This window comes from Vagococcus carniphilus (assembly GCF_014397115.1).
In the GTDB taxonomy this organism is placed as follows: Bacteria; Bacillota; Bacilli; order Lactobacillales; family Vagococcaceae; genus Vagococcus; species Vagococcus carniphilus.
The window spans coordinates 1,152,047-1,209,717 of sequence record NZ_CP060720.1 but is presented as its reverse complement, the minus strand read 5'-3'; the positions used below and the strand labels follow the sequence as shown (position 1 = coordinate 1,209,717).

Genomic DNA, 57,671 nt, shown 5'->3' with positions numbered 1-57,671 from the left:
AACCTTTAGCTAACGCTACATTTACTCTAAAAGATTTAGCAGGAAATATTCTTGAAACAAAAACAACAGATATAAACGGTGATATTCGTTTCGAAAATCTTGACTTTGGGAATTACATAATAGAAGAAACTGTTGCTCCTGATGGTTACAATGCAACCAACCAAATTTTTAATGTAACGATCAACGAAGCAACACCAAACTTAACCTATGACTTAATCGTCGAAAATGATAAAAAAATAGAACAACTCGGAAGTATTAAATTAACAAAATTAGAAGATAGAACGAATAAAAAGTTAGCTGGTGCTGAATTTGCTTTACTAGATAAAGATAAAAAAGTGATAGATAAAAAGACAACAGATATAAATGGGGAAATTGTCTTTAGTAAACTTGCTTTTGGGCAATATTATATCCAAGAAACTAAAGCACCAAGTGGATTTTTGTTAGATACAACACTTCACTCTGTCACTGTTAATAATGATACACCAAATCTAGTAGCTGAAATAAGCTTAAAAAATAAAAAAGAAGTCGTTCAGCTTGGAAAAATCAAGTTGCTCAAATTAGAAGATGGTTCTAATTTACCACTAAAAGATGCTGAATTTGCTCTGTATGATCAAAATAAGCAACTCATTCAAACAAAAGTAACTAATGACAAAGGTGAAATTAACTTTGATAAGTTACCTTTTGGGCAATACTTTTTAAAAGAAACAAAAGCGCCGAATGGATTTGTGTTAGACGATACACTTCGTTCTATTATTATTGATCAACAAACACCTGACTTAACATTTAAAATTACTTTAAAAAACAAAAAAGAAGTTACTCAACTTGGTAAAATTAAGTTGATCAAATTAGAAGATGGTTCTAAGAAGACTCTTAAGGGCGCTGAATTCACGTTATTCGACCACAATAAAAAGAAGATGAAGTCTCAAGTAACTAATGATAAAGGTGAAATTAACTTCGATAAATTACCTTTAGGTCAATATTATATTCAAGAAACTAAAGCTCCTAATGGCTTTGTACTTGATTCAACGATGCATTCTGTTTTGATTGATAAAGATACTCCTGAGTTTTTAGTGACATTAACTCTTTCAAACAAAAAAGAAGTTACTCAACTTGGTAAAATTAAGTTGATCAAATTAGAAGATGGTTCTAAGAAAACTCTTAAGGGCGCTGAATTCACGTTATTCGACTACAATAAAAAGAAGATGAAGTCTCAAGTAACTAATGATAAAGGTGAAATTAACTTTGATAAATTACCTTTAGGTCAATATTATATTCAAGAAACTAAAGCTCCTAATGGCTTTGTACTTGATTCAACGATGCATTCTGTTTTGATTGATAAAGATACTCCTGAGTTTTTAGTGACGCTGACTCTTTCAAACAAAAAAGAAAAAACTACAGTAGGTTCGATTGAAATTATCAAGCGAGACAAAGATACAGGAAATGTTTTACAAGGTGCTGAATTTGCTTTATTAAATGAGAAAAAAGAAGTTGTAATGACAAAGGTAACAGATAAAAATGGTAAAATTATTTTCTCTGACTTAGCTTTTGGTAAATACTTCATTAAAGAAACAAAAGCTCCTTCAGGATATGAATTAGATGGTAAACTTTATGAAGTTGATTTATCAGAAAAAACACCAAATCTTAAACATGTTCTGACAATTGACAACAAGCTTAAACCTAAAACACCAATTACTACTATTAAAAAAGTTGTTCAAAAACAATTACCTAAAACTGGAGAAGAGGTTTTCTATCAACTTTATCTATCTGCTTTAGGTGGTCTCGTTGTTTTTTATGTGATGACTTTTAAAAAGAAATTTTAACTAAATAAATAAAAATAGAGTTCCTGATAATCGTCTTTTTTTCGATTATTAGGAACTCTATTTATTTTTCAATTACTCTTTAACCAGTATAATTTTGCCAGTTCCTTTTTGGTCTTCAAACAATCGATGGGCTTCCTTAATTCCTTCTAAGCTTAAGGATAAATGATGTCCAATTTTAACTTGAATAGGTTTCTTTTCATAGTGAGCCATTAATTGAGGGATAGCTGCTTGGTTAGTCATCTCTTTCGTTCTTTGTAAAAATAAAGAGTTAACTTCTGGCTTACTTGATGTATCAGCCGCGCCATTTAATCCTAGAATTGTTCCATTTTCTTTTACTAGATCTACAGCAACATCTTCTCCTTGATTAAATAAAGAAGCATTAATAACATAATCTGCACTATTTTTATGAGCAGCTATCTCTTCCTCGTTTCGATAATCAACCGTTATATCTGCTCCTAATTCTTTCAAATAGGCTTCATTTCTTTTACTACCAACTGCTATAATGGTTATATTTTTGGCTCGAGCTAATTGAAGTGCAACACTTCCTACACTACCTGATGCACCAACAATCGCTAAAACATCTCCTTCTTTTAGCTCATAAAAGTGAGAATCTAGAGTCCAAAGTGCTGTTTCTGCCACCATAGGAAAAGTTGCTGCTACATCAAGGGACATATTGGATGGAATTTTAAAAACATTCTTTTGAGCAACTGCTAAATACTCTGCATCTCCGCCACTAGGAACTAAAGCAATTACTTTATCCCCTACTGAAAATTGAGAATCCGGATCAGATAACTCAATAATTTCACCTTGGACTTCATTTCCAAGTACTCTAAATCGTTCAAGTGGCTTTCCTTTTGCCAACAATCCTTTTCGAGTTGTAATATCAATGGGATTAACACTTGCGCGCTCTACTTTAATAAGAGCATTCTTTTTGTCTGTTAATTCAAAAGTCGCTTCTTTTTCTTCAAAAACATCTACATCACCGTAATGTTCAAAGCCAAATTTCTTTCCAACTACCATCGTATCCACTCCCTATAAATTATATATATTAAGTATAAGTAAGGTTGGTTATTTATTCAATCAACTTGTTTATCCTTTTCAATGCTCTCTAAAATTAATTTTAATCTACCAACAAAAAAGGATAATTGTTCTTTAGACAGCCTAGCTAAATTTAATCGGCAACTTTGAGCATTTTCCGTATTTAAAAAGCTAGGATAAACAGCTACTTGATTGTCTAAAAATTGCTCCCAATCTTTCCTAGTTAACACCTGTTCTGAATAAGTTAACCAAGCATAATAGCCTCCTTTTGGTAAATGATACGTAACTTTTGTTCCTAGTTGAGATTTTAATTCCTTTGCTAAGTATCGACTATTTTCTTTTAGATGATTCCTCAAATCGTTAAGTTGATTATTAAAGGTTCTATCTTGTAACACATGTGTCGCTAAGACTTGAGGAAACACACTTAACTCACTTTCATACTCATCTCTTACCTTAATCACTTCATCAAGCACTAATTTGGGCGCATCAATCCAACCTAATTGCATTCTTTTTCCAAGCATTTTTGAAACTGAACCAAGATAAATAACCGTTTCTGGAGCTAATTTTTTTAAAAGTGGCAATGGATTAGGAACTTGGTAGGATAACTGACCAAACACATCATCCTCAACAATAGGAATTCGGTATTTCCGACAGACTTTAACTAATTGTTTTCTTCTTTCTAAAGACATTGAACTTCCCGTTGGATTTTGAAAATTGGGATTCGTTAGTAACAATTGGATACTCTCAACCTGTAATACTTCTTCCAAAGCATCTACACTTAATCCGTTTTGATCAACTGGTATTTTAACCACTTTTATCGCCATTGATTCAAATAAAGACATGCCATAAAAAAAAGATGGATCTTCAATAGCAACAACGTCTCCAGGCTTCAATAAAGCTTGCATCAGTAAAACCAAACTTTGCTGTCCGCCAGCTGTTAGCATAACCTCTTCTTCTTTTGGGTGATAATCATACATGTTAGACATTAAAGATTGGATGGTTTTTCTCAATGGTAGATAACCTAAAGTTGAAACATCTTCTTGCAAAAATTCTTTCCAGTGAAAACTTGGTAGACTGATATTGGGAATCAATTCATAAGGAAGCTCACCTGTATAAGCATTAATTAATCTGGTATTATTTTGTTTGATCATTTTTTCCAAATCCAAAACATAAGGATCTTTTTCCGTTTTTTTCTTTCTCACAAAAAATGGATTTCCTGAAAAAGAATCTGAGGATTCCCCCAGTATAAATGTGCCGCTGTTTGGTCTTCTTTCAACAAAACCTTGTGCATACAATTCATCATAAGCTCGAACTATTGTACTTCGATTAACATTTAATTGAGTAGCTAATACGCGTTCAGAGGGTAGTTTATCTCCTTTTAGTAATTTGTTTTCATTAACTAAACTCATAATTTGATTCATGATTTGCCTATACAACGGAACTTTTCGTCTTTTATCAATTCTAATATCCATCTTCTCACCTCACTTTGATTATAACACAAAGTGGATGGGTCCAATTTCAAATAATTGGATGTAGGAAAAATTATTTAACATGCTAAACTAAATTTATTAGATGAGTAGAGGTGTTGTTGATGATTAAAAAAATTTTGACGATAGCTGGTTCTGACGCAGGAGGAGGCGCAGGTATCCAAGCGGATTTAAAAACATTTGAAGAATACGGAACATTTGGTCTTAGTTCAATCACTAGTATTTTAACGGTTGATCCTGGTACACAATTACCAGATATTTTTCCAATTCCGATTGATGTTTTGGAAAAGCAAGTGCAAACAGCCTTTTCAGGTGGCCCAGTAGATGCTGTTAAAATAGGTTTACTTGGAAGTATTGAAGTCATAGATGTCATTGAGAAGTTTCTTAAAATGAATAAGCAACCACACGTTGTTTTAGATCCTGTTATGGCTGTAAAAGTAAATGATAACGTTTTACAACCTGAGTTAGTTGAAGCTATGATAAAGCGATTGGTTCCACTAGCTGATATCGTGACGCCCAATTTAGTTGAAGCAAGGATTTTAGCTAATATGGAAGTTATTGAAACAAAAGAACAGCTAAAAGAAGCGGCTAAAAAAATTTATGATTTAGGCCCGCAGTCAGTTGTGATAAAGGGTGGAGCTCGTTTTCCAGGTGAGATGGCCACTGACTTATTTTACGACGGGGAATCTTTTGAATTTATCCATGAAGAAAAAATCGAAACAAAAACAAACCATGGTGCCGGTTGTTCCTTTGCAGCTGCCATTACAGCTGGCTTAGGAAAAGGATTATCTACTTTTGAAGCTGTTCAATTAGCAAAAAATTATGTCACTAGTAGTATTCAAAACGGTTTGTATTTAAATAGTTTTACAGGTTACGTTTGGCATGGAGCTTATCTTAATGCTGAAGAAAGAATGACAAAAGGAGAGGGTAATAATGAAAACAAATAATATTGAAATGAACACAAATAAATGGGCTTTATCAGAAATTGTCTTAATGGGATTATTTTCTGCCTTAACGGTAGTTGGGACAAGTATTCGTGTTCCTTTGCCTGCTTTAATTGGTAATCCATTTTTCCATTTTGGTTTACCTATTCTATGTTTAGCTGTCCTAACTTTAGGATTTGTTAAGGGTTCTCTTGCTGGTGGTATTGGTTTTGCTATTTTTGATGTATTAAATGGCTTTGCTGCTGAAGCACCTTACTTTGTTTTAGAAAGTTTTGTAGTTGGTGGTGCTTTAGCCCTTGCTTATATTCAATTTAAACGATTCAAGGACAAAGCTTGGTTTATTCCAATGATTATGGTTTTTGCTGCTATCGCAAAAATCGCTATGACATTTCTTAAAAATTTAGTAGTCTCTCTATTTATGGGAACTACTTTAGGTGTTGCGACAGCTGCTAGTGTAAGTGCTTTATATATAACCGTTATTAATGCAATTGCTGCTGTTATTATTGTGACAATGCTTTATAAACCAGTATCAAGTTTAACTAATAAAATGTTAAAGAAATAAAAAAAGGCTGAAAATCAGCCTTTTTTATTTTTACAAATCTTTAATTCCGTAGAATCCCATATTTAATTGTGTTCTTGCTTCATCCACTCTTAAATCAATATTATCTTTAGATAAAGATGTTAGCGTTTCTTTCACATCTGCTAAGGTGCCTGAATAAATTTCCTCTGCCTCTGATTCAACTGTGACTGTTTCCATTCCTTTTAAAGATTTATCGACATCTCTTTTAGCAGCATCAATCATCGCACGTCTTCTTGTAGAACACATTTCATGGACTGATCCATCCAAGCGCTTGAGAATATTCTTTAAATCTGTTTGCATTTCTTTATCTGTTTTCATATTGTTACCATCCCTTATCTTTATTTTTTCTCAAAATACTCGTCTTTTAAGACTGAATAGATAATTTGATCCATCATTCCCCGGTCTTCTTTATGATTCTGACGTAAGACACCTTCTCTAACCATCCCTAAACTTTCATAAAAATGAATTCCAACCTCATTATCATGATAAACATCTAGCCATAATTTATTCATATGAAGTTCTTCAAAGGCATGTTTAAAAACTCGGTTAAATAGCTCACGTCCAAATCCTTGATTTTTTTCAGAGATTGCCACACGTCGTAATTCAAAACGTTCTGATTCTAGATCCAAATCGTAAATTAAAAAGCCTATTGCTTGTTGTGATTCTTTTTTTCTCACAACATAAATCCCCACATTAGGATCATCAATCTCACGAAGATGCTCTTCATAAGTTCCCCTAAAAACAAATTTTCGATTATCTGGATCTTGTTCAAATGTCATTATTGTTTCGATGTCTTCTGGTGTTGCTTGGGTTAATAATAAACGGTTTGTTTCCATCATATTTCTCCCTTGATTAAATTATCTAATTAAAAGTATAGCGTCTTTTCAACAAACAAACAAAATATATGCAACAAAATAACTATTCTTAGTTGGAATAGGAAGCATGCCTAACACATGTTCAATGATTGACAAGTTATTTTTCCAGATAATCTGATTTTAATAAAGAATAAATAATTTGATCTAAAAAGCCTCTTTCTGATTTATAATGTTGTCTTAAAACGCCTTCTTTTTTCATTCCCAAAGACTCATATAACTTAATCCCTATCTCGTTATCAGGATAGACATCTAACCAGAATCGGTTCATCTTTAAAACCTCAAAAACATAACGTATCATGCCTTCCATCACTTCTCTACCATAGCCTTTATGTTTGACAGTTATCGCAATTCGCCGTAATTCGAAAATGCCAGAAATCATATCTAAACGAGCTAGTGCATAACCAACAATTCTCTCAGTCTCTTTTTCTTTAAATAACCATAAGACATGATTAGGATCATTTATTTCAGCTTCATGTTCTTCATAAGTTCCTATCCACAAATAATCCCGATTCTCTTTATGAGATTCAATCGCAATAATTACATCAATGTCTTCTTTAGTTGCTTCTACCACTTTTATTCGTTCTGTTGTAAACACTTTTTAACCTCCTTAATTTGTTAAGCGCTTTCTTTTAGTATACTAAAAATAGAAGACAGATTCATTAGAATCCATCCTCTTTGGGCATTAGAAATGTTAAGAAAAAGGCTAAAATTGAGAAAGCTAAAATAACGTACATGCCAATCATTAGACCATATTTATCCCCAATTAAACCAATGACTGGAGCAAATAATCCACCGACACTCACCGACAATCCTAATGAAATACCTGATGCTAAACCAATTCGATTTGGAACAAATGTTTGACCTAACGCAATCAATGAGCCATATGAACAGTTCATAGCAAAGCTAATTGGGACAATTAAAGCACTCGTTAAGAACTGTTGATTCATATTTAGCATTAAAAAAATAAGTGGTGGTAATAAAATGAATCCAAGTTTAATTGATTTACTTAGTCCAAGTGAGTCAGCTAATCTCCCTCCAAGAAGAGTCGCAGCTACACCTACTAAAGAATAAATCGTTAGATTAATATTAGCGACAGATTCAGTTACTGCAAATTTTCCAATAAAGAATAGAGGAATAAACGTTACTAGTGCGTAGAGTAAAATAGAACGACAAAAAACAAGGCTAGTAACTTTAGAGAATGACTTCCAATCATCTTCTTTTTTAGGCGCTATTGCATCAGAAATACTAGCTTCTAATTTATCAGGTGTTAATGCTTTTAATTTTCCATTAAAACTAAACATAACAAGAGACATTATTAAAGCTGGAATAATTAAAACAGCCGTTCCTTTAATTCCCCAAATTGAAAGTGCAAAAGAAGTAATAATTGGTCCTAGAGCAAAACCTAAATTACCTCCAACAGCAAAAATACTCATCCCACTTCCTTTATTACTTCCTGCCACGTAATTAGCAACCTTGCCACCTTCTGGATGAAATAAGGCTACTCCAACTCCTGAAATTGAAGCAAACAAACAGCTCATTGCGTAATTCGGACTATATCCAAGTAAGGCAATACCTAAGCCGGCTAAGAAAATACCTAACGCCATAAACCAAGGTCGAGCCTCTTTATCTCCAATGTAGCCAACTAGTGGTTGAATAAATGAGGAAACCAAATTAGCTGCTAAAACAAGAGTGGCTGCTGAAGCGTAACTTAAATGTTGTTCTAGAATTAAAAAAGGAATAATCGCAGGTAATGCCCCTTGATTAATATCTGTAAACATGTGTCCTAACATCAAAAGATAGCGATAATTTGAATTAACTTCTGTTTCCATTTTTTTGATTGTCATCTTCTTTCTTTTAAAAATTTCGGTTTGATTTAATTGTTATCATTTCAACCGGTTCAGCAGACTGATTCGTATAACGATGCTTTTTATTTGCAGGAATCCTTAATGTGTCTCCCGGGTAAAGTTCAATTTGAGAATATTCATAAATCGTTGTGATCGTTCCAGATAAAATAAAAACAATTTCATCAATTTTATGGGAGAAAAAATCACCATTTAAGGTTTCACTGAAAGGTTCAACATGAACCAATGCAAGCCTAATGTTAGATTTCATCGGTTCTGGCGTTAAAATATGGAAAAAACTTTTTTTATCTAATTCAGTATAATAATTTTTTTTTCGCTCTGATACCCGTAAAACAAGAGACTCTTCATCTACATCCTCAGCAAGTAACTCAGATAAAGACATGCCTAGTGTTTTAGCTAGCGTTTCTAAAACAGATAAAGTCGGATTAGCCAAATTTCGTTCAATTTGACTAATTAAAGCCGTGCTAAGTCCTGTTCTCTCGGACATTTGAGCAATCGTTAATTGATTTAATTGACGATAAGTTAAAACTTTATTGGATATATTAGTTAAATTCATCATATTAGGTCTCTCTCCTCTCACCGCCATGCTAACAGAATCTATCAATTAAGTAAATATATTTAATAAAATTAATTATATTTAACAAGATGAATAAAAAAAGAACATAGTATCTTTTTTTAAGAGATACTATATCCTTTTGACTCTTTAAAGAATAAATTTAATGCTTCCTGATGTTTGATCTTTACTGAGAGAAACATCAAAATCATTATTCTCATAAAATTTCTCTACATCATTATAATTTTTTTGATTTACATTTCCTAGACTACCGTTAATTGAAATGAATCGATTTCTTTTAGCTTCTTTTTTCAAATAATCTAGTAAGATAGTTCCATTTCCACTACCATTTCTATCTAAGATTTCGATTAAATGTGTATCTTCGATTTTTAATTCTCTATTTAATAGATTTGAAGTTACTTCAACACTCGGACGTGCACATAAGTCTTCTTTGTTGTTATTTTTTAAACTAAATAATGATATTATACTTAACTTGTCATTTCTTTTTATCGTTACAGCTACAAAATCCCCAATTTCGTTTCTTTCTATACCCAACACACAAAGATCATTACATTCCAAATCTTCATTAAGCTTAAGCAATGCTTCATCTTCAACTAGTTCTTTAGCTACTAATTCTCTTTCTTCTCTTGCTGCTTGACGCATTTCTGAAATAATACACCTGTACTCAATTTCGTCTTTATTCTTCATCATTTGTAAGTGTTGATACTTCTTTTTAGATACTAACATAGCTTTTTCCTCCTGATAAAAATTATTTAAACTTATTATAAGCTAATATTTTGTTTAAACAATTCAAAATAGTGAAGTTTTTCATTTGTTACTAAACTTCCTTCATATTGTTATTTTAAAAATAATTAAAGTTACCAAACAGAAGCTTTTTACAGTTACAAATAATTAGAATTTCATTAAAATATATTTTTATACTCTGATTAACTAAAATTTTTTAAGTCATACATCCCAATACTTAATTTTGTTTTTGCTTCAAAAATTGAAATATCAATATTATCTTTTGTTGCAGAACTGAGCGCCATTCTTGTATCTTTAAGTGCGTTTAGATACGCATTTTCCTCTTTGGATAATTCTTCTTCCTTATCTAAAAGATTCATTCTGCTTTCAATATCTCGTTTATTTAGTTCAACCATTCCACGTTTTCTAGTTGGACAAACCTCTCTAAAAGTTCCTTCTAGTTTTTTATCTACTTTTTTTAATTCTTTTTGCATCTCTTGATTAGTTAACATCTATTTCCCTCATTTCCAGTCATTTTAAACTATCGATTGCCTAATAGAATGATAGCGCATTCAATAATTTCTGACAAATTTTTCGTTTTAATTCACTTTAACAAAAAAGCAAATACGCTCAAATAATGAATACATGTAAATCATCCATTACTTAGTCAATCCTTTCTAATAGGAATATTTACTTATTGTTTGGCTGAACCATTCCCATGACCCGGTCGGTAATTTGCGGCTTCAGAATCAGTAATCAAACTAAAGTTACCTGGGTTTTTAACTTGCCCATAAGTTAGCCCGCTGCTTCTTTTCAAATATTTTTGTCCTGCTGGCGCTTGATGCCATCCGTCTGATGTAACGCTTGATTCCTTTTGCGCATTTTCTGTTGCTTGTCTTGCTTCTTCTTCAGCACGTTTTGGCTGTTCAGCGGCTTCTTTTTCAGCTCTAGCTTTTTCCTCTGCTATTTTCTTATCACTATTTTTTAAATACTCATCGTAATCGTTTTTATGAGAATCATAGTGTTCTCCTAAATCACCTGGATTATAATTTTTCAAAGCTAATGATTGATTCATTTTATCTAGATGAGTCGTTAAGTTCTCTTTTTCTTTTGATGTTAATTTACCTTCACCAATAAGTTTATCAATAGAAGTAACTAATTCACGTGTCTTAGTTTCATTATCTTTGAAATCTGTTTCTGTTTTTTCACGTTTAGTTGAAATGCTACTTACTAACTCAGATGACTCAGTTTTACGTTTTTGAATTTTTTCTAAACTTTCAGCATGTTTAAAAAATTGACTGTTTTCTTTTCTATCTTTTTCTAACTCTTTTTCGTCTGCTTCAAGTAAAAATTTCTTTTTACTCAATTCATCAGATTGTTTGTTTAAATTCTTTAAATCAGCCGAAATACCTTTTGCTTCTTTTTGGTTAGAGTGAATCGTTAAAGATAAAGCTTGCACCTGTTTAGCTGTTTGTCTAACTGGTTTAACTTTCTTGGATGACTCTAAATCACTTAATTTTGTTTCAAAATCTTTTAACTTTTCCTTATCCGCATTTAGAATGAATGGTTCTTTTGCTTTTTTAGATAGCTTAGCTACATCTTCTGATAAATCAGTATGTTCTTTTTGGGCAACTTTTGATTCTTCAACAACTAAATTGGTTTGAACTGTTTTAAGTACTGCGTCTTCTTGTTCAATTCTTTTAGTTAATTCTTTTCTAGTTTCCTTACTCTTAGCTTTTTCAAATGATTTTAAATCTTGTTTTAAAGTAGCTTCATCTTTAGTTGATATAAATTCTGAATCAAGAGCAGTTTTCACTTTAACCTCTTGTTTTTTCTGTTGATCAAACACTTCTTGGTAAGCTTGGCTATCAGCAGATGTTGCTATGATTCCAACAGTTGAAAATGAAAGAATAATTCCTAATAAAGTTTGTCTTAATTTCATTAGTTATCACCTTCTTTAACAAGCAAGTCATAAGATGATTTTAGCTTGTCTAGCATTTCTAAGAACTCTGGAGCTACTTCTTTTGATTTTAAATAACTGACTAATTGTTCCGGATTTTCCGCAAACTGTTGATTGAGTTGATAATCCATATAAAACATTAACTCTTTGTTTTTGAAATCTTCAGGTCTGGTTTTCTTTAAAAAATGATATAACTTATCGTAATTTTTGCTAATCCTTTTCTTCTTAACTGCATAAAAAATAGCAATACTCATTGTTAATTCAAATACCAACAGTGGACTAATTCGGATAATATCTGCCCTAACAAAAAGACCTGCACTAACGATTAAAATGGCAGAAAAAATAATCGTCTTCTTCTCATGTAATTTTTGATCCTCATAAAGTGATACAACATCCCCATACTTTTCCATTTACTAATCTCCTAACATTAGTTATTTAATTATATGATAGCGTCTTCAAAGCTTTCTTACAAGTTAATCTATTCAAGTATTTCATCAAAAAAAGCTTAAAACACTAAGTTATGTTTTAAGCTTTAACTCTTTTATTAAACTATACATTCATATCCTTCATAGCTGGCACATTAATTTCTTTTATCGCTGTTGCTTGTGATAACGATAAAACTGTTTTAACAATATTAACCATATCTTGAACCGGAATTCGTTCACTATCGTATGTTTCAAGCGCTACTTTAGCCCCTTTTTCATAAGGAATCTCAGCTGCCAAATTCCCTAGATTCACACAAGTAACAGACACGTTCTCTTCACGTAAATGCTCTCTTAAAGCATGAGCTATACCACGTATACTAAATTTAGATGCCACAAAAGAAACTTGTGTTGACTGATTATTTTCTAAACCATCTGTCGATCCAATTAAAATAATTTTACCATTGTCCGCCTGCTTAATATGTGGTAATAAGCTTTGCAAAAAGACAATTGGAGATGCTACATTCGTTTGAATCAAATGAGCTATGTCTTCTGGAGCATCTTGTTCAAAGTCATAATCATCTTCAAACCCTCTTTTCTCCCAAATGCCCACGTTATAAATAATGACATCAATTACTTCTTCCTTCAATTTTTCTTTTAGGATGTTTGCTTGTTTGTAGTCAGATAAATCTGTTTGTAACCAAATGCGTTCGACCCCATCATCAAGTAAATCGATTGAACGAGGTAAACTTCTAGATAACAGATAAACCTTATCTCCTTTTTCTGGTAACCCTTGAGCAAAAGCATCCCCAAGACCTCTACTTGCTCCAAAAATAATATATGTTTTAGACATAAACTGCCTCCTCTTAGTATGTTAAGTACTATTTGATTTTATCACAGCAGAATATGCTAGAACTAACTTAAAGATTAGAGAATAAGAACTTACTAAAAAGCCTATTTTTAGATACGACAAATTTATAAATTTACGCCAGATTTGTCATGAAATCAGAAAATTTGTCGTATGTCATTTGGGGTAATTAAAAGGAATAAGCACAAAAATTTAGGATATCATATATAAATATCCTAAATCTTTTTCGTTTATTGTTTAGCCGAACGATTACCGTGGCCTGGCTTATATTTAGCTGCTTCTTCCTCAGAAATTTCCTCAAAGTTACTAGGATTTTTCACTTGTTTATAAGTCAATTGACTTTCTTTATCTAAAAACCTTTTCCCAGCAGGAGCTTTATGCCACTCCACTGAATTAGAAGAAGCTTCTTCTTTACGTTTTTTCTTTTCTTCTTCTTCTTTTTTTACTTTTTCCTTGGCTGCTTTTTCCTCTTCCTCTTTTTTCTTTTTCTCAGCTTTTCTATCTAAGTTATTTTTCTCATATTTATCATAAGTTTCTTTTTGAGTTGAATAGTTTTTACCTAAGTCTCCCGGTTTGTATTCCGTTAAGTCTAAGGATTTAGTCAATGTTTTAGAAAGTTTACTTAGTTCTTCTTTCTCATCAGAATGAAGCTCACCTTCTTCTAACAACGTATTAATAGATTTGGATAGTTTACGTGCATCTTCTTCGTTTTCTTTAAAATCTTTTTCTGTTTCATCAGATTTTTTAGAGAGTTTATCAATCAACTCTTTTGATTCTTTTTCGCGAGTTTCTATCGTTGAAATGCTATCTGAATTTTTAATCAACTGATTATTTTTTTCTCTATCTTTCTCTAATGTATCTCTATCAGCAGAGCCTAAATAATTCTTTTCACTTAACTCTTCTGATTGATTATTAAGTTCTTTTAATTTGTCAGTTGCTGATTTAGCTTCTATTTGGATTTTTCTAATAGAAGCAGAGAGCTCGCCAATTTTAAATGATATTGAACGGATTGGCTGAACTTTTTTAATATTCTTAGGCAGCTTATCAATCTCTTTCTTAATTTCAACTACTTTACTTTTGTCATCTTTAAACACAAAAGCCTCTTTACTTTGAACTTCTAATGTTGTGTATTGATTCTTTAATTCAGATAATTCTTTTTTAGCTGTTTCAGCCTCAGTTTTAACCAGATTTTTTTCAATTTTTTTGATATTTTCTTTTTCTTTATCAATCAAATCAAGCAATTTTTTTCTGGATTCTGTTTTTTCTGCTCGTCTAAAATTTGCCATATCCGTATTGAGAATTTGCCTCTCTTTTGGAGTAATAAACTCTGAGGTAATAGCTTTTTTAATCTTAACTTCTTGCTTTGCTTGGAGCTCTTCAATTTGCTGATATTTACTACTATCTACAGTTGTCGTAACAGCCCCAACTGATAAAAAAGTGACAGCTATACTCAAAATTGTTTGTTTTAATTTCATTTGGCAGCTTGTCTCCTTTTTTTCTTCGAATGCTTTTTAGGGTCTGTTAATGATTTAAATTTGGATTCTTGTTCTTTGATTTTCTTTAACATTTGTTTTTTTTGCTTAGGTGATTTTAGTTGTTTAACTAATCGTTCTGGGTCTTTTTCGTAACGTTTATCCAACTTGTAGTCAATAAAAAAGAGTAATTCTTTCTCTTTTAATAGTTCAGGCTTATTCTTCTTCACAAAAGTGAGCAATAAATCATAATTTGGGCTAACTTTTCTTGTTTTGACAGCATAAAAAATAACCACTCCCATGGCTACAACATATAGCATAAATGGATTAATTCGACGTGTGTTTATTAAAACAAATACTGTGACGAGGATTAATAAAAAAAACGTTAAACCAACAACCTTAACCTTGTATTGTTTTTGCTTTTGATACAAAGCAGAAAACTCTTGAAAATCCTTCATTTCAACTCCCCTAACGTTTGTTATATAAACATATGATAGCTTTTTATTGAGGTGGATACAAGAGGATAAGTGTTGATTAGACTAGTAAATAAAAAGACTAAAAATATTTTTAGGTATTTTTAGTCTAGTTTTAAATTTTTTTACTTTATCTTCAACTTATTGTAAATGTCTTTCTGATTCTCTTTTTTAATTAGAAAGATCAAACTCCCTACTTCGATCAAACCAACCATTGAAAAAATGATATTCTTCGTATTATTTTCGCCTGTTTTAGGTAGCTCTGGTGAAGTAGTTGTTGTTTTTGACGCCTTTTCACTTACAGGTTTACTTTTTTTATTTATTTCTTTTGTAATATCGGCTCCCTTATTTTTCTTATAAACGTAAGTAATGGCTTGTTCTTCTTTTTTGTAAATTCCCTCAGTTGCTCCATTTGTATCTATCAATTTATATCCAGCTATTTCTTTGGACTCTGACTTGTAACTTTCCCTAGTTTTCCGGTCAAAATCACTGATTCACTTATCGGATTTCCTGTTTTATCTTCGTAGTTTATTGTTACTTTTCCAGTCTCAATTAAAGGTTCTTCTTTTTGATAGACATAAGTAACGACGGCTTCTGCTTGTTTAAATATTCCCTCTTCTGTTCCTCTGGTATCTATCAATTTATATCCAGTTATTTCTTTTGAGTCTGACTTGTAACTTTCCCCTAATTTACCTGTCAGAATCGTTGATTCACTTAGTCTTTTCCCTGATTCGTCTTCGTAGTTTACTGTTACTTTTCCTTTTTCTACTGGCTTCTCTTTTTTACGATAAACAATTGTAAATTCTTTATCTTCTTTTGAATAGACGTCATTTATAGATTCATTATTACTCACTAAGTATCCTTCTATTGCAGGGGCAACATAGTTAAAATCAGACCCAACTTCTGCAGATATTTTTTCACTCTCACGAATTTTATTTCCTACTTCATCTGTAAAATGAATCGTATACTGAGGATTTCTTAAATCAATATTTATCACTTTATCTTTGTTTTTCTCATAATAAAATGGTGCTTCTTCGTCTTGAGAGACAATGATATAGTTTTCTACCATAGGATCAAGGTCAGTAGATTGACCAATTAATTCGATTTTGCTAGGGAGATTGGCACTAAATAAACCATAGCTATAATCAGACTTTAAAAGTTCTTTGGATCCGTCTGGTTTAATCAAATTATAGTTAATTGTTATAGATCCTGTATCACCATACATTACATCAACCCGTCTAATTTCTTTTCCCCTTTCTAATTCTAGAGAACTTAAAGATTCATAAGTAAAACTAGTTTCATTAAAAAATTCAGTAGTCTGATCTTGATATAAAATTGAATAACCCCAATAAGTATAATTCGAGCTTTTCAGTATCCAATCCAGTGGTTTATCACGTAACTTTTCATCTGTCAGACTACTCCAAGTAGGTGACTCTTTTGTTATCAAGAAGTCTTCAGGAGGAAACGACGATCTATGCATGCCAGCAAGGACTCCTGATTCAGTATAGTATAAATTCGTAGCCCACTGGTTTACAGTAAATTCTTTTTCAGTTGAAGTAGCCTCCGCACTTACGGCGCCGCCTATAAAACTCATCAATAAAACCAAAAATATTTTTAACTTAATTTTCATTTTTTATTCTCTCCTTCTCCACGATTATTATCAGTAACCATGTTCATTTAACTCAATATCATTTATAATATAAAGTATGGAGCAACTCTAGAGTCAAGCATAAAAGAGAGATTATTTGGACTACTTAATCGATGAACTTGTAGAAGATAATTTGATTAAAATTGGGGACGTCAGTAAACTCTATGATATTTCTATAGATACATTAAGATATTACGACAAAATCGACCTTTTAAAACCTGCTTTAGTCACAGATACTGGCTATCGGTACTATTCACCTAGACAATTAGATACAATTGATTTTATCCAAACAGGAAAATCAATCGGTATTCCTCTAAAACAATTAGCCGATATCGTTTCAAAAAAAACAATTTATCAATTATCGTAATTTGTTTGAAAATCAATATGATGAAATCACTAAAAAAATTGAAGAACTAGAATTACTTAAAAATACAACATCAAGATTAATCGATAAAATTAAAGAAATTGAAACCTACTTATTACAACCAAGAGAATTCAAGAACAGACTTTTCGAGCAAGAAATAGATATTGAATTGTACACTTTTTCAACCAAGACATTTCTTAACGTAGAGAATCCTTTTAAAATATATTCTCATCCCTTTCATGTTAATCAATGGTCGTTATTAGAAGTACAAGAGAATACATTACAAATGTCTGCTGAGGGTATCTCACTTAATAATCTTGAAAAATTAGATAATCAGGTTCATTTGAAACATTTAAAGGGAACTTACCAATCTGCTCAAAAATTAGGAACGTATCATGAGATTTTTGATTTTTGCATCGAGCAACGAGAGAAACTAAATTTTGAACATGTCTACATTCGCTTTGAATTTTACTTCGCCTCTAAACAAATAGAAGACTATCAATATTTTGTTACTATCTTCTTTGAATAAATAAAAAAACAAGCAACGAAAATCATGGTATTTTCGTTGCTTGTTTAATTTAATTATTTTTACAGTTTATGTAATCAAGTACCTCAGTACGATAATTGTGTCTAAGCTCGATTTCTTTCAAAAAATCATTATCGTGGACTTTGGACGTTCCTTCTTCTAAAAGCTTCTTATAAACATCAATATAAGGAAGCTCTGAATTTATAGCTGTTTCAATTTCTTGATCCACATCATATTCAACTTGTTTGAAATTGACTTGAGGGACTCCTTCTGAGTTTATTTCTAAAATGGCATACTGAGAATAACCTTTTTTCCTCAGATTTTTATTGAAACAAAAAGGATAACCAACAGATCCTGGGTTGATAATTAATTGCTCAGAACTACTATATTTCAACATTTGATGATGAATATGACCATAGATAGCCATATCAATACCAGGTGATTCAAATAAAGCATCAAAGTTTTCTTGTTTTTCAGTTGGAAGTAAATCTCTACCATAATTTTTATTGGGTAAATTATGAGAGACGCTGATAGTCAAACCGTTAATAGTTCTAGTCATATTTAGAGGTAGATTCTCCAAGTCATTTATATTCTTCTCACTCATTTTTGAAAGTAAATCTATTCCTAATTTTGCAATAAACACATCAGAAGGATCATTCATATCAATTTCTTTCTTTGAATAGATATAAAGGAATAAATCATCCCAATTTCCCTTAACCCAAACAGTAGGATTCAGGTCATAGATTCGATCAAAAATCTCAGTTGAACCACTATCATGCATGATCACATCTCCTAGAATCCAATATTTGTCAATATTTTCTTTTTTGGAATCCGCAATAACTGCATCAAACGCCGTTGTATTTCCATGTATATCTGAAAACAGAGCAATTCTTGTATTCATTAATTTACACTCCAGACTGGTTTTAATAAATTATACCATAATTGAAATTTGTGGAACCATAAAAAATAAAATTATAAGCTAGTGTAATTTTTAATGTCTTAATATTTTATAGCAATTAAAATTATTCATTTTTAAACTAATAATTAAGAGAATAAAAAAACTCATTAAAGAAATTTATTTGTTTTTATCGCATCAATATATATATCAACTGTTTTAGTTCCTGACTTAATAGTCTATACTGTAATTAATGGATAAAAATAAATTATTACGTATTGGAGGAGTATGAAATGGCAACCTATGAAGAAACGACTAACTATATCTTAAAAGATAAATATATATCTGACATTTTGAATAATAGTAATTTATCGGAAAAACATAAATATGAACTTATCTATCGAATTGTCGCTGATTATTCTCATATAAAACGTGTTCCAACTAGTTTATATACTCAAGATAATTTACCCACTGATTATATTTCATTTGATATTGAAACAACTGGACTTGCATACTCTGACAAGATGATACAAATTGCTGCAGTTAAATACCAAAATTCGAAAGAAGTCGATTACTTTTCATCATTTATTGACAGTGATGGTAAAGAGATATCCACTCCAATAAGCTACCTTACTGGTATTACTAATGACGATTTAATTGGCGCTCCTTCGCTAAATATTGTTATGTCTCAATTTATTGATTTTATTGATGATTTACCTTTAATTGGTCATAACATTACTTCTTTTGAATTACCTCGTATCAAAAAATGGGCTGATATTGACTTAAGATCTAAAGTTGCAGTTGACACATACGATTTTTCTTCAACATTGCCTTTAGAAATTGATAACTATAAATTAGAAACTCTTAAAAATTACTACGGGATTGAAGCTAAAAGCCACAATGCTCTTGATGATAGTAGAACCACTGCTATCATTTTTGAAAATTTTAGAAATAAAAACTTTGCCAAAAAAATTCATTCCCTATCAATTAAAGACACTTTAAATGGCTATACTTTTTGCTATACAGGTGCAATAAAAATGGGACGCACTACATTAGAATCTTATATTACGTCTAGAGGTGGTAGAGTAGTCAAAGGGATGTCTAAAAAAGTCGATTACTTAATCTGCTCCCCTCAAATAGCTAAGAATCTAACTGATGGAAAGAGAAGTAGAAAAGAGATAAAATTTGAAGAATTAATTAATGACGGTTTTGATATAAAAAAAATATCAGAAGAAGATTTTTTACGTATGATTGGAGAAAATTAATATGGTACAGAAAATAAAAACTAGCTCTAATGAGTATTGGTTAATTGAACAAAAAGATATTTTTCAAAATATTTTAATAGGCGATGCAGTCAGATTAACCCGACAAAAATCAGATGATTATTTTTTTATTCACGATGTTCAATTAATAAAATCAAATAAAATAAAATCTTATGATGATATTCTCGATAATGAAATACTATTTTTTAACTATGTAAAGCGTATGAAAGAAGTTCCTGTTAGAAATTTTATTACTGAAGATTTTGATGTGAAAAAATATCTGGTTGACTAGAGATGTACAAATATCATCTAATAAAAGTTAAAAAAAAACTGTTTTAACAAGCTCTATAATTTTTTAGGTCTAATGAATTTATTCTAATTCATTAGACCTATTTTTCATAATAAATAAAAATGGAAAGAGTTACAGTAAAAGATAAAAAACGCTCCTCCACAGAAGAAAATATACGGAAATCATCTAATCTCAGTTCATCTGAATTGAACAGTTTTATTGTCTCTTTTTCTAACTCACTTTCCGATTTTTCAATAAAATCACTTCTTTTAGTTAATATTTAAATCTAATCATAACACTTTACTTATTTCGATAAATTTATCTTTAAAACAAATAACTCAATTCATCTATAAAAGCTAACATTGGTTCTGTTAAATACTTATCTTTTAAATAACTTATCACAACTTCACGAGTTGGCGGATCAACGATTTCAATTCCCTCAATTTCTAAATGTTCCAAATTACTTTTGAGCTGATGAGGTTGAATAATGACTCCCACCTCTTTTTCAACTAATTGAAATTGTGCCATAGGAGAACTGATTTCTACTATTGGATTCAGTCTAATATCCTTTTTCTTAGACCACTCTACCAATAACTCTCTTCCGTAATAGCCTGAAGGAAATATAATTAAAGGTAACTTGATAATGTCTTCAATCTTTATCTTTTCTGGTAGCTCCTTTTTTAATCTGCTTGATACAAATAAATCATAAGTTTCTGTAAAAATATTCTTTTGAATAATTTTATCCATATTTTCTTGTCTAATCCCTAACGCAAAGTCAACTTCATTTCGAAGCAGTTTCTGCTCAATCTCTACGGATGCAATAATCTTCAGTTTAATATCTGGATAAGTCTCATGAAATTTAGCAATCAATTCTCCCATTCGATAATCTAAATCGGATGGTAACATGGCTACTCGTATTTCCCCTGTTTTCTCTTCTTTTAAATCAGCTAATTCCCCTTGTAAATTAGTCAAAACCTGAGTCATCTCAGTTCCATAATTTTTAAGTAAGCGACCAGCTAGTGTTAAACTATTTTTCTTTCCAATTCGATCAAAAAGAGGTAAACCAATCTCATCTTCTAAATTTTTAATCTGTTGACTTAAACTAGGTTGACTAATCCCTAATCTAAAAGCTGCTTCTGAAAAATGAAGTTCTTCTGCTAAAACTAAAAAATAATTAATTTGCCTTAATTCCATATTATCAACTCCATTAACTATAGGATAAACCTATTGTTTTTATCATTATAATAGTATGGTTTTATCATAATTGCTACTTTATACTACGATTATGATTTAAGAAATGAGGTTTTTACAATGAACAAACGATATTTTATTATTTTAGTCTTCGCACTTTCACTAAACTTAAGGCCTGCTATTACAGCAGTTGGACCTTTATTAACCGTTATAAAAGAGGATTTACAAATGGGAAATATTAGTGCCAGTTTACTGACAACTTTACCAGTCTTTTTTATGGGAGCTACATCTTTATTAGCACTTTTTCTAAGTAGAAAATTTGGTGTTGAATGGGCTTTAGCTATTTCTTTAATAGCTATTTTCATCGCTTTAATTAGCCGGTTATTTGTGACAAATGCTTTTACACTAATTTTAACAGCTCTTTTAGCAGGGATTGGTATTGGCATTGCAGGACCGCTAACTATTGGATTGATTAAAAAATATTTTCCTAATGAACCCAGTTTAATGAGTTTTTATTCTAGCGCCATGGTCGCAGGAGCAGCTATAGCTTCTACATTTGCCCAACCTTTATATCAAAAATTTAATAATTCTTGGCAGATTGCTCTTAGCTTTTGGAGTTTATTCGCTTTAGGGGCAGCTATTCTGTTACTTCCTCTACTAAAAAAAGAAACAGCACCTATTAATGTTATGTCAAATAACAAAACAGGAACTGCTTCTAAAAACTGGTGGTTAATGATTTTCTTCTCACTGATGGCAGCTATTTTTTATTCTTTAACAGCTTGGTTAGCTCCTTATGTCCAAACTATTGGTTTTTCAAAAGTTCAATCTGGACTCTTACTTAGCTTATTTACTCTTATTCAGCTGCCTGTCAGCTTTATTATTCCACGCCTAGTTGGAACTAATCAGAAAACTAAAAATCTTTTGATTGGTTGTGGATTATCTGAATTAATTGGACTAATTTTACTTTTACTACACGTTTCACCTTGGATATTTGTTATTTTCCTAGCTTTAGGAGCCGGTGGATTGTTTCCACTTGCTTTAACGTTGCCACTATTAACTGCTAAAACATCTGAAGAAGCCATTAGTTTATCTGCCTTCATGCAATCAGGAGGATTCATGGCAGGTTCACTTGGTCCGCTACTCTTTGGTGTTTTTACCCAAACTAGTCACTCCTTTAACTTAGCTTGGCTATTAGTTCTTTTATTTGTTTTGTTGATGATTGGTCCCGTTAGATTTATTTTTTCAGTGCAAACATCTAAATAAAATAAAGCCAACAGATTTAGAGATGATCCGTTGGCTTTTTGGGTATGGATTACTAAAGAACTAGACAATAAATTTTTTGATAATTCATCTTTTACAATTTTTATTGTATTTTTTAGAAGTTTTTTTTAATTTTTAAACCAAATGAACTTAGCATAACAATAGTGAACCCAAACAATTTTCATCTTTTTAGATCGTTCAACATCCTTAAATGTAATCACAATTATCAATCAAGTACTTTGATAAGTATTAAAATAAACAGCAATATTTTAATGGAAAAATAGAACATTAGAAAAATTGATTTGACAATATTCTAACACTTATTATTCCATTACCCAACAAATGCTTCTAAATTTTCTATTCTTACTAAATATTTTTCAATAAAATTATAAAGTTTTTATATCAAATTTTTATCAATATAAATTAAATTATATTATATTGAATATACTTAACTATATTATCTCAAACATATAAATCTACTTATCTCCTATTCTTCTGTATCTTTTTCTCGAATAATTTCTTCTATATCTTCTGGGCTAAAATTTATTATTCCTTCACCAAAAAAATCATCCAAGAATCTTATACTCGGTATTTTAGAATCTCTTTCTATTTGTTTTGCAAACTCAAATGCACTTAATGGTTTTCCTTTTTTAAAATCATACTTGTAATCATGTGCGTCTTCAAAGTTTCGATTATGTACAAATCTTCTTGAAATACCTTTAATTTCTGTATTGGAGGTTACTATTTGATCCCATATTTTTTGATTATAAGTCCACATGGCATTTGTTTGCTCTCTTTCAGTCTCTTTTCCTTTATTAATTTTTACAGTTTTGCTATCAACATCATGAACTACAACATGTTTTATTCCAAAATGAGTTAATATTTTTTGATAAAAAACCATGTTTGATTTAGATCCTGTATTTAAAACAAAAACTTCCCTGTAGTCCGAGTAAAATTTTTTGATTAATTCCCTATAAATTATAGCTTCAGTATCTCCTTCAACTAAGATTACTTCATCTGCAAAAAAACTTTCACATATATGAGGATTAAATCTATTCATCATTTGCAAATAATCTTTCTCTTCAGAAGTATATAAATCAAAATCTACTTGTCTAGTCTTGGTAATGCTATTTTGTCTTTCTTTCTCTAATCTAATTAAAGATGAATGTGTTTTAGATGTATCTATCATTAACGGAGAATGAGTAGCACACATAATCTGATACGGACTATTTTCTGCCAATTCATATAATTGATCTCTTAATGAAAAAATCGCTGAAGGATGCAAGTATAATTCTGGCTCTTCAAATAAAATAAGATACTCTTTCTCTTCTTTTTTTATTTCTGCTCCATATGTTGATAAAAAACTAAAAAAAGCTTGCCTCATAATTCCATGTCCATTTTTATCTAAACTATGAAAGTTTTCGTCATTATAATCACTAACTATATTCTCAGCACTATTTTGAGATTTGTTATTATCACTTTTACCTACTTTTATACCATGAGTAGACTTTAATGTTTTAGTAATATCCACACCTGAGTCCTGAATAGGTGCTATTTTCAAACTATATTCAGGAAATGTTTTCTTAAAAAAATTTGTCATATCACTATTAATTTTTGTTATATCCTCAGCATTTGAAATCTTACCCTTTAAATTTTCTAAGCTAGTTATAATGTTATCATAATCCTCTGAATATTCTGTCTCTAATTTTTTTATATGATTTTTAGTGATTATATCATTTATTAATTTCTCTAAATCTTCGCTAGAAGTAACTGCATTAATCATTATTGCACTAGGAGCATATTTTTTTAATAATGTATCAAATCCTCCAAATCCCCCCTCAATGTACTGCCCTTCTTTAGGACTGTATGTCTGCTTCTTACCCTCTTCATTAATATTTGACCATGTCTTCTTTATAGATATTCTATTATTCTTATCAACCCAATTTTCAATCCAGGAAGGTTCTCCTTTAGATAAGTCTTTATCTTTGGAATCATCAGGCTCGGAAATAAATATCCCCTCTATTTCGATTTTCTCTGTTGTATTAAAATCACTGAAATCTTCTATAGTAGCTCTCTTTTTAGGTGATACAAAAAAATCATATGCATGTAAAAATGTTGATTTTCCATTATTATTTTTTCCTATTAAAAAAATGATATTTGATTTATCAAAACTAATCTTATTTTCATTCCCTTTTAAACCTCTAAAATTATGTACAATTAATTTTTCTAATTTCATACCTTGTCATCACTACCCTTTCTTTTTACACTTACCCCTAAATAGTTCTTTATGGTAACATATATGTATCTTATTTTACATTAACCAAGATTTTTTAGATAGTCTATTTATTCACATTTATATCTTATCATTTAAGGCTACAAATAAAAAATTCTGTTCAACTAAGTGTAACCTATCCATAACTATAAATGAGGTACAAAAACGTTTAGGTCATAAAGATGTTAAAACAACTATGAATATATACAGCCACGTAACACTACAACAAGCAGAAAATACTAGCGAAAAACTAGCTCAATATTTAGGATTCTAAAGGAGTTTTTATGGAAAAATACAAACAGTTCAAATCAGTAGAGGAAGGAAGAGAGTGGGGGATCGATTATATAGTAATTGGAGCAATAAAATTAAAAATAAAAAATATATACTTTTCAAAATTTGTAAGAAAATCGATAAAAAAAGGGATTACGATTCCCCAAAAGATATTATTAATCAATATCTTGGAGAACGCTATCAGCATATCAATAGTTATCTTCGTTTTGGAAAAAAAGATAAAAATATAAACGTTAAATACTTAGCAAAAATTATGAGTAGACAAATTGCTAATGCTCCAAAGCTAAATGAAAATATCATTTTTTATCGTTATCTAGATTGTAACACTTTAAAGAATATTGAGACTTGTAGAAAAGATAAGCCTTTTATTGATAAAGGATTCATGAGTACTTCATTAACTAATATTAGAAGCAAACCCAATGAAGATAATACGTGCTTACTTAAAATATTTGCTGATAAAGGTTCTCAAGGAGCTTATACTCACCTAATGGGAACTGAAACTTCTCCTGGTAATTATGAACATTATTACGAACAGGAATTCACTTTCCAAAAAGGCTCTAAATTGTATCCGTTAGGAAAAATTTATGAAATAAAGATTACTACACCTTCAGATGACGATTTTACTATCTCGGTTCTTGATTGTCATCTAACAAATAGATAGTTTTTTAGATAGCATTCCTTAAATGAAGGCAAACAAAAAAGCTAGAAACAATGATATAATAACGTTTCTAGCTTATCTATTAGTGTTATCCCACACTGCCTTCCATCTCATAACTGATAAGCCTATTAAGCTCAACAGCATACTCCATTGGAAGTTCTTTCGTAAATGGTTCCACAAATCCCATAACAATCATCTCTGTCGCTTCTTCTTCACTTAAGCCACGACTCATTAGATAATACAATTGTTCTTCTGAGATTTTTGATACTTTTGCTTCGTGTTCAAGTGCCACATGGCTATTATGAATTTCGTTAAATGGTATCGTATCACTTTTCGATAATTCATCCATGATAATCGTATCACACTCAATGTGGGAGATTGATCCTGGGCTATTTTTAGCAAATGTTACTTGTCCACGGTAGTTCACTTCACCGCCATCTTTTGAGATTGATTTTGAGACGATTGAACTTGATGTGTTTGGTGCGTTATGAATCATTTTAGCACCTGTATCTTGAATTTGGTTAGCTCCTGCAAATGCCACTGATAGCATTGTTCCACGAGCGCCTTCTCCTTCAAGGTAAACACTTGGGTATTTCATGGTAGTCTTAGCACCTAAGTTACCATCGATCCACTCAATTGTCGCTCCTTGTTCTGCTCTGGCACGTTTTGTAACTAAGTTATAAACGTTGTCAGACCAGTTTTGGATGGTTGTATAACGACAATAAGCATCTTTTAATGTAAAGATTTCAACAATCGCTGCATGAAGACTGTTACTTGAGTAAGTTGGTGCTGTACATCCTTCAACGTAATGTACGCTAGCTCCTTCGTCTACTACGATTAGTGTTCTTTCAAATTGTCCTGTGTTTTCCGCGTTAATACGGAAATAAGTTTGTAGTGGCACATCTACTCGTACCCCTTTTGGTACATAGATAAATGTTCCACCTGACCAAACAGCTGAGTTTAATGCCGCTAATTTATTATCTGTTGGTGGCACTAATGTTGAGAAATATTGTTTGAATATTTCTGGATACTCTTTTAAAGCTGTGTCTGTATCAGTAAAGACGATTCCTAATTTTGAAAATTCATCTTTCATATTGTGGTAAACCACTTCTGATTCATACTGTGCTGACGCTCCAGCTAAGTATTTTCTTTCTGCTTCTGGAATACCGATTCGCTCAAAGGTTTCTTTGATTTTATCTGGTACATCATCCCAGTCACGAGCTGGTTTATCACTTGGTTTTTGGTAATATTTAATTTTTCCAAAATCAATATCTGATAAATCTGGTCCCCATTTTTGCATTGGCATTTTGTTAAAGGCTTCTAATGATTTCAAACGGAATTCTAGCATCCATTCCGGTTCATCTTTTTGAGCTGAAATCTCTCTAACAACATCCTCTGTTAATCCTTCTCCTGTACTGAAGATTGGTTTAACATCATCATGAAAACCAAATTTATATTCTTCTAACTCTGGTACTTCACTCATTTTTAGCTACACTCCTTATCCTTCAGTATGTATGTGTCCTTCGACAGTTGTTTCATTGTCTTGAATAATACCTCTTTCTAAGGCTTTCCAAGCTAAGGTCGCACATTTGATTCGTGCAGGAAATTTAGCGACACCTGAAAGCATCTGAGCGTCTCCTAATTTCTTTTTATCTTCGACTTCTTCACCTTGGACTAACTCTAGAAAACTGGCAATAATCTCAATGGCTTCTTTTTCGGTTTTTCCGATAATAGCTGTTGTCATCATACTGGCACTTGCCATACTGATTGAGCAACCATGCCCATCAAATTTCACATCTTCGATAACATCATCTTTAATTTGAAGTTGCAATTGAATCACATCTCCACAAGTTGGGTTATTCAACTCAATTTGGCTTGTCGCTTCATTCAGTGTTCCCTTATTTCTTGGATGAGAGGTATGGTCCAAAATGACTTGCCGATATAAGTTTTCTAATCTAGATAAAGCCATCAGTGAAAAACTCCTTTGTTGCAATAATCGCTTCTACTAAGCGGTCTGCGTCTTCTTTGGTATTGTAAAAATAAAAACTAGCACGAGCTGTCGCATGAAGTTCGAGATAAGAAAGTAACGGTTGTGCGCAGTGATGACCGGCACGAACGGCTATTCCTTCCATATCTAATGCAGTTGCTGTGTCATGTGGATGAATGCCGTCTAAATTAAAGGCAATCACACCACTATGTTTTTTAGGATCTTTAGGTCCGTATATCGTTAATCCTTCAATTGCTTCTAATTTAGGTAAGACGTAGTCGACCAACTCTTGTTCATGTTGATGAATGTTAGCCATACCAATTTCAGTTAAGTAATCAATGGCACTACCTAATGCAATCGCACCAGCAATGTTAGGTGTTCCTGCTTCAAATTTCCAAGGTAGTTCTGTCCATGTACTGTGGTCATGATAAACAAAGTCAATCATCTCGCCACCATACTCAACAGGTTCCATCTCTTCCAATAATTGCTGTTTTCCATATAAAACGCCGATTCCTGTTGGTCCACACATTTTGTGTCCACTAAACACATAAAAATCAGCATCTAAATCTACAACATCAACTGGCATATGAGGTACCGATTGAGCGCCATCAACAATTAGATAAGCCCCCACATTATGAGCTAGAGTTGCCATCTCCTTAATTGGATTGGTTACTCCTAACACATTTGATGCATGGGCAATCGAAACAATTTTAGTACGTTCATTGATTTTTCTTTTAAAGTCGTCCATATCGATTTCACCTTCACTGGTTAAATCAACATAAACCAATTTAGCATCTTGACGTTTAGCTAACTCTTGCCAAGTGACAACATTTGAATGGTGTTCCATATGAGAAATTAAAATTTCATCACCAGAATTAACCACACTGTCACCAAAGCTACGAGATAGCCAGTTCAAGCCAGTTGTCGTACCTCTCGTAAAGAGAACTTCTTTGGTACTTTTTGCTCCAATAAAGGCACGTACTTTTTCTCTTGATGCTTCGTATTTAGTCGTTGCCCGATCAGCCAATGTATGAACCCCGCGATGCACATTTGCATTGTCATGTTCATAGTAGTGAACCAATGAATCAATCACCTGTTTAGGCTTTTGACTCGTTGCTGCACTATCTAGATAAACTAATGGCTCATCATTGACTTCTTGAAAAAGGATTGGAAAGTCTTGCTTAATTTTTTTATCTAGCATATTATTCAGCCAGCTTTCTATCAATCACTTCTACAAATTCTTCACGAACAGCTTTCACTGGGATTGCAGTAATAACTGAGCCTAAGAAACCTCTTGTTACTAATCTTTCTGCTTCTTTTTGTGGTAAACCACGACTCATTAAATAATATAATTCTTCAGGATCTAAACGGCCAGCACTTGCGGCGTGTCCTGCTGTTACTTCAAATTCATCAATTAATAGAATTGGGTTAGCATCTCCGCGAGCTTTATCAGAAAGCATTAACACACGACTTTCTTGTTGCGCGTCAGCTCCTTTAGCTCCTTTAAGAATATGACCAATTCCGTTAAAGGTTAATGTTCCTCTATCTAAAATAACCCCATGTTGTAAAATATTTCCAACTGAATGAGAGGCTTTATTCGTTACACGAGTATCAATTCCTTGAGTTTGACGACCAGAGCTGATAGCTACTACTTTTACTTCTGAATGAGAGCCTTCGCCCACTAAATCTGAGTCAAAGTCAGCAACAACATCGCCATCATTCATAATACCTAATGCCCAATCCACACTAGCGTCTCGCATAATATAAGCACGACGATTCATATAAGTGCTGATTTCTTTTCCAAGACGATCGATTGCAGCAAATTTTACTTTTGATCCACGTTTAGCAATAACTTCTACTACAACGTTAGCTGATAATTTTTCACTTGTTTCGCCTTCTGAATGAAGTCTTTCAAGATAAGTAATTTCACTGTTTTCTTCAGCAACAATTAAAACGTGTTTAACCCACGCACTGTTATCTCCCATATTTTGGAAGAATAAAGATTCGAATGCGTCTTTTACAACAACATTTTTAGGGGCATAAAGGAATACCCCACCATTCATCATAGCGGCATGGAATGCAGTTAAACGGTCTTCCTCAACAGGAACTGCTTTTGTCATGAAATACTCTTTAACAAGATCTCCATGTTCTCTTAATGCTGTAAAAATATCTGTAAAGATAACGCCTTGCTCACTTAATTCAACAGGCATTTGTTCGTACATTGTTGTGGTTCTACCTTGAATGATCATTGGATTGTCTTCCATCTCGTCAAAGCTAGGTAAAACAGGATTGCCTAAAACTTCTTCGTTTAAACTTCCTACATTCATTAATGGCCAACGGTGAATTTTCACGCGTTCAATTTTTGGTAAATCTAGTTCGGCTGCTTTTTCTAAGGCGTTTAAACGCAAGTCTAGCATCCATTGTGGTTCTTCCTGACTGCTTGAAAATAATGTGATGTCGTCAAGATAATCTTTTAATTCTATTGGTTTCATTTATCTTGTCTCCTTTCCATTATTCCTCTTCTTCAAACTTAATGCCTAATTCTTCACTGATTCCTTTGTATCCTTCAGCTTCAAGGCGTTTAGCAAGTTCTGCTCCGCCTGTTTTAACAACGCGGCCTTCCATCATAATATGAACCACATCAGGCACGATGTAGTTTAATAGACGTTGATAGTGAGTAATGATTAATGAACCAAAGTTATCTCCACGCATTTCATTAACGCCTTTTGATACAACTTGAAGAGCATCAATATCAAGACCTGAGTCAATTTCATCTAAAATCGCAAATGTTGGTTCTAACATTAATAATTGTAAAATTTCGTTACGTTTTTTCTCTCCACCAGAGAAGCCTTCGTTTAGGTATCTTTCAGCCATTTCTTCAGGCATATCTAAAAGAGCCATTTTTTCATCTAATTTATCTAAGAAATCCATAACAGACATTTTGTCGTCTTCTGCACGTTTTGAGTTAATAGCAGCGCGCATGAATTCAGCATTTGTAATTCCTGGGATTTCGCTTGGGTATTGAACGGCTAAGAATAGACCAGCACGAGCGCGCTCATCTACTTCCATTTCTAAAACGTTTTCACCGTCTAAAAGAATTTCTCCTTCTGTTACGTCGTAATTTGGATTACCCATAATAGCAGCAGATAACGTTGATTTACCCGTTCCGTTAGGTCCCATGATGGCATGAATTTCGCCAGTTTTCATGGTTAAGTTAACACCTTTTAAAATTTCTTTGTCTTCAATTGAAACATGTAAGTTTTTTATCTCTAAAACGGACATACTTTTCCCTCCATTTGTTATCTTTCAAACATTTTTCCTACACCAATCATTCTAGCTCAATTGAGAATTAAGTTCAATCAGTTTCACTTGTTTATTTTTGATACTTTATTTATCTTAGATACTTACTATACACAAATGATAATTAGTATAAATAAAGAAAGAGCCTAATCAAAAATACTCCTAGTTACTTTGAACCGAAAAAAGCTTGTGACAAGTTTTTTGTCCAAGCTTTTTTAATGTTAAATTAATCTAATTCTTGCTTATTTCTTTTATTAAGATAAAAGCTAGAAGCAACTATCAAAATGAAACCACTTATGATAGTAATAAAAGTTTGTCTTTCACCTGTTTTAGGTAATTTTTTGACAGGAGCATAGGTTTTCTTGCTAGTTGTATTGCCTCCTGAATTATTACCACCACCAGTTGAAGCAGCAACTACTTCAACACCAACAGAAGTGATATTTGTAGGTCTTGGACCTATTTCCAAATCTTCAATCGTTAAATTGGTTAGTTTCTTTTCTTTAATAAAAGCTTCTTTAATTTTATTCTCTTCTTCTTTTGATAAACCATTAAATGTTGTGTTGATACTTGCTTTACCAACTTTCACACCAGTGACAACACCTTCTTTAGTAACTTTTACAAATTTATTCTCTTCATTTAATGGGTAATCCACTTTTGGTGCATAGCCATGTTGAGAAGCTAATGACAATTGTGCAGTTTCGCCAACTTTTATCGTTGTTTTGTCGATACCTACTGTCCAATTAATCGGAACAACTACTTTTTCTATTTCAATATGAAATACTTGTAGCATCTCTCTCTGATAGAAAGTTATATCTTCGTCTGGAATTCCTTCATTACCCGGTTTTTCTTTGTATGCCTTTTTAATACTCGCTAATGATTCTTCTGATATTTCAAAAAACGGAGTGAGTACGGCTTGTTTATTAGGTTTCAACGCTGTATAAGTCCCATCTTCTTTTAATTCAATAAAATCATTTTTAGATGGTTTATATTTACCTTTTAAAGCCACACCTTCGATTGGAGCAATCGATACTTTACCACTTTCTCCAACTTCAAGTTTCTCCTTATCGATTGAAAAACTTGGTGTGATATCAATTTGATGTTTTTTAGTTTCTGTTGGATTTCCTACTTCCATTTTAAAAATTTGTGCAATATCTCTATGACTCAAAGCAATAGTTTCAATTTTTACCTTCTCATTACCTGGTTGTTTAATATAGGCTTCTTTAATCTTTTGCTTAGTTTCATTAGATAAAAGAAAATTTGGTGCAAAGTCTGTCGTACCTTCTTTAAGAGCTACGACTGTTCCGTCTTTTTTCACCTCAATAATTTCATTCTTATACTCTTTAAATTCACCTGTTACCTCTACACCTAAAATAGGTTTCACACTTAACTTGGCTGATTTACCTACCGCAAGTTTTTGTTGATCAATTGAATAATACGTAGTTGCATCAACTAGTACTTTCGTATCAACTGCAACATCTTCTTCTTTTTCCTTCACCACAGTTTGAGCTTCTACTGAGTTAGCAACTTGACCAACTTCCTCAGCTAATACATTAACTGAAAAAAGGATAGAAGAAACAATTCCAACAAATATCAATTTCTTTTTCATGATTAACCTCCTTTAATTAACATTTACATCCTTATTATCTCATAACCTAAAAAACAAAGATAGTTTTTTCACAATCAGCTGTAAAAGACTCAATAATACATGAGTCTTTTTAACATTTATTTCTAATTTAGAATACCTATTGTTAATGATTTTCGGCTTAAAAACTATGTATCACAGAACTTTTTCTCATTATTTTATTACCGAAAACTCATTTAAACTCATTATTGTTTTATTAATAACCTATATTAACTATTCTTCATGTGAATAATTATCGTTATTTTTGGTTAATTACACTCTTTTTATTTTGATTGAATCCGAGACTAAAAGTTATATAAAGCCCTTACATGACGTCGATAAAGAAAGTTTCATTCTTTTTTATCCTTAAATCATATAGACCACTTTTTGTCCGATAACTTATTTTAAAAAAAGGTTCACAAAGATTGTGTTTAGTGGTACATTAAAATCAAATGACAATTAAATAAATATTGTTTTTTATGATTGTCAAATCCTTTTTTAACTAGGATAATGAATTTGTAACAGACGTACCAAAATGAGTCATTGAAAAACAAAAATTACAATTCGATGTAAATGATTAGAAAGGAGTACATCGGCTATTTTGTGAATATAATTACAATACAAAGAAGGAGTCTTATTAATGAAAACAAATCGTGCAGAAAAAATGCTTTTAGAAATGCGTCAAGAAAATGTTGGTCAATTATTAATTTCAGATCCAGCAACTATTTTTTATTTAACAGGTTATTGGATTCATCCTGGAGAGCGTTTACTTGTTCTTGTGTTATCTGATTCTGGTGAACACACATTAGTTGTTAATAAGCTTTTCCCTATCACAGAAGACTTAGGTTTAAACCTTGTCTACATTGATGATACTGATGACGCAGTAGAAAAAGTATTAGAACATGTTTACACAGATAAAAAAATTGGCATCGACAAAAACTGGCCTTCTAAATTCTTATTACAATTATTAAATAAAAAACCGGGTGCCAAATTAATTAATGGTTCTGATATCACTGATAAAGTTCGTGCAATTAAAGGTGAAGACGAATTAGAACTAATGAGAGACGTATCAAAAGATAACGATAACGCTATTACTCAACTTAAAAACTTAGTTCCTTTAGAATTAGATGAATTAGAAATGACTGATCGTTTAGCTGCTATCTATAAAGAATTAGGAAACAGTGGCTTCTCATTTGACCCAATTATTGCTTACGGGGCAAATGGTGCTGACCCTCACCACATGACAGACAACTCAACTGTTAAACCTGGTGACAGCATTATCTTAGACATCGGTGGCGTTAAAAATTCTTACTGTTCAGATATGACTCGTACTTATTTCTATAAAGAAGTATCAGAAAAAAGCCGTGACGTATACGAAACTTGTTTAGAAGCTAATAAACGTGCTATTGCAATGATTAAACCAGGCGTTAGATTCTGTGATATCGATGCAGCTGCTCGTGATTACATCACTGAAAAAGGATACGGCGAATACTTCACACATAGAACTGGTCACTTTATCGGAATTGAATGTCATGAAACAGGAGACGTTTCAGGTTCAAACACTGCTGTAGCAGAACCAGGCATGATTTTCTCAGTTGAACCAGGTATCTATATTCCAGGTGAAGTTGGGGTTCGTATTGAAGACTTAATCATTTGTACTGAAGACGGTTATGAAAACTTAAACCATGTTTCTAAAGAATTAGAAATTATTGGTTAATACGATTTCATTACCCGATTTAAAAAGGAGGAGCTTTTCAAATGACCATTAAAGAAGGTTACATGCCTTACTTAGATTATAAAACTTATTACCGGATCGTTGGGGAAGAAAATAAAGACAAAGCACCGTTCGTAGTACTACACGGAGGACCTGGTTCGACTCATAATTATTTTGAAGTCATGGATGAAATGGCTAAAAAAGAAAATCGTCAAATAGTTATGTATGATCAATTAGGTTGTGGCCTTTCTTCAATGCCAGATGAACCGTCATTATGGAAATCAAGTACTTGGATTAATGAGCTAGTTGCTTTAAGAGAGCATCTAGGTTTAGATGAAATCCATTTACTTGGTCAATCTTGGGGGGAATGATGGCGATAGAATACCTTTGTGACTATGCACCTAAAGGAGTCAAAAGTGTTATTCTATCGAGTACTCTTCCATCTTCAAAACTTTGGGGCGAAGAACAACATCGTTTAATCAAGTACCTTTCTAAAGAGGATCAAGAAGCAATTCGCATTGCTGAAGAGACAAACGATTTCTCAAGTGAAGCTTATTTAACAGCTAACGACCACTTTATGGTGCGTCATGCTGCAGATAACCCTTCTCCTGAGTTACCTGAGCCGTTAAGAAGAAAGAAAAACTCAGGTGCGCAAGCCTATCTTTATGCTTGGGGACCAAATGAATACACACCAAGCGGCACATTAAAAGATTTTTATTATGTGGATAAGCTTCACACAATAAAAACACCTACTTTAATTACAAGTGGTGCTGACGACTTATGTACACCGTACATTGCCAAAATGATGCATGATAAAATTCCTAATTCAACATGGGAACTATATCAATACAGTCGCCACATGCCATTTGTGGATCAACATGAAGAATATATGCCAATGCTAGCCGAATGGTTAAATAAACATGACTAAATCAATGGATTTTAGAGAGGGGTACTACAATGAATGATGTTGCTACTCAGCCGTCAAAAAAACGACCGGCTTCCTTTTATTTTTGTTCACTTTCTTTTACTTTTGAACGTATGGCTTATTACTCTGCCAAATGGTTACTTTATTATTTTCTAATCACCGCGGCAGTCAACGGTGGTCTTGGTATCAGTAAAGGGGAAGCTGCGATTTTACAAGCTAACCTTGTTGCTTATACTTATCTTGCGCCTGTTTTTGGTGGCTTTATTGCCGACCGTTTCATCGGAGCACGTTACTTAATACCTCTTGGTGCTTTTATTATGGCTATTGGTTATTATGTAGGTTCCATTGGTACAAGTCCTGGAATGATGAACTTGATGGTCTTTCTAGTTGCAGTTGGGACTGGTTTTTTCAAAGGTAATTTATCTGCGATTACTGGTCAACTCTTTGATGACAAAGACGAACTAGATGCTGCCTTTTCAACCCAGTATTCTTTTGTTAACATAGGCTCTTTAATCGGAACAACAATTATTCCGATTCTTGTTTATAAAACATTTGCTTCTAATGAGACTTTTGGTTTCTCTCAAGGATTCTTATTTGCCTCAATCATTTGTTTTGTCTGTGGTGTTTGGTTTATTATTGGCTGGCGTTTCCTTGGAGATGCTGGTAAACGACCTTTCAAAGAAGGTAAAGTTGAAGAGAAAAAAGACACAGTTAAAGAACCTTTAACTAAACTTGAGAAAAAACGTGTTTTAGCGATTATCTTAGTATCATTCTTCTCAGTTATTTTCTGGTTATTCTGGTACATGTCTTATCTATCTGTTTATGATTACATGGATAAATTCACTAATACTCAAATGGGAAGTATCAAATTTGAAACAGCCTGGTTTGATTCTCTTAACGGATTATGGTGTATTGCCTTAGGTCCAATCTTAGCTATTCTTTGGATGAAACTATCAGCCAGACCACAAGGTGATATGAGTTTATTTAAAAAACTGGGAATTGGTTTACTATTCCTAGGAAGTTCTTACTTAATGTTAATTGCCGCTGAATTCCAACGTGGTGTTGGAGCAGGTGAAGAAGCTAAAGCAAGCTTAATTTGGATAATTTTATTCTCCATTCTGCTTTCTTTAGGAGAAATGTTCTTCTCTCCATTAGGTAACTCATTTATTACTAAATATGCTCCTAAGAGAATTTTATCAGTAATGATGGGTGTTTGGATTATCGCTTCATTCTTAGCTGGTAAAGGCTATGGATATATGTATGCATTTGTCTTAAAATTCGACATGATGCAAGCTTACGTTGGTATCCCGATTGTCTTAATTATTGCAGCTGCTCTTCTATTCATCTTTAACAACAAGTTTACTTCTCTTGTTGAAGGTAATGAAGATGACCATGCAGAAGAAGCTAATTAAATAAGAAGAAAGAGGCTGACCCAAAAGTCTCTTAAATAAAATAAAAGGAACAGAATCTTTTTACGATTTTGTTCCTTTTTTTGACGAAAAAAATAGCACTATCCTTTATAATTAAAGCGTCTAAACCAAATCAAAAGGGAGTGCTATTTATGTATAAAAATTATAACATGAAACAAGTTACATTATCACTAGATTTAGAAATTTATTTAGAAAAAAACGACATCGCTTTCGCGATTAATGAATTAGTAGAGAGTATTCCAAGTCACGTTTTTTCTGTTTTTGATCATCAAATGGGAACCTCATCTTACGACCCAAGAATGATGTTGAAACTTATTTTATGTGGCTACACACAGTCAAATTTTTCTGGTAGAAAAATTGAAGCGATGACTAAAGATAGTATTCGTACTAGATGGTTGACTCAATCACAATTTCCTAACTTCAGAACCATTAATCGTTTTCGAGTGAATCCTTTGGTTCAGCCGATTCTTCAAGAGTGTTTTATTCAATTTAGAAATCAATTAGTTTCTCAGAAATTGATTGAAAAAGACGCTATTTTTATTGATGGGACCAAATTGGAAGCTAATGCCAATAAATATAGTTTTGTTTGGAGAAAGAGTACGACCAGATATGACGAATCTCTAACAGAAAAATCAAAAATATATTATCAACAATTAGTCAAAGAAAAAATCATTCCGTCGATTCATACTGAAGATAAGGAATGGGATGATAAACACTTGACTCTCATTGCCGATTCTATAGAAACTAGAGTATCTGAGTTGACTGAACAAATAGATGATACAGAAGACGTTACCCTTAGAAAAGAACTCCGTCATCAAAGAAAGGAACCTAAAAAAGCCTTAAAGGCTTTTCGAGAATTCAGTGATAGAAAGAAAAAATATAAGCAACAATATCAGATTTTTAAAGAGAGAAACAGTTTTTCAAAAATCGATATGGACGCCACTTTTATGAAAATGAAAGAAGATCATATGATGAATGGTCAACTGAAACCGGATACAATGTCCAAATCGCAACCAACAATCAATACATTCTAGCTTATGACACTTTTTCAAATCCAACAGATTTTAAAACGATGATTCCTTTTTTAACCACTATCAAAGAATCTTATTTTGAATTACCAAATTATATTGTAGCTGACGCCGGTTATGGAAGTGAAGAAAACTACCAAGCTATCTTGGATGATTTTGAGAGAACCCCATTAATCACCTACACTATGTATCAAAAAGAACAGACCAAAAAATATAAGCAAAACCCATTCATTACTAATAATTGGAAATACAATGAATTAACCGATAGCTATACTTGTCCTAACAATAGAGAACTGCATTTTAGAAATTATTCTACTCGTAATGATAAATATGGATTTACAAGACAGTTAAAAATGTATGAATGTGAATCTTGTTTAAATTGTCCAGTTAGAGCGTTGTGTACTCGAGCAAAAAGTAATAAAAATAGAGTCATTCAAAAAAATGGTAACTGGGAGTATTTTAAAGCTCACGGAAGAGAGCTTTTGAGCGATGATGTAACAGGAGCGATTTATCGTCGAAGAAAAATTGATGTGGAACCAGCCTTTGGAAACCTAAAGGCTAATTTGTCGTTCAATCGATTCTCGGTTAGAGGTCAAGAGAAAGTAACACAAGAGTTAGGATTTGCCTTTATGGCTCTAAATTTGAGAAAATTAAGTAAATTTAGGAAGGATATAGACAGAAAAATAAGAAAAAACAAGAATTCCAAAATGATAAACCTCATTTTAGAATTCTTGTTTTGTTTTAAGAGACTTTTGGGTCAGCCTCTTTTTGTTTTATTCAGAAACTTCTACACTTAAGAGATTCGCATATTGTTGTGAACCATGCATATCACTTTCACCAATACTTCCTTGATTCCAAGGTCTAGGAATTGTAATTTTAATGCCTCTTGCTGCTTCAAAGTATTCAAAATTGATGATCTCTTCTTGTTTCATTTGATAAAGTTCAGCTACTTTTTCAATTGTTAATAGTTCTTTTTCTTTAAAAAATTGATAGTCTTCTAAACTTTTAAAAATAATATCGATTGTTAGTTCGAAAGGACCTGAATTTTTACTACGAATCACTTGTGCATACTCTTGTAATAACATATTAATTAACCTCCCATTGTTTAACTTCAAAAGGTGTTACAGGATTATCAATTGTCATCAGATGATAAACACTAAACTGACAAACTAAACCAAGAGGTATTTCAAGCGGGGTAAATGGCATCCCGATATTTCCTGATGTCGCAATACGTCCTGGGTAATGGTAATGAAGAAGCGTTGTTCTCACTCGGTTAACTAATAATTGAGCCATCTCTTGCGTTGGTGAAGCAACTTCTGCTATCACACAAACTTCATGTCCCACATCAGTGACACTTTCTAAATGTTGCATCACTGCATTTTTACCATAAGGATGGAAAATTAATTGGCTTTGCTCTGCTTCTTCGGGTAATTCTTTTGTCACCTGATTTTTAACATAAGCTAAAATATCATCTAGTTGATTAATTAGAATAGGATCTCTTAATCCCATAACGGTAATAGAACGATAACCAACTGTTTTAGCTCCCTCTAGTTTAATTCGATAAGTCGAATCCACTTCAAACTGACTACCGCTTATGCGCGCAATTCTATCAGTCTCAGCTTCAAAGGTACAATTTTTTAGATTTAACACGCCACCTGGTCCTGGTAATAAGGTCGCACTACTTTTTTCATACATCGTGTGAGCTGCAACTGAATGAGGTAAAGCCTTAGAATTCGGATTCATTGGTTCAATTAAGAAATGGTCTTCTCTTAGTCTACCTAATACTGTTTTACCCGTTGGAACACAACAGATGGCACCACATTCAATGATTTTACCCATATGCCAAGCTAAAGCTGGTGAGAAACCATAATGAATGCCTAAAGCTGCAGTTGGAGCTGGATCATAAGTTCGACCACCAATAATCACATCTGGGCGTTCATCTCCCTTTTTCAATAACTCTAAATAAGGTTCTGCTCCCATTTGAGCGGTTATAACTGATGTTTCATTTATATCATCTTCTGTTAATTCAGGTACATTCGTCATCGGAATAACATTGTGATTAGCTAATTCCTTTTGGACTGTTTCTTTTGGAATATCACTATAAATCGAAGCTACTTTAATATTCAGTTTTTGCTCTGTTGCTATTTCTTTAACAATCTCAACGAATAAATCGACATGTTGATTTGTTCCGTCTCCTCCAGCTGAACTGACAATTAGCGGAATATTGTGTTTTTTAGCTGCTGGAATTAAAATAGCTAATTCCTTTTGATAAGCTGATACTGGACAAGTCATCTCTCCTAAAGCCAATTTTTGTGGACCGCTATCTGTTGAGCCAGCATCAACCACAATGGCATGAGGTTTTTCTGCTAAACCCCTTTCAAAATCTTCTAAAGGAAAACCATATCCCATCATCCCATTTGGCACAAGTACTCTAAGTTCATCCATCATAATCCCTCCTGTTTCTTTCATAATTCTATAGTATAATGAATTAAAACTATCGTCTAATACTATTAAATGATAAAGACTATCGGAAAAGGTGATAAGATGTTGACGAAACAATATCAATACGTTATTGAAGTAGCTGAAACGGGTAATTTTTCTAAAGCTGCTGAAAATCTCTTCATGGCGCAATCTTCTTTGAGTCAATACATCAAAAAATTAGAAAAGGAATTAGGTGTTTTACTGTTTGATCGCTCCACTCAACCAGTGAAACTAACTGAAGCTGGAAAATCTTATTTAAAAACAGCTTATGACATCACTTTTCTAGAAAAACAATTACTAAATCAACTAGAGACTTTTCAACAAGTTAAAAAGAAAAAAATTATTTTAGGTATTACGAGATATTGGGGAAGTCTCCTTTTACCACGCATTTTGCCAGCGTTTCAAAAACGATATCCTTTTATCCAGTTAGAAATGAAAGAAGGAAAAACAAAAGATTTGATTGACTGGCTTGATAACAAACGAATAGACATTGCTTTTTTTACAGCTTCTAGTCAAGATTCTCAGCACTTTTCCTTTTATGAAGAAACCTTTCTTTTAAAAGAAGAAATTCAGTTAGCTGTGTCTTCACAATTATTAGAATCATATCATTTGTCAAATCAAAAAATGACACCACAAAGAATGATGCAACTACCTCTTTTAACTTTGAGAAAAGGACAGAAATTAAGAGGTATCTTTGATGAGTTTGCTAAAGAGGTAAAAGATAAACCAACAATCATCATGGAAACAGAAAACATTACAACGGCTTACAAATTAGCAAGTGTTGGTACAGGAGCTACCCTTATTCCAGAGAAAATATTAGAACTGACTTCTCCCTTTGATGAGGTTCTTCACCTTAGCTTTGAAAAACCAGCCTTTTGGGAACTTAAAGCTTTTACTTTAAAGGATTCTACTACTAATGAAGCCTGTGATTATTTAATGCTACTTGCTCAAAAAGCATTTTTAATTTAAAAAATCTAGTTACAAGCAATCCAAGATTCTGATTGTTTGTAACTAGATTTGTTTTTTTAATCGACTACTGAAATAGTGCCATTCCATTTTTCATTGATAAAATCTTTAATTTCTTTTGAATGTAGCACTTCAATTAATGCTTTCACTCTTTCATCATCTTTATCATCTGTTCTTGTTGCAATCACGTTAGCGTACGGTGAGTTATCCTTTTCAACAATAACGCCATCTTTTTCAGGGTTTAATTGGATATTCTCAGCAAAGTTTGCGTTAATCGCAATTAAATCTCCTTCATCATTTTGGTAAGCTGTTGTTAAAATAGCTGGATCAATATCATACTTGAATTTCAAGTTTTTTGGGTTTTCTTCAATATCATCAAAGGTTGCATTAACTAAGTCAGTGCCTTCTTTAACTTTCACTAAATCAGCATCTTGAAGCATTGTAATCACGCGTCCCCAGTCTGTTTGAGAGTTACTCACTAAAACAGTTGCTCCGTCTTTAACATCAGTTGGTTTCTTAACTGATTTAGAGTAGAAAGCCATCTTTTCTAAGTGAATCGCACCCGCATTAGCAAAATCATAATTTTTATCTTTAATTTCCTTTTCTAAGTAAGGAATGTGTTGGAAATAATTCGCATCAATTTCTTTTTCAGCTAACGCTTTATTTGGTAACACATAATCTTGAAAAACTTTTACTTCTAAATCATAGCCTTTTTCTTTCAAAAGAGGTTTCGCTTTTTCTAAAATTTCAGCATGAGGTGTTGGTGAAGCTCCTACCACTAATGTTTTATTCTCTTCATTTTTTGAATCCTTATCTTTTGCTGCTTGACTCCCTGAACAAGCTGCTAATCCTACCGCTAAAAGTGTCACTAACCCGAGTGATAATAATTTCTTTTTCATATAACATTCTCCTTCATTTCCACTTATTTTTTATAATTAATCAACAACAGAGATGGTCCCGTTCCATTTCTTATTGATAAATTCTTTGATTTCTTTTGAGTGAAGTACATCGATTAATGCTTTCACCCGTTTATCGTCTTTGTCTTTGGTACGTGTGGCAATAACATTGGCATAAGGTGAGTTATTACTTTCAATAATCACGCCATCCTTCTCAGGATTTAAACCAATGTTTTCTGCAAAGTTTGCATTAATTGCAATTAAATCTCCTTCATTATTTTGATAAGCCGTTGTCATGATAGCTGGATCAATATCATATTTAAAGGTTAAATTTTTAGGATTCTCTGCAATATCATCAAAAGTTGCTGTTACTAAATCTGTTCCTTCTTTTACTTTAATTAGTTTCGCATCTTGAAGCATGGTAATCACGCGTCCCCAATCTGTTTGAGAGTTACTTACTAAGACTGTTGCTCCATCTTTTATATCATCTAGTTTTTTAACTGACTTAGAATAAAAAGCCATTTTTTCCAAATGTATTGCTCCTGCATTAGCAAAATCATAATGTTTATCTTCGATTTCTTTTTCTAAATAAGGAATGTGTTGGAAGTAATTCGCATCTAGTTCTTTCTCAGCTAAAGCTTTGTTAGGTAATACAAAATCTTGGAAAACTTTAATTTCTAAGTCGTATCCTTTTTCTTTTAAAAGAGGTTTTGCCTCTTCTAAAATTTCAGCATGAGGCGTTGTTGAAGCACCAACAACTAATTTATCTTTTACTGGAGTTGGTGCTTTTGTATCAGCTTCCCCACTATTTCCAACTAAGAAGAACAAACTAGCTGCTACAACAACAATTAAACCAAAACTAGCTCCAATTTTCTTTCCACTAACTTCTTCACTTGATGTATTTCTTTTATCAATTAGCTTAACTAATACATCTCCGACCCATTGAACAATGAAAACAATTAATAAAATTAAAATAGTTGCTAACATAATAATCGAATAGTCATTTCCCATGAAACCAGCTTGGTAAGCAAGAGTTCCTAAACCACCAGCTCCTACTGCACCAGCCATTGCGGTAAAACCAATCATTGTAATCGTTGTTACTGTACTTCCTGAAATTAAAGCCGGTAAGCTTTCAGGAATTAATACTTTAAAGATAATTTGGAGTCTATTCGCTCCCATTGCTTCGCTTGCTTCAAGTACTTCCTGATCAACCTCTCTAAAAGCAATATCTACTAACCTTGCGTAAAAAGGAGCAGCTGATAAAACTAAAGCTGGAACTGCGGCACTTGGTCCAAGCATGGTTCCAATCAATGCTTTTACAACTGGAAACAGTAAAATCATTAAAATAATAAATGGTACTGAACGAAACGTATTGCTAATTAATGACACCGCTCCGTAACCAAACTTAAATCCAGGCTTGTCACTTTTAGAAAAGTAAAAGAGCATTAAACCAATTAAAATACCAATCAAAATAACAAAAAACATTGAGACAAACGTCATATATAATGTTTCTTTTGTTGCTGTGTAAAAACTTTCTGGATTCACACCACTAAAATCAAAATACGTTTGAAAAAATCCTTTATCCATACTGGATTACCTCCACTCCTAAGCCATTTTTCTCAAAGAATACGATACTTTCACTTAATAGATTAGCCTCTCCAGTTAACTGAACCAGCATTGTTCCAAATGAAGTTTGATTCGTTTGACGAATATTAGCTTGTAAAACATTAATATCAATTGAAAACTCTCGAATCGCTTTTGAGATAACTGCTTCAGTTGCTTTATCTCCTTCAAATAATAGTTTGACAATCATCCCTTCTGGATAAGCATCTAAGAGATATGAAATAGCCTCTTCATTTTCTTCCCCATCAACTAAAGCATCCTGTTTAACAAATTTCTCTGTTACTTTATTTTGAGGATTTTTAAAGACAGATAACACTTCTCCAGATTCAATCACTTGTCCAAGTTCCATAACAGCTACCTTATGACAAATTTTTCGAATCACATTCATCTCATGAGTGATCAGGACAATTGTCAAATCTAATTTTTGGTTAATATCTAATAATAAATCAAGGACTTCATCTGTGGTTTGAGGATCTAAAGCACTTGTCGCTTCATCACATAGAAGAATTTCAGGTTCATTAGCTAACGCTCTTGCAATACCGACTCTTTGTTTTTGCCCACCTGACAACTCGTTAGGAAATGCTTTTTCTTTTCCTTCTAAACCAACTAATTTAATTAACTCTTCTGCTCTTTTTACCCGCTCTTCTTTTGGTACTTTACTCAACTCAAGAGGAAGTAAAATATTATCAATAACAGTTCTTGACCAAAGTAAATTAAAATGTTGGAAAATCATCCCAATTTTTTTCCTAAAATCTCGTAACTCTTTTCCTTTTAGTTGATTCACATTTTTGTCGTTAATAACAACTTCGCCTGATGTTGGACTTTCTAAATTATTTAACAAACGGATTAAGGAACTTTTTCCTGCTCCTGAATAACCGATAATGCCAAAAATTTCACCTTTTTCAATCGTCAAATTGACTTGATTGACTGCTGTTACTTGTTTTTGTTTTGTTTGATATGTTTTAGATACATTCTTTAATTCAATGATGCTCATATTAATTCCTCCTCATTTGGATAACAAAAAAAGCTCCCGTCCTTTATTTACTTTTCAAATAAAAGTAAACAAAGGACGACAGCATTGATCGTGTTACCACCTTTTTTTGTTATCACCTCACAGCAATAACCTCACCCAGTACGCAAGAAATAATTTCTCTGAATACTGTTGTCCGATAACGGGAACTCCCGAAAAAAGTTAACGAATCGCTCACTTTTTTTATGCTCAAAGACCATATTCCATTTTCTTCCAGTTCCTCTTTCCCACCAGCCGAGGTCTCTTGATACTTTTCGAAAATGTACTCTTCTTCTCAACGCGATAATTTATTGATATCAGAATAACAAATAAAAAAAGAGGTGTCAATTATTTTTTTATAAAAAAATGAAAATAAGAGATAATTCTCTCATTTTCATTTCATTTTTTAACAACAAGTTCAATAGCTTCTTTGATTTTTTCTTCTTTTTCATCTTCACTTAAATCGTCCATTGCTAGACAATCCTTCAAATTTTCAGCAACAATCACACCAATCGCTCGATCAATACTTGAGCGAATCGCTGAAAGTTGAATGACCACGTCTCGACAATCTTTGTCTTCTTCTAGCATTTTTAAAACACCACGAATTTGTCCTTCACTTCTTTTCAGTCGATTCTCTATTTTTTTCTTTGTCTCCTTTGACCCCGTCACAAGCTTATCCTCCTAAACTTATTTTTACCTTATTTTAGCCGTTAACTGCTTGATAAAGCAAATAGGAACCATCTAAATTTTTCACTTTAAAGCCATGTTGTAATAGCATACGTTGCGCGATGTAACTTCTTTGACCACTATGACAACTTAAAATAATCTCTTTGTCTTTAGGTAACTCAGACATGCGACTTCTTAATTCATTTAAAGGTAGGTTGATAAAACCCGGGATACTGCCGCGACTAAACTCATCTTTTGTTCTCACATCAACTAAGTAGGCGCCTTGTTCTTGAGCCTTTTCTAATTCATGAAGTTGAATATTTTCAGCTACATTCTCCATAATATTTAGAGCTGTATAACCAGCCATGTTAACAACATCTTTGGCAGAACCAAAAGGAGGCGCATAGGTTAATTCTAACTCTGGTAAGTCTTCCACAGTTAAATTTCCTTTAATTGCTGTTGCTAAGATATCTATTCGCTTATCAACTCCATCAGGACCAACCCCTTGAGCACCATAAATTTCACCCGTTTTTGGATTAAACAATAGTTTCAAGAAAATAGTACTTGCTCCTGGATAATACCCTGCATGGTTTTTACCATCTACATGAATTACATGAAAATCATAGCCTAGTTGATTTAATTGTCTTTCTGTTAAACCAGTTGACGCAATCGATTGGTTAAAGACACGAACAATCGCTGTTCCGATACTGCCTTTATTTACTCGTTTCATTCCTGCAATCACATCAGCTACTTGACGTCCTTGTCGATTAGCTGGTGATGCTAGAGCTATCATTGTATCTTCTTTTGTAATTTGATTGGTAACAATAATCGCGTCTCCTACTGCATAAATATCCTTAACTGACGTTTCATAAGAGTCATCTACTAAGATTCCCCCACGCATACCTAATTCAACACCAGCTGTTTGCGCTAACTCATTTTCAGGTCGAACGCCAACGGACAAAATAACTAAGTCTGTTTCAATTTCTTCCCCTGAATCCAATACTAGTTTCTTGCCCTCTTCTTTGAATGCAACAACACTTTTTCCAGTTAACACCTTTAAGCCGTTTGCTTGTAGCTCATTTGTAATAAAAGCTGCCATCTCATAATCAACCGTTGGTAAAACATGAGGTGCCATTTCGATAATTGTTACCTCAATCCCCACTTTAGCTAAATTTTCAGCCATCTCTAACCCAATAAAACCAGCACCAATGACTACTGCTTTTTTTGGTTTGTCCTTTTCAAGTGACGTCATAATTTTATCTACATCGGGAACATTTCTTAATGTAAAAACATTTTTTGCCTCATCAATTCCTTCAAAAGGTGGAATAAATGGTTTTGCTCCTGGTGATAAAATTAATTTATCATAACTTAATTCGTAAACACCATTAGCATCTTGTACAGTTACAGTCTTTTCTTTTCCGTCTATCTCTGTTGCTTCTGAGTAAGGTCTAACATCTAAATTAAAACGAGCTTTTAGCTTTTCAGGTGTCTGAACAAGTAAATCTTCTCTTTGGCTTATTTCACCAGATACATAGTAGGGTAATCCACAATTAGCAAAAGAAACATAAGGTCCTTTTTCAAGAATAACAATTTCCATCTGCTCATCTAAACGTCTTAAACGAGTTGCAGCTGACATCCCACCTGCAACGCCACCAATAATCACTGTTCTCATCTTATTTACCTACCTTTAATTGTTTTGTCCAACGCATCATACCACCATCAATATTATAAGCGTCAAATCCTTTATCATTTAAGAATTTAGCAGCTTGTTTACTTCTTGCTCCTGAATGACAAATTAAATAAATTGACTTTTTGGTTTTGGGTTGATAAGAAGCTATTTTATCTAAAGGAATATTTTTAGCCTTTGGAATATGACCTTGACTAAACTCCATTTCACTCCTGACATCAATCAATTCGATGGGTTGTTTTAACTTTTCTTCTAACTGTTGGATTGAAATACTAGGTACTTTTTTAAATAGAAACATGACAAACCTCCATTACTTTTATAAACCTAATATACCCCCTACCCTATAAAAAGAAAAATAATATGCTCACATTATTCAAAGTATTTAATTTTTTAATCGTATTAGAACCTCTTCTAATTCTTTTTCTAACGCTTGTTTCTTAGTTTCATCTCCAGGTAAAGATAACTGCGACAGTAAAGAGGTTTTTCTCATTTCTAAAATCATTTTATCTTCTTTTTTCTTTTCTCGTTTAAGCGGTCTTGCCTTTTCAAAGGTTTTTACTATTTTTCTATCTTTAATTTCCAACACATTATCAGCAACAGCCTTAACGAAATAACTATCATGACTAACAAATATAATCGTACCTTGATACGATTTAAGTGATTCTTCTAAAACGTTTAAAGACTCAATATCCAAATGGTTAGTTGGCTCATCTAAAATCAAGACATTACTCTCACTTAAAATCATTTTGGCAATGGCAACTTTAGTTCGCTCTCCCCCACTAAGGACGTTTACTTCCTTTTTGACAGCCTCACCTCTAAATAATAAATGGGCTAACAAGTCTCTTGCTGCTTGAGGCTCATAGATTGACGTTTCCTGAACGTTTTTCAGTACCGTAGAAGATTCATCCAATTGATTAAACGACTGGCTAAAATAGGCAAATTTGGCTTTTTCTGACACCGTTAACTGAGCCTCTTTATTTAGGATAGCTTTTAATAAAGTTGTTTTGCCTACACCATTGCTTCCTATTAATGCTGTCTTTTTCCCAGTAGGAATTTGAAATTGACTATCCAACAGTAGTTTCTTATTTCCCACAGACAAATTAAAAGTTGTTGCTTCAATTACTTGTTTCTTATGGATAACTTGACCTTCTGCAAACGGAATAACTAACTGCTTTTCTTTTCGAGGTTTTTCAATTCTTTCTAATTTATCTAACCTCGTTTCAATGGCTAACGCTTGTTTAGATAAAGCTTTTTTAGCAGTCTGACCTTTTCCTCTTTTATGAAGTCTCGCTTCAGAGTTTCCCATCCTTTTGGGAGCTTTCTTGATACCTGAACTTTTATCGTGTAACTCTTGAATCGAGCCTTCTAAACGATTTTTCTCTTGGACATAATTATCATACTTTTTAGCGTATTCTTTTTCTTCAACTTCTTTTTGAGACAAGTAATTATCATAGTTTCCAGGATATAATCTAACACTTCCGTTATCTATTTCTAAAATACTATCACTTACTTGATTTAAAAAATCTCTGTCATGAGAAACGGTTAAAACCAGTCCTTTAAAATGACCTAGTTCTCTTATTAAATAAGCACGACCTTCTGAATCCAGATGATTAGTTGGTTCATCTGCTAATAAAATATCACTGTAATGGGCTAAACTCTCTCGTATTTTTTCCTTTGTTTGTTCTCCACCGCTTTTTTGACTATCTTCTTTTAAGAATTGATCAATAACAGTTACTTCACCAGAACAATTAATAGAACCTTCATCCACTTTGACTTTTCCTTCAATCATTTTAAGAAGCGTTGTTTTCCCGCTTCCGTTCTTCCCAACAATCCCAATTCTTTCACCATCACCTAACGTTAGATCAGGTATATCAATTAATAATCTTTCTCCAATGTATTTCTTTACTTGATTTATTTTTATAGACATAAAAAAACATCCTTTCGCTTACGAATGGATGCTTTTATCTTTTATATATACAAAAACAGCACAAAGAAATAGAAAAAATTCCATTCTTTGCTTTTTTAGTATAGGTAAAAAGGGTATACTCATCCACTCATAATTTTTTTATTTTTCAAAAAATTAGTTAGCGAATGATTTCCACATAGTTAACTTACCTATCCCTTTCTTAGATTCGCCATCATAATATCAAATATCTTTTAAGATTTCAACTATAAATCCCTTGATTAGTGACATTTATTTGATAAAATGATAATGTTAAACATATGCACTGCATGAAGAAAGGAAGTTTCAAATGTCTTCATTTACATCAAAAACCGAGGAACGTCATTATTATGAAACACAAGTTTCTGAACAAGAATTTTTAAACTGGTATAAACAACAACATTTTCCTACACAAGATATGCCATCTGTCACTGTTGACATGGTTCTATTTTGTTACAATAAAGAAATGGATGATTTTAAAGTACTTTTGATTAAAAGAAATACCCACCCTTTCCAAAATTCATGGGCCTTACCGGGAGGGTTTGTTCAAAAGGGAGAAGCAACTTCTGATAGTTGTATTAGAGAGACGAAAGAAGAAACAAATGTGTCTATTACAAGAAGTCACATTGAGCAACTCCATACCTTCAGTACACCTAACCGGGACCCTCGTGGCTGGGTGATTACAGTCAGCTACTTAGCCTTTATTGGCGAAGAACCATTAAAAGCTGGTGATCAAGCATCTGATGCGTCATGGTTTTCATTAGAAAGAAAAGGAAATCTTCTTTACTTAAAGAATCCTGATGAATCAGAGATTGTTCTTAATATTGAAACAGGTGAGTCTCTAGGAAAAGAAACGTTAGCATTTGACCACTCAGAAATTATTATTAAAGCTTTTAACCGTGTCTGTAATAAAATGTACCATGAACCACAAATCTTGCGCGTTTTAGGAAATCAGTTTACAATTACAGAAGCAAGAAAAGTTTATGCTAAGTTTTTAGGAGTCAATTATAGAGAAATTGACCACTCAAACTTTAAGAAATCTATGTTACCTTTTTTTAAGGAAATTGGCGAAAAACCTACTGGGGTTGGCCGTCCTTCAAAAATCTACGAATTACACTTTTAAGCTTTTATTCTATTAGAAAGAAGTGAGGATTTTATGCAAAAAATAATTTCATCAACTGATGGTTCTCCCATCTTTTACCAAACAATTGGCAGCGGTGAACCACTCTTTTTTATTCATGGTAATAGTGGTAGTCATCAATATTTCAAACGCCAAGTGGATTATTTTAAACAGCATTATCAGCTCATTCTGATGGATACAAGAGATCATGGCTATTCAAAAAATAATGCCAATAAATTAACCTTTGGTCAGATTATGAATGATATGAAAGTCATCTTAAATAATGAAAAAATTAAACAAACTGCTTTGTTTGGATTTAGTGATGGAGCAAATATTGCCTTAACGTTTGCAGCTCATAATCAAAAATTCGTTAGTAAAATGGTACTTGTTTCACCTAATATTACGTTTAACCAGCTCACTCCTACTCAAAGAGTTTTATCAAATAATTTGTACTGGATGGCTAAAAACGTTTTACGATCTGAAAAAAAATCAAGAGTTTTTCAATTAGCTAGAAAAGACTTACCCATTTTACCGGAACAAGCAAAACACATTGAAGTCCCTTCTTTATTTGTATTAGGAGACCATGACATTGTTAAACCTGAAAAATTAGGCTCATTTGTCAAAAAACTCCCTAATGCTACCTTAGAAATCATCAAGAATTGTGGACATTCTGTTCCAAGACTAAAACCAGAGCAACTAAATAAACTCAGTTTAAATTTCTTAACAAAAAATGCCGCTCAGATTTAATAATCTGAAGCGGCATTTTTGCTAAATATGATAGTGTTTGTGACGTTTAATTTCTTCTTCTACTTCTTGAGTCATTCGTTCAGTTGTTTCTTCATCCCAATTATAATACTGACTCATATAATTAATAACTGCCTCTTTTGTCTCTAGACATCTATTAATGTTAAAGAGCATCATACTACTTCTTCTAAGTAGAAAATCAATTGGATGTAATACCATTTCTTCTTCTAAGCCGTAACGAAGCATAGCGTATGTTTCATCATCTAAATTCGTTTCATTTGTTTCCATTAAATAATCATAAACTTTAGTCACATTAGCACCATAACGATGAGTTAATCTGATTGCTACATCTTCTGGTAAGTTGTAGTTTTCAGTTCCAATTCGGATACCATCTCTTAAAAATTCATCGAAACCAAGGCTACCACCAACTTCTCCACCAGATAGAACTTGATATTTTGTTTGACATGAAATGTACTCAGCCTCGTGGTCCTTCGCCATATCTTTTAAGACTTTATCAACAATTTCTTCTGCCATTTTACGGTAACCAGTTAACTTACCTCCAGCAATAGAATAAAGACCTTTTTCTGAAACAAAGATTTCATCACGTCTTGAAATTTCAGAAGGATCTTTTCCATCTTCATGAATTAAAGGTCTCACTCCTGCCCAAGCAGACTCCACATCATCAATTGATAATGGTTCAATATCAAACATTTGATTGACACCATTAATAATATAAGTCACATCTTCTCGCTTGATTTCAGGTTCAGCTGGATTTTTTTCATAGAATGTATCTGTTGTTCCGATATAAACTTTATTTTCCCTTGGAATAGCAAACATCATTCTACCATCGTTAAAAGGTGTATCAAAGTAAATTGAGTTTGAAATTGGGAATTTAGCACTATCGACTACAACGTGAACGCCTTTTGTTAAATGAAGGAATTTTCCTTTTTTAGAATTGTCCATCTCTCTAATTTTATCTACCCAAGGACCTGCTGCATTGATGACACGTTTTGCATAAATACGGTATTCTTTTTGATTAATCGTATCTAAAACAGTTACACCAATAATCTTTCCTGTCGTGTTGCTATAAAGAAGTTTAATCACTTTTGCGTAGTTCGCAATTAAGCCTCCCAATTCATTTGCTTTTTTGATAGTTTCAAGCGTTAGTCGACTATCATCAGTTCGATACTCAACATAAACACCAGTTCCTTTTAAGCCATCTTTTCTTAAATAGGGTTCTCTTTCTAACGATTCTTCTTTATCTAACATAAATTTACGTTCATCTTTTTTTACTCTAGCTAGTCGGTCATAGATATCTAAGCCAATTGAAGTTGTAAAAGAACCAAATGTGCCTTTTGCATAAAATGGTAAAACCATTTTTAAAGGAGTTGTCACATGAGGTGCATTTTCATAAACAACTGCTCTTTCTTGACCCGCTTCAGCAACTGTTTTGACATCAAACTGTGCTAAATATCTTAATCCGCCATGAACCAATTTTGTTGAACGACTTGATGTGCCAGATGAAAAGTCTCGCATTTCAACCAACCCAACATCTAAACCACGTCCTACACCATCTAAAATAATTCCTGCCCCAGTGATACCTCCACCAATAACTAAAACATCCAGTTCATTGCGGGACATTTCTTCTAAGTGTTCTATTCTTTCTTTATTTGAAAATAACATAAAACCCCTCCTAGGCGACTTTTAGTATATAAAACGTTTACAACTATTATTTTAACACACATCATTTTTTTTTTACTAGAATTTGTTTAAAAACCACAAGAAAACGTTTACATTCAAGTTTTTTATGATAGCATGAAAATAGATATTATCAAAGGAGGTTGTTATTTTGGATTGGTTAATTTTATTTCAAATTTTTATCATTAATTTCACGTACATTACCCTAAATACCATTCGTTTCATGTTAACAATGAAAGGATATCGAGTGATTGCCCCACTTGTTAGTATGGTGGAAATCACCATTTACATTGTTGGTTTATCCCTTGTATTAAATCACATCGATAGTCCACTAAACATCTTTGTTTATGCACTTGGGTACGCTGTTGGAATTAGTGTTGGCATTCGAATTGAAGATTACTTAGCACTTGGCTACATCATGGTAACAGCCATTATTCCTGATGATGATTTAAAACCTATTTTAAGTGCAGAAATTAGAAATGCTGGTTACGGGGTTACCAAGAGTTATGGAGAAGGAAAAGATGGTCGTCGTGTTATTTTAGAAATCCTAACACCAAGAAAAGATGAACGAGCTCTATACAAACTAATTAAAGAATTGGATGAACGTGCTTTTATTATTTCTCATGAACCTAAATACATATCTGGTGGTTTCTGGACCAAAAAAATTAGAAAAAAAGCAAAATAAATGACAAAAAATCACAAAAACTTTTTTAGTTTTTGTGATTTTTTTATTTTGACTAACAAACTTTTTTTAATAACCTTTATTGATTTTGTTTTGAGTGCTCTTCAATTAGTTGAGCAGATTCTTCAATTGATTTATTTTCTACATTAATAACAGTTGCCCCTAATTTTTGATACAACTCTTGAGAAAATTTCAATTCTTCTTTGATTCTCTCCAATGAAACATAAGAAGAACTACCTGTCAGACCTAATGACACTAGACGAGATTGTCTAACTTTTCTAATATACTCTGGATCAGCTGTTAAACCAATGATTCTTTTTCCATCAACTTGGAATAACTCTTTTGGAATCGGAACTTCTGGAATTAGTGGCAAGTTTGAAACTTTAAATGAACGGTTTGCTAAATACATACTTAATGGTGTTTTAGACGTTCTTGAAATTCCTAAAATCACTATATCAGATTTAGCAAATCCCTTAGGATCTTTTCCATCATCATAACGAACAGAAAACTCAATCGCCTCCACACGATTAAAGTAATCCTCATCCATTTGATACAAGGTTCCACTTTTATGAGTTGGTGTTGTTTGTGTTCTTTCTGAGATAATATTAACGAGTGGCGACATATAATCTACGTGCTCTAAACCAGTTCTTCTTGAAAAATCCGCACATAATTGGTTCAGTTCTTCGTCAACTAAAGTAGTAACAACAATCGCTTTTTCTTTCAGCGCATCTGCCAATATATTTGTTAAAACTTCCTTTGAATCCACAAATGGAAATTTTTTTACCTCGTAATCAGTTAAATCTGGAAATTGAGCTAAAACCGCATTAATTACGCGCTGTGCTGTTTCTCCAATCGAATCTGAAATAACAAACATTCTAACTTGTCTATAGTGTTTTTCTCTTAATTTATTCATTAGTTTCTTTCGCTCCCCATTTTTATAAAGTGTTCCATAATGCGTGTTTTAGAAATTTTTCCAATTACTTTTTTAGATCCCTTGATCTCAACTACTGGTAGTGAATCTACCTCATGCTTAGTTAGCAATCGACCAGCTTCTAAAACGCTCATCTCTGGATAACTTACAATGATATTTGGCATTCTTGTCATAATAACTGCAACAGATAAATCATTGTCTTGATTATTTAGTAAACTTCTAAGCAAATCTTTTCTTGAAACCAATCCAATTAAATCACCTGTTGTTTCATCCGTTACATACAATGAACCACTATCATACATAAACAATGAGGTTGTTGCATCTCTCACTGTTGTTTTAGGAAACACGATAATACTTGGTGTCATCAGCGCTTCAACTTTTGTTTCAAATAATTGTTCATGAAGCAATGGCTCAAAGCTTAATCCTGAGTAAATATAGCCAACTTTAGGACGAGCATCCAACACACCCGTCATGGTTAAGACGGCCAAATCACTTCTTAGGGTAGGCTTTGTTAACCCTAAAGATTCAGCAATTTTATCACCACTAATAGGTTCATTTGCTTTCACAATTTCAATAATCGCTTTTTGACGTTCACTTAATTCCATCTTTTCGCCTCATTTTTACTTATTTTTCAATCGAATAGCACTTTGAGCTGCTGCAAGGTAAGCAACTGGTACACGGTATGGCGAACATGAGACATAATCTAATCCTAACTGATCAAAGAACTCGATTGAAAGTGGGTCTCCTCCAAGTTCCCCACAAACACCAATTTTCATATTTGGTTTTGTTTGTCTTGTCTTTTCAACAGCGATTCTAATTAATTCTCCTACTCCACTCACATCTAATGTTTGGAAAGGATCGACTGGTAATATGCCACCTGCCACATATTGATTAATGTATTTAGCTGCATCATCACGAGAAAAACCAAATGTCATTTGAGTTAAATCATTTGTTCCAAAACTAAAGAAATCTGCTTCTTTAGCTAAATCATCAGCAATTAGACAAGCTCTTGGTAATTCAATCATCGTACCCACTGTGTATGAAACTGTTGCTTTTTCAGTAGCAATAATTTGCTCGATATGTGCTTCAATTTTTTCTTTCAATAGACGTAATTCTCCGTCCATTCCCACCAATGGTATCATAATTTCAGGTGCTACGTCTAATCCGTTTTCATTCTTAAGAGCAATAGCGCTTCGAATAATAGCCTCTGCTTGCATGATGTATAGTTCTGGATAAGTAACTGCTAAACGGCAACCACGATGGCCTAGCATAGGATTAATTTCATGTAATTCATTAATTCTACCATTTAAAAATTCATAACTAATTCCCATCTCTGTTGCAACGCGTTCAACGTCTTGTTGTTTACTTGGAACAAACTCATGTAAAGGTGGATCTAATAAACGAATAACTGTTGATTTGCCTTCAATCGTTGAGAATATTTCTTTAAAATCATCAATTTGATAAGCTAAAATCGTTTCTAATGCTTTCGTTCTTTCTTCTGATTTTTGAGAAATAATAAAGCGACGCATTTCAATCAATCTTTCTGGTGCAAAGAACATATGCTCTGTTCTAACTAAACCAATACCACTCGCATCAAATGCGATTCCTGTTTTGATATCTGATTTAGTTTCAGCATTCATTCTAATAGCTAAACGTGAAAACTCTTTAGACCAAGCCATAATTGTTTCAAAGTCTTCATTTTTCTCAGATAATGTTAATTCAACTTCACCTACATAAAGATCACCATTTGTCCCATCAACTGAAATAACGTCGCCTTCATGTAATTCACCATTTGGGTATTTAACGATTTTTAAGAATTCATCAATTTCTAACTCACTACAACCTGCTACACAACAAGTACCCATTCCTCTAGCTACAACAGCAGCATGAGATGTCATCCCACCACGACTAGTTACAATGGCTTCACTGACAACCATTCCACCAATATCTTCTGGTGATGTTTCTTGACGAACTAAGATAACTTTTTCACCTCTGTCTGACCATTCTTTAGCAGTTCCTGCGTCAAAGCAAATTTTACCTGTTGCTGAACCTGGACTTGCTGGTAAACCAACTGACGAAATTTTATCTGCTGTTTTTAAAGCTTCTTCTACGAACACTGGGTGAAGAAGTTGATTAACTGATTGAGGGTCTAAACTTAAGATTGCCCCTTCTTTTGTTTTCAATCCTTCTTCTACTAAATCAACAGCAATTTTAAAGGCAGCATGAGCTGTTCTTTTACCATTACGCGTTTGAAGTAAGTATAATTTTTGATTTTCAATCGTAAACTCAATATCTTGCATATCACCATAATGTTTTTCAAGAAGCTCTCCCATTTCTAAGAACTCTTGATAAATTTCAGGCATAGACTCTTTTAATTCAGAGATTGGAGATGGTGTTCTGATTCCTGCTACAACGTCTTCTCCTTGAGCGTTAATTAAATACTCTCCAAATAATTTATTTTCTCCTGTTGATGGGTTTCTAGTAAATGCAACCCCTGTTCCACTTTGATTACCACTATTACCAAAGACCATTAGCTGGATGTTAACTGCTGTTCCTAAGTCATCTGCAATATTATGCAATTTACGGTAAACTTTAGCACGCTCATTATTCCATGAACTAAATACAGCAATCACTGCTGCAAATAACTGTTCTTTTGGATCTTGTGGAAATTCTTGTTTCTTAATTTCTAAATAAATTCGTTTGTATTCATGAACAATTTCTTTTAATTGCTCTGCTGTTAAATCAGAATCTAATTGAACACGATGTTTTCTCTTATAAAACTCTAAGAAATTTTCAAAATGTGACGTATCAATACCATAAACAACATCACCAAACATTTGTAATAATCGACGATAACAATCATAAGCAAATGTTTCATCTTCTGTAATCTCTGCTAAGTGTTTCACGTTTTCATCATTCAATCCTAAATTTAAAACCGTATCCATCATTCCTGGCATTGAAAATTTAGAACCACTACGGACAGATAGTAACATCATGTTTTCTTTACTGTTAAATGCTTTTCCAGATTCTTCTTCTAATTGTTTTAAGTAAGCTTCAATTTCTTCTTTTAATTCATCAGTAAACTGACGACCATTATTTAAATAATCCATGCAAGCTTCCGTCGAGATGGTAAATCCGTTGGGTACCGGTAATCCTAATCGGGTCATTTCAGCAAGGTTTGCGCCCTTACCACCCAAAAGCCCTTTCATTTCTGCATTACCTTCTTTAAAACTGTAGACACGCTTTGTCATGAGTCATCCTCCAAATATCATATTTAAGTATAAACGCATTATATAATACGTCTTATATAATTTCAATAGGACATCTTATATAATTAAAGATAGGTCTTATAAAGTTGAACTTCATTTAAAGACAAACTAGTTACATAACCTGATTTAAACTGTTTTTATCTTTTCAATATTAAAAATTAAGAAATTGATTAAAAAAAAGAAACCAACCTCCGTTAG

General features: G+C 32.7%; 53 protein-coding genes, 4 pseudogenes and 1 other annotated feature (2 of these 58 running past the window's edge). Of the genes and pseudogenes, 17 read left to right on the top strand and 40 right to left on the bottom strand.

Features of this window, described 5'->3' with window-relative positions:
- Window positions 1-1,820, top strand: partial view of a SpaA isopeptide-forming pilin-related protein gene (locus tag H9L18_RS06045; protein ID WP_126791863.1) — the 3' portion only. 958 nt of this gene lie to the left of the window's left edge; 1,820 of the gene's 2,778 nt are visible here — the last part of the coding sequence; its start codon lies off the left edge, out of view; it ends in the stop codon at window positions 1,818-1,820.
- 72 nt (window positions 1,821-1,892) lie between these two features.
- Here H9L18_RS06045 and H9L18_RS06040 read toward each other — a convergent pair whose 3' ends face one another.
- Window positions 1,893-2,840, bottom strand: coding sequence for an NADP-dependent oxidoreductase (locus tag H9L18_RS06040; protein WP_126791865.1), 948 nt, complete (start codon window positions 2,838-2,840; stop codon window positions 1,893-1,895).
- Window positions 2,841-2,896: 56 nt separating this feature from the next.
- Window positions 2,897-4,330, bottom strand: a complete 1,434-nt coding sequence (locus tag H9L18_RS06035) for an aminotransferase-like domain-containing protein (RefSeq protein WP_126791867.1) — start codon at window positions 4,328-4,330, stop codon at window positions 2,897-2,899.
- 119 nt (window positions 4,331-4,449) lie between these two features.
- On the opposite strand from H9L18_RS06035, the gene thiD reads away from it, so the two are divergent.
- Together thiD and H9L18_RS06025 are read left to right on the top strand one after the other, a co-directional pair.
- A complete protein-coding gene (thiD, locus tag H9L18_RS06030) occupies window positions 4,450-5,292 on the top strand; it encodes a bifunctional hydroxymethylpyrimidine kinase/phosphomethylpyrimidine kinase (RefSeq protein WP_126791869.1) in 843 nt (280 codons plus the stop codon).
- On the top strand, window positions 5,279-5,851 hold the full coding sequence (locus H9L18_RS06025) for an ECF transporter S component (protein ID WP_246433315.1): 573 nt from the start codon (window positions 5,279-5,281) through the stop codon (window positions 5,849-5,851). Before thiD ends, H9L18_RS06025 begins: the two co-directional genes overlap by 14 nt.
- Before the next feature lie 30 nt (window positions 5,852-5,881).
- Here the strand turns inward: H9L18_RS06025 and H9L18_RS06020 are convergent, their stop codons facing one another.
- From H9L18_RS06020 to H9L18_RS15395, 14 genes and pseudogenes are all read right to left on the bottom strand, one after another.
- Window positions 5,882-6,187 carry a hypothetical protein gene (locus H9L18_RS06020; RefSeq protein WP_126791871.1) on the bottom strand — a complete coding sequence of 102 codons (306 nt, stop codon included), beginning with the start codon at window positions 6,185-6,187 and terminating at the stop codon, window positions 5,882-5,884.
- A gap of 20 nt (window positions 6,188-6,207) precedes the next feature.
- Window positions 6,208-6,705 carry a GNAT family N-acetyltransferase gene (locus tag H9L18_RS06015; RefSeq protein ID WP_185847406.1) on the bottom strand — a complete coding sequence of 166 codons (498 nt, stop codon included), beginning with the start codon at window positions 6,703-6,705 and terminating at the stop codon, window positions 6,208-6,210.
- Window positions 6,706-6,841: 136 nt separating this feature from the next.
- Window positions 6,842-7,339 (bottom strand): GNAT family N-acetyltransferase, encoded by a 498-nt coding sequence (locus tag H9L18_RS06010; protein WP_126791876.1) that lies wholly within the window; start codon window positions 7,337-7,339, stop codon window positions 6,842-6,844.
- Window positions 7,340-7,403: 64 nt separating this feature from the next.
- Complete coding sequence (locus H9L18_RS06005) at window positions 7,404-8,588, bottom strand: MFS transporter (RefSeq protein WP_126791878.1); 1,185 nt, start codon at window positions 8,586-8,588, stop codon at window positions 7,404-7,406.
- A gap of 10 nt (window positions 8,589-8,598) precedes the next feature.
- Complete coding sequence (locus H9L18_RS06000) at window positions 8,599-9,165, bottom strand: helix-turn-helix domain-containing protein (protein WP_185847407.1); 567 nt, start codon at window positions 9,163-9,165, stop codon at window positions 8,599-8,601.
- Between the two features lie 144 nt (window positions 9,166-9,309).
- Window positions 9,310-9,906: a hypothetical protein gene (locus H9L18_RS05995; protein ID WP_126791883.1), complete on the bottom strand. Its 597-nt coding sequence runs from the start codon at window positions 9,904-9,906 to the stop codon at window positions 9,310-9,312.
- 200 nt (window positions 9,907-10,106) lie between these two features.
- Window positions 10,107-10,415, bottom strand: a complete 309-nt coding sequence (locus H9L18_RS05990; protein ID WP_126791885.1) for a hypothetical protein — start codon at window positions 10,413-10,415, stop codon at window positions 10,107-10,109.
- 182 nt (window positions 10,416-10,597) lie between these two features.
- Entirely contained in the window at window positions 10,598-11,845 is a 1,248-nt protein-coding gene (locus H9L18_RS05985; protein ID WP_126791887.1) for a coiled-coil domain-containing protein, read from the bottom strand.
- Window positions 11,845-12,273, bottom strand: coding sequence for a hypothetical protein (locus tag H9L18_RS05980; RefSeq protein ID WP_126791889.1), 429 nt, complete (start codon window positions 12,271-12,273; stop codon window positions 11,845-11,847). The genes H9L18_RS05985 and H9L18_RS05980 overlap by 1 nt, the downstream gene beginning before the upstream one ends.
- A 139-nt stretch (window positions 12,274-12,412) precedes the next feature.
- On the bottom strand, window positions 12,413-13,138 hold the full coding sequence (locus H9L18_RS05975) for an SDR family NAD(P)-dependent oxidoreductase (RefSeq protein WP_126791892.1): 726 nt from the start codon (window positions 13,136-13,138) through the stop codon (window positions 12,413-12,415).
- A 245-nt stretch (window positions 13,139-13,383) separates the two neighbouring features.
- On the bottom strand, window positions 13,384-14,628 hold the full coding sequence (locus H9L18_RS05970) for a hypothetical protein (RefSeq protein ID WP_126791894.1): 1,245 nt from the start codon (window positions 14,626-14,628) through the stop codon (window positions 13,384-13,386).
- Complete coding sequence (locus H9L18_RS05965; protein ID WP_126791896.1) at window positions 14,625-15,083, bottom strand: hypothetical protein; 459 nt, start codon at window positions 15,081-15,083, stop codon at window positions 14,625-14,627. The genes H9L18_RS05970 and H9L18_RS05965 overlap by 4 nt, the downstream gene beginning before the upstream one ends.
- Window positions 15,084-15,223: 140 nt before the next feature.
- Entirely contained in the window at window positions 15,224-15,523 is a 300-nt protein-coding gene (locus H9L18_RS15500) for an LPXTG cell wall anchor domain-containing protein (protein WP_185847408.1), read from the bottom strand.
- A pseudogene (locus H9L18_RS15395) lies at window positions 15,512-16,167 on the bottom strand (MucBP domain-containing protein); the annotation flags it as partial. The gene H9L18_RS15500 and the pseudogene H9L18_RS15395, both read right to left, overlap by 12 nt.
- Before the next feature lie 676 nt (window positions 16,168-16,843).
- On the opposite strand from H9L18_RS15395, the gene H9L18_RS05950 reads away from it, so the two are divergent.
- Window positions 16,844-17,113: a MerR family transcriptional regulator gene (locus tag H9L18_RS05950; protein WP_126791903.1), complete on the top strand. Its 270-nt coding sequence runs from the start codon at window positions 16,844-16,846 to the stop codon at window positions 17,111-17,113.
- Between the two features lies 1 nt (window position 17,114).
- Window positions 17,115-17,639, top strand: a complete 525-nt coding sequence (locus H9L18_RS05945; RefSeq protein WP_126791905.1) for a hypothetical protein — start codon at window positions 17,115-17,117, stop codon at window positions 17,637-17,639.
- Between the two features lie 49 nt (window positions 17,640-17,688).
- Here H9L18_RS05945 and H9L18_RS05940 read toward each other — a convergent pair whose 3' ends face one another.
- Window positions 17,689-18,537: a metallophosphoesterase family protein gene (locus tag H9L18_RS05940; protein ID WP_126791907.1), complete on the bottom strand. Its 849-nt coding sequence runs from the start codon at window positions 18,535-18,537 to the stop codon at window positions 17,689-17,691.
- A gap of 287 nt (window positions 18,538-18,824) precedes the next feature.
- On the opposite strand from H9L18_RS05940, the gene H9L18_RS05935 reads away from it, so the two are divergent.
- Window positions 18,825-19,796 (top strand): exonuclease domain-containing protein, encoded by a 972-nt coding sequence (locus tag H9L18_RS05935; RefSeq protein ID WP_126791909.1) that lies wholly within the window; start codon window positions 18,825-18,827, stop codon window positions 19,794-19,796.
- A 1-nt stretch (window position 19,797) separates the two neighbouring features.
- Window positions 19,798-20,085, top strand: coding sequence for a hypothetical protein (locus H9L18_RS05930; protein WP_126791911.1), 288 nt, complete (start codon window positions 19,798-19,800; stop codon window positions 20,083-20,085).
- A 321-nt stretch (window positions 20,086-20,406) separates the two neighbouring features.
- Here the strand turns inward: H9L18_RS05930 and H9L18_RS15495 are convergent, their stop codons facing one another.
- Window positions 20,407-21,276, bottom strand: coding sequence for a LysR family transcriptional regulator (locus H9L18_RS15495; protein ID WP_126791913.1), 870 nt, complete (start codon window positions 21,274-21,276; stop codon window positions 20,407-20,409).
- A gap of 117 nt (window positions 21,277-21,393) precedes the next feature.
- On the opposite strand from H9L18_RS15495, the gene H9L18_RS05920 reads away from it, so the two are divergent.
- The gene (locus tag H9L18_RS05920) at window positions 21,394-22,536 is read left to right on the top strand and encodes an MFS transporter (RefSeq protein WP_126791915.1); all 1,143 of its coding nucleotides are present in this window, start codon (window positions 21,394-21,396) and stop codon (window positions 22,534-22,536) included.
- Between the two features lie 484 nt (window positions 22,537-23,020).
- Here H9L18_RS05920 and H9L18_RS05915 read toward each other — a convergent pair whose 3' ends face one another.
- Window positions 23,021-24,769, bottom strand: coding sequence for an ATP-dependent nuclease (locus H9L18_RS05915; protein ID WP_126791917.1), 1,749 nt, complete (start codon window positions 24,767-24,769; stop codon window positions 23,021-23,023).
- A gap of 364 nt (window positions 24,770-25,133) precedes the next feature.
- Here H9L18_RS05915 and H9L18_RS05910 point away from each other — a divergent pair, with 364 nt between their 5' ends.
- Window positions 25,134-25,757, top strand: a complete 624-nt coding sequence (locus H9L18_RS05910) for an ADP-ribosyltransferase (RefSeq protein WP_187559361.1) — start codon at window positions 25,134-25,136, stop codon at window positions 25,755-25,757.
- 85 nt (window positions 25,758-25,842) lie between these two features.
- On the opposite strand, the gene sufB is transcribed toward H9L18_RS05910, so the two are convergent.
- From sufB to H9L18_RS05880, 6 genes are all read right to left on the bottom strand, one after another.
- Window positions 25,843-27,237 (bottom strand): Fe-S cluster assembly protein SufB, encoded by a 1,395-nt coding sequence (sufB, locus tag H9L18_RS05905; RefSeq protein ID WP_126791921.1) that lies wholly within the window; start codon window positions 27,235-27,237, stop codon window positions 25,843-25,845.
- A gap of 15 nt (window positions 27,238-27,252) precedes the next feature.
- Window positions 27,253-27,723 (bottom strand): Fe-S cluster assembly sulfur transfer protein SufU, encoded by a 471-nt coding sequence (gene sufU, locus H9L18_RS05900; protein WP_126791924.1) that lies wholly within the window; start codon window positions 27,721-27,723, stop codon window positions 27,253-27,255.
- On the bottom strand, window positions 27,710-28,942 hold the full coding sequence (locus H9L18_RS05895) for a cysteine desulfurase (protein ID WP_126791926.1): 1,233 nt from the start codon (window positions 28,940-28,942) through the stop codon (window positions 27,710-27,712). Before H9L18_RS05895 ends, sufU begins: the two co-directional genes overlap by 14 nt.
- A gap of 1 nt (window position 28,943) precedes the next feature.
- The gene (gene sufD / locus H9L18_RS05890; RefSeq protein ID WP_126791928.1) at window positions 28,944-30,233 is read right to left on the bottom strand and encodes a Fe-S cluster assembly protein SufD; all 1,290 of its coding nucleotides are present in this window, start codon (window positions 30,231-30,233) and stop codon (window positions 28,944-28,946) included.
- Window positions 30,234-30,252: 19 nt separating this feature from the next.
- Window positions 30,253-31,023 (bottom strand): Fe-S cluster assembly ATPase SufC, encoded by a 771-nt coding sequence (gene sufC / locus H9L18_RS05885; RefSeq protein ID WP_126791930.1) that lies wholly within the window; start codon window positions 31,021-31,023, stop codon window positions 30,253-30,255.
- Window positions 31,024-31,267: 244 nt separating this feature from the next.
- A complete protein-coding gene (locus tag H9L18_RS05880) occupies window positions 31,268-32,647 on the bottom strand; it encodes an LPXTG cell wall anchor domain-containing protein (protein WP_126791933.1) in 1,380 nt (459 codons plus the stop codon).
- A gap of 655 nt (window positions 32,648-33,302) precedes the next feature.
- Here H9L18_RS05880 and H9L18_RS05875 point away from each other — a divergent pair.
- The 4 genes and pseudogenes from H9L18_RS05875 (at window position 33,303) to H9L18_RS05860 (ending at window position 38,556) form a co-directional block, all read left to right on the top strand.
- Complete coding sequence (locus H9L18_RS05875; RefSeq protein ID WP_126791935.1) at window positions 33,303-34,379, top strand: M24 family metallopeptidase; 1,077 nt, start codon at window positions 33,303-33,305, stop codon at window positions 34,377-34,379.
- Window positions 34,380-34,420: 41 nt separating this feature from the next.
- Window positions 34,421-35,304, top strand: a pseudogene (pepI, locus tag H9L18_RS05870) (proline iminopeptidase).
- 29 nt (window positions 35,305-35,333) lie between these two features.
- The gene (locus H9L18_RS05865; protein WP_126791939.1) at window positions 35,334-36,713 is read left to right on the top strand and encodes a peptide MFS transporter; all 1,380 of its coding nucleotides are present in this window, start codon (window positions 35,334-35,336) and stop codon (window positions 36,711-36,713) included.
- Window positions 36,714-36,862: 149 nt separating this feature from the next.
- Window positions 36,863-38,556 (top strand): annotated as a pseudogene (locus H9L18_RS05860) (IS1182 family transposase).
- On the opposite strand, the gene H9L18_RS05855 reads toward H9L18_RS05860, so the two are convergent.
- Complete coding sequence (locus tag H9L18_RS05855) at window positions 38,533-38,844, bottom strand: DUF4387 domain-containing protein (protein WP_126793842.1); 312 nt, start codon at window positions 38,842-38,844, stop codon at window positions 38,533-38,535. The pseudogene H9L18_RS05860 and the gene H9L18_RS05855 sit on opposite strands and share 24 nt — an antisense overlap.
- 1 nt (window position 38,845) lies before the next feature.
- The gene (locus H9L18_RS05850; protein ID WP_126793844.1) at window positions 38,846-40,204 is read right to left on the bottom strand and encodes an acyclic terpene utilization AtuA family protein; all 1,359 of its coding nucleotides are present in this window, start codon (window positions 40,202-40,204) and stop codon (window positions 38,846-38,848) included.
- Window positions 40,205-40,303: 99 nt separating this feature from the next.
- On the opposite strand from H9L18_RS05850, the gene H9L18_RS05845 reads away from it, so the two are divergent.
- Window positions 40,304-41,209, top strand: coding sequence for a LysR family transcriptional regulator (locus H9L18_RS05845; RefSeq protein WP_185847480.1), 906 nt, complete (start codon window positions 40,304-40,306; stop codon window positions 41,207-41,209).
- Window positions 41,210-41,265: 56 nt separating this feature from the next.
- On the opposite strand, the gene H9L18_RS05840 is transcribed toward H9L18_RS05845, so the two are convergent.
- The 8 genes and pseudogenes from H9L18_RS05840 to abc-f all read right to left on the bottom strand — a co-directional run bounded on the left by H9L18_RS05840 (window position 41,266) and on the right by abc-f (window position 49,014).
- Window positions 41,266-42,105 (bottom strand): MetQ/NlpA family ABC transporter substrate-binding protein, encoded by an 840-nt coding sequence (locus H9L18_RS05840; protein ID WP_126793848.1) that lies wholly within the window; start codon window positions 42,103-42,105, stop codon window positions 41,266-41,268.
- 36 nt (window positions 42,106-42,141) lie between these two features.
- Window positions 42,142-43,017: a MetQ/NlpA family ABC transporter substrate-binding protein gene (locus H9L18_RS05835; RefSeq protein ID WP_376765019.1), complete on the bottom strand. Its 876-nt coding sequence runs from the start codon at window positions 43,015-43,017 to the stop codon at window positions 42,142-42,144.
- Window positions 43,006-43,689: pseudogene (locus tag H9L18_RS15380) on the bottom strand (methionine ABC transporter permease); the annotation flags it as partial. The gene H9L18_RS05835 and the pseudogene H9L18_RS15380, both read right to left, overlap by 12 nt.
- Complete coding sequence (locus H9L18_RS05830; protein ID WP_126793851.1) at window positions 43,682-44,719, bottom strand: methionine ABC transporter ATP-binding protein; 1,038 nt, start codon at window positions 44,717-44,719, stop codon at window positions 43,682-43,684. The pseudogene H9L18_RS15380 and the gene H9L18_RS05830, both read right to left, overlap by 8 nt.
- 68 nt (window positions 44,720-44,787) lie before the next feature.
- Window positions 44,788-45,042, bottom strand: a binding site (T-box leader).
- Between the two features lie 91 nt (window positions 45,043-45,133).
- The gene (locus tag H9L18_RS05825; RefSeq protein WP_126793853.1) at window positions 45,134-45,403 is read right to left on the bottom strand and encodes a metal-sensing transcriptional repressor; all 270 of its coding nucleotides are present in this window, start codon (window positions 45,401-45,403) and stop codon (window positions 45,134-45,136) included.
- Between the two features lie 34 nt (window positions 45,404-45,437).
- Window positions 45,438-47,072, bottom strand: coding sequence for an FAD-dependent oxidoreductase (locus tag H9L18_RS05820; protein ID WP_126793855.1), 1,635 nt, complete (start codon window positions 47,070-47,072; stop codon window positions 45,438-45,440).
- Window position 47,073: 1 nt separating this feature from the next.
- On the bottom strand, window positions 47,074-47,385 hold the full coding sequence (locus tag H9L18_RS05815; RefSeq protein ID WP_126793857.1) for a rhodanese-like domain-containing protein: 312 nt from the start codon (window positions 47,383-47,385) through the stop codon (window positions 47,074-47,076).
- Window positions 47,386-47,469: 84 nt separating this feature from the next.
- The gene (abc-f, locus tag H9L18_RS05810) at window positions 47,470-49,014 is read right to left on the bottom strand and encodes a ribosomal protection-like ABC-F family protein (RefSeq protein WP_126793859.1); all 1,545 of its coding nucleotides are present in this window, start codon (window positions 49,012-49,014) and stop codon (window positions 47,470-47,472) included.
- A gap of 325 nt (window positions 49,015-49,339) precedes the next feature.
- On the opposite strand from abc-f, the gene H9L18_RS05805 reads away from it, so the two are divergent.
- Both H9L18_RS05805 and H9L18_RS05800 read left to right on the top strand, forming a co-directional pair.
- Window positions 49,340-50,152: an NUDIX hydrolase gene (locus H9L18_RS05805; protein WP_126793861.1), complete on the top strand. Its 813-nt coding sequence runs from the start codon at window positions 49,340-49,342 to the stop codon at window positions 50,150-50,152.
- 33 nt (window positions 50,153-50,185) lie between these two features.
- Complete coding sequence (locus H9L18_RS05800) at window positions 50,186-50,896, top strand: alpha/beta fold hydrolase (RefSeq protein ID WP_126793863.1); 711 nt, start codon at window positions 50,186-50,188, stop codon at window positions 50,894-50,896.
- 21 nt (window positions 50,897-50,917) lie between these two features.
- On the opposite strand, the gene H9L18_RS05795 is transcribed toward H9L18_RS05800, so the two are convergent.
- Window positions 50,918-52,576, bottom strand: a complete 1,659-nt coding sequence (locus tag H9L18_RS05795) for a glycerol-3-phosphate dehydrogenase/oxidase (RefSeq protein WP_126793865.1) — start codon at window positions 52,574-52,576, stop codon at window positions 50,918-50,920.
- 163 nt (window positions 52,577-52,739) lie between these two features.
- On the opposite strand from H9L18_RS05795, the gene H9L18_RS05790 reads away from it, so the two are divergent.
- On the top strand, window positions 52,740-53,276 hold the full coding sequence (locus H9L18_RS05790; protein WP_185847489.1) for a DUF2179 domain-containing protein: 537 nt from the start codon (window positions 52,740-52,742) through the stop codon (window positions 53,274-53,276).
- A gap of 76 nt (window positions 53,277-53,352) precedes the next feature.
- On the opposite strand, the gene H9L18_RS05785 is transcribed toward H9L18_RS05790, so the two are convergent.
- From H9L18_RS05785 to H9L18_RS05770, 4 genes are all read right to left on the bottom strand, one after another.
- Window positions 53,353-54,186, bottom strand: coding sequence for a pyruvate, water dikinase regulatory protein (locus H9L18_RS05785; RefSeq protein WP_126793869.1), 834 nt, complete (start codon window positions 54,184-54,186; stop codon window positions 53,353-53,355).
- The gene (locus tag H9L18_RS05780; protein WP_126793871.1) at window positions 54,186-54,809 is read right to left on the bottom strand and encodes a helix-turn-helix transcriptional regulator; all 624 of its coding nucleotides are present in this window, start codon (window positions 54,807-54,809) and stop codon (window positions 54,186-54,188) included. Before H9L18_RS05780 ends, H9L18_RS05785 begins: the two co-directional genes overlap by 1 nt.
- Window positions 54,810-54,824: 15 nt before the next feature.
- Complete coding sequence (gene ppdK / locus H9L18_RS05775) at window positions 54,825-57,455, bottom strand: pyruvate, phosphate dikinase (protein WP_126793873.1); 2,631 nt, start codon at window positions 57,453-57,455, stop codon at window positions 54,825-54,827.
- Window positions 57,456-57,667: 212 nt separating this feature from the next.
- Window positions 57,668-57,671, bottom strand: the final stretch of a protein-coding gene (locus tag H9L18_RS05770) for a hypothetical protein (protein ID WP_126793875.1). It continues 647 nt past the right edge of the window; only the last 4 of its 651 coding nucleotides appear in the window; its start codon lies beyond the right edge, outside the window; the stop codon is at window positions 57,668-57,670.

What these genes read in the sequence shown, in the direction of transcription:
- thiD (WP_126791869.1), top strand. Translation starts at nt 4,450, where the DNA reads ATGATTAAAAAAATTTTGACGATAGCTGGTTCTGACGCAGGAGGAGGC.
- H9L18_RS05780 (WP_126793871.1), bottom strand. Translation starts at nt 54,809, where the DNA reads ATGGAATTAAGTGAACGTCAAAAAGCGATTATTGAAATTGTGAAAGCA.
- H9L18_RS05815 (WP_126793857.1), bottom strand. Translation starts at nt 47,385, where the DNA reads ATGTTTCTATTTAAAAAAGTACCTAGTATTTCAATCCAACAGTTAGAA.
- H9L18_RS05845 (WP_185847480.1), top strand. Translation starts at nt 40,304, where the DNA reads ATGTTGACGAAACAATATCAATACGTTATTGAAGTAGCTGAAACGGGT.
- H9L18_RS06025 (WP_246433315.1), top strand. Translation starts at nt 5,279, where the DNA reads ATGAAAACAAATAATATTGAAATGAACACAAATAAATGGGCTTTATCA.
- abc-f (WP_126793859.1), bottom strand. Translation starts at nt 49,014, where the DNA reads ATGTCTATAAAAATAAATCAAGTAAAGAAATACATTGGAGAAAGATTA.
- H9L18_RS05990 (WP_126791885.1), bottom strand. Translation starts at nt 10,415, where the DNA reads ATGTTAACTAATCAAGAGATGCAAAAAGAATTAAAAAAAGTAGATAAA.
- sufD (WP_126791928.1), bottom strand. Translation starts at nt 30,233, where the DNA reads ATGAAACCAATAGAATTAAAAGATTATCTTGACGACATCACATTATTT.
- sufU (WP_126791924.1), bottom strand. Translation starts at nt 27,723, where the DNA reads ATGGCTTTATCTAGATTAGAAAACTTATATCGGCAAGTCATTTTGGAC.
- H9L18_RS05830 (WP_126793851.1), bottom strand. Translation starts at nt 44,719, where the DNA reads ATGAGCATCATTGAATTAAAGAATGTATCTAAAACATATCAAACAAAA.
- H9L18_RS05940 (WP_126791907.1), bottom strand. Translation starts at nt 18,537, where the DNA reads ATGAATACAAGAATTGCTCTGTTTTCAGATATACATGGAAATACAACG.
- H9L18_RS05965 (WP_126791896.1), bottom strand. Translation starts at nt 15,083, where the DNA reads ATGAAGGATTTTCAAGAGTTTTCTGCTTTGTATCAAAAGCAAAAACAA.
- H9L18_RS05855 (WP_126793842.1), bottom strand. Translation starts at nt 38,844, where the DNA reads ATGTTATTACAAGAGTATGCACAAGTGATTCGTAGTAAAAATTCAGGT.
- H9L18_RS06035 (WP_126791867.1), bottom strand. Translation starts at nt 4,330, where the DNA reads ATGGATATTAGAATTGATAAAAGACGAAAAGTTCCGTTGTATAGGCAA.
- H9L18_RS05895 (WP_126791926.1), bottom strand. Translation starts at nt 28,942, where the DNA reads ATGCTAGATAAAAAAATTAAGCAAGACTTTCCAATCCTTTTTCAAGAA.
- H9L18_RS05975 (WP_126791892.1), bottom strand. Translation starts at nt 13,138, where the DNA reads ATGTCTAAAACATATATTATTTTTGGAGCAAGTAGAGGTCTTGGGGAT.
- H9L18_RS06000 (WP_185847407.1), bottom strand. Translation starts at nt 9,165, where the DNA reads ATGATGAATTTAACTAATATATCCAATAAAGTTTTAACTTATCGTCAA.
- H9L18_RS15495 (WP_126791913.1), bottom strand. Translation starts at nt 21,276, where the DNA reads ATGGAATTAAGGCAAATTAATTATTTTTTAGTTTTAGCAGAAGAACTT.
- H9L18_RS06015 (WP_185847406.1), bottom strand. Translation starts at nt 6,705, where the DNA reads ATGGAAACAAACCGTTTATTATTAACCCAAGCAACACCAGAAGACATC.
- H9L18_RS05800 (WP_126793863.1), top strand. Translation starts at nt 50,186, where the DNA reads ATGCAAAAAATAATTTCATCAACTGATGGTTCTCCCATCTTTTACCAA.
- H9L18_RS05930 (WP_126791911.1), top strand. Translation starts at nt 19,798, where the DNA reads ATGGTACAGAAAATAAAAACTAGCTCTAATGAGTATTGGTTAATTGAA.
- H9L18_RS05875 (WP_126791935.1), top strand. Translation starts at nt 33,303, where the DNA reads ATGAAAACAAATCGTGCAGAAAAAATGCTTTTAGAAATGCGTCAAGAA.
- H9L18_RS05985 (WP_126791887.1), bottom strand. Translation starts at nt 11,845, where the DNA reads ATGAAATTAAGACAAACTTTATTAGGAATTATTCTTTCATTTTCAACT.
- H9L18_RS05820 (WP_126793855.1), bottom strand. Translation starts at nt 47,072, where the DNA reads ATGAGAACAGTGATTATTGGTGGCGTTGCAGGTGGGATGTCAGCTGCA.
- H9L18_RS05795 (WP_126793865.1), bottom strand. Translation starts at nt 52,576, where the DNA reads ATGTTATTTTCAAATAAAGAAAGAATAGAACACTTAGAAGAAATGTCC.
- H9L18_RS06005 (WP_126791878.1), bottom strand. Translation starts at nt 8,588, where the DNA reads ATGACAATCAAAAAAATGGAAACAGAAGTTAATTCAAATTATCGCTAT.
- ppdK (WP_126793873.1), bottom strand. Translation starts at nt 57,455, where the DNA reads ATGACAAAGCGTGTCTACAGTTTTAAAGAAGGTAATGCAGAAATGAAA.
- H9L18_RS05805 (WP_126793861.1), top strand. Translation starts at nt 49,340, where the DNA reads ATGTCTTCATTTACATCAAAAACCGAGGAACGTCATTATTATGAAACA.
- H9L18_RS06020 (WP_126791871.1), bottom strand. Translation starts at nt 6,187, where the DNA reads ATGAAAACAGATAAAGAAATGCAAACAGATTTAAAGAATATTCTCAAG.
- H9L18_RS05865 (WP_126791939.1), top strand. Translation starts at nt 35,334, where the DNA reads ATGAATGATGTTGCTACTCAGCCGTCAAAAAAACGACCGGCTTCCTTT.
- H9L18_RS05920 (WP_126791915.1), top strand. Translation starts at nt 21,394, where the DNA reads ATGAACAAACGATATTTTATTATTTTAGTCTTCGCACTTTCACTAAAC.
- sufB (WP_126791921.1), bottom strand. Translation starts at nt 27,237, where the DNA reads ATGAGTGAAGTACCAGAGTTAGAAGAATATAAATTTGGTTTTCATGAT.
- H9L18_RS05915 (WP_126791917.1), bottom strand. Translation starts at nt 24,769, where the DNA reads ATGAAATTAGAAAAATTAATTGTACATAATTTTAGAGGTTTAAAAGGG.
- H9L18_RS05970 (WP_126791894.1), bottom strand. Translation starts at nt 14,628, where the DNA reads ATGAAATTAAAACAAACAATTTTGAGTATAGCTGTCACTTTTTTATCA.
- H9L18_RS05840 (WP_126793848.1), bottom strand. Translation starts at nt 42,105, where the DNA reads ATGAAAAAGAAATTATTATCACTCGGGTTAGTGACACTTTTAGCGGTA.
- H9L18_RS05995 (WP_126791883.1), bottom strand. Translation starts at nt 9,906, where the DNA reads ATGTTAGTATCTAAAAAGAAGTATCAACACTTACAAATGATGAAGAAT.
- H9L18_RS05785 (WP_126793869.1), bottom strand. Translation starts at nt 54,186, where the DNA reads ATGAATAAATTAAGAGAAAAACACTATAGACAAGTTAGAATGTTTGTT.
- H9L18_RS05935 (WP_126791909.1), top strand. Translation starts at nt 18,825, where the DNA reads ATGGCAACCTATGAAGAAACGACTAACTATATCTTAAAAGATAAATAT.
- H9L18_RS06040 (WP_126791865.1), bottom strand. Translation starts at nt 2,840, where the DNA reads ATGGTAGTTGGAAAGAAATTTGGCTTTGAACATTACGGTGATGTAGAT.
- H9L18_RS05880 (WP_126791933.1), bottom strand. Translation starts at nt 32,647, where the DNA reads ATGAAAAAGAAATTGATATTTGTTGGAATTGTTTCTTCTATCCTTTTT.
- sufC (WP_126791930.1), bottom strand. Translation starts at nt 31,023, where the DNA reads ATGTCCGTTTTAGAGATAAAAAACTTACATGTTTCAATTGAAGACAAA.
- H9L18_RS05980 (WP_126791889.1), bottom strand. Translation starts at nt 12,273, where the DNA reads ATGGAAAAGTATGGGGATGTTGTATCACTTTATGAGGATCAAAAATTA.
- H9L18_RS05850 (WP_126793844.1), bottom strand. Translation starts at nt 40,204, where the DNA reads ATGGATGAACTTAGAGTACTTGTGCCAAATGGGATGATGGGATATGGT.